Below are 57671 nucleotides of genomic sequence, written 5' to 3'. Positions count from 1 at the left end.
ATGGTGTCGGTGACGGTTCTGTCGAAAACGCCATCGCCGTTGACATCGGTCTGCACCGTTTGGGTCAGGCTATCCGCCGATGTAGTGGTGACCGAGGTGCCAAGAACGGAACCGCTGGCACTCTTTACCGTTACGGTCTCCGTACGACCGCCGCCCGATGCCGCCACGATGGTGTCCGTCGTAACTCTGTCGGAAACGCCGTCGCCATTAAGATCGGTGTTGACCGTCTTCGAGAGACCGTCGGCGCTGGTGGATGTAATGGTTTTGCTGACCAGTGTGCCATTGGGATTCAGCATGCTGTCGGTTTGCGATGTGGAGCCGTCGGTTGCAACAGTAATGGACGTCAGTTTGTCCGCCGTTCCGTCGCCGTTGGCATCAACCGAAATGGTCTTTGTCTTGCCGTCTGCGCTAGTGGTAGTGACGCTGTTCGACAGCAGCGTGCCGCTTGCGCTATTCTCCTGCACCGTTTCCGTGCGCGTGCCGTCGGTAGCGACCGTCGTTACGTCGGAGTCGACGACGTCCGCCACTCCGTCGCCCGTAATGTCGGTTGAAACCGTCTTCGACAGGCCGTCCGCGGTCGCAACGGTCGTTACCTTTCCACGTGCGGATCCATCGCCATTAGTCGTCGTCAGCACCATCGTGACATCGCCGCTGGCGGCAATCGTCGTGAGTGTCTGGTCATTCCTGTCGACCGTGCCGTTGCCATCGAGATCGCTGGTCACGGTTTTCGAGTGGTTGTCCGCACTGGTCGCCGTGGTGATGCTGGAAAGGATCGTGCCGTTGGCGCTGCTGTCCTTCACCGTTCTGACGCGCGAGCCGTCGGCTGCCACCACTGTGACATCCGTGACCACATCCTCATAGGTGCCATCGCCATTGATATCGGTCTTGGTCGTCTTCGACAGACCGTCGGCACTGGCTTGAACCAGTGTCTGAGCAAGCGCGGTGCCGGCAGCACTCAGTTCCTTGATGGTCGTCGACGTCGAACCGTCGGCATTGGTGACAAAGACTTGGCTCTCGTCGGCATTGCCATCGCCATCCTGGTCGAGCGTCGTCGTCACCGTCAGATGATCGGCGCTTGTCACCGTGGTCGTCTTGTCAACCAAAGAGCCGTCGGCATTGAAATTCGAGATGACGCGAGTTTGGACGCCGGAGGCGTCAACGGTGGTCACATCGCTCTGCGAACGGTCATAAGTGCCATTGCCGTCATCGTCGTACTGCGTTTGAACGCTGTTGCCGTCGGCGCTGGTGGTCACAAGGTTCTTGAACGCCAAACTTCCGTCGGCATTGTAGGCCAGAATAGTATTGGTCTTGGACGCGTCCGCATTGGTGACAACTGTCGAGCTGACAATGTAGCCGTTGGAATCGCTGGCAAGAACGGCATCGCCAACCGTTCCGGTCGAGCCGTCTGACTTGGTATAGGTGGTTGTTCCGGTAATCGCCGAGCCGTCGCTGAACGTCTGGCCGCTGCCCTTCGCAGTCAGGTCGATCGAGGTGATCCCGAGCGAATCCAGCGACACGAGCTGGCCATCGACCATGACCTTGAACTTCGACCATTGCGCATCGCCGGCATCGAGCTTGCCGTTGCCGTTCGTATCGAAGACGTCCTTAATGGCCTCGAGGTCGCCGGTCGCAGTCGGATCCCACTGCGTGAAGGCATATTCTTTCGAACTGCTGATTTTGCCGTCACCATCTGCGTCGAAGACCAGCACGCCTGTGCCATTGCCAGCCCACGCAGTCCGGTGCTGATAGCCATCACCGTCGACATTCACAAATTGAGATGATGACGACAGCGGATTGATGTTGAGACCAGTGCCAGAGAGATCGAGGAGAATAGGCTCTTCATTATAGCCGCCCATGGGACCATAGCTCGTTACACTGCCGTCATCACCAACGTCGACGGTTGTGCCGTCAGCGTAGCCATACATCGTCCCAGTTTTGTGTGTGCCGTCTTCGTTAGTATCGTAGCGGGTGTAGTCTACCACGTTCCCGTGGTTGCCATATTGACCACCGAAAGGATCGTGCCCAATCATCCCGCCGATGGCGGCCGCGCCGCTTCCCGACCCGCTTGGCCCAAATGAGCCCGCTCCATTGTTTCCATTCCGACTTTGGCTGCCGCCAGAACGACTCGATCCACCACCTGAAGGATTGCCGCCGGACGCATTCGATGCACCGCCACCAGATCCGCCGGACCCCGCCTCATCAGACGAGCCATCGCTGCCGCCTCTTCCGCCCCCGTATGACGACGAAGAGTCCGTCGGACCAAAAACACCATGAAAAGGATCAGAAGAAAAATCCGTGGCCTTGGCCGGTACGCCCGGCATCACCGGATTTACCGGTGTCGGGGCTATCGTCAGTTTGGAGATATCCGTCGGGTCGTATTTAACGGAACCTACGCCAGCCTGCTGGCCCGCGGGCGCACCCGGTACTGATGACGCTCCATCCGGCAGCCCACCCGGTATGCTCCCTGGTGTTCCCGGTGACGACTGGCCCGGCGCACCTCCTACAACCGAACCATCATCACCGTCACCGTCACCATCATCATCATCGACTCCGCGAACTGAATTGGAGAGATCACTTCCCGGCAAAGGCGGGATGCCAAAGATGTCATCTAAAGCATTCGTCACCCCGTCGCGAACTTTACTACCCTCGTACCACGAATAGCCCGCCGCCCCAGCCACACCGACTCCAAGAGCTACCCATCCGACGGGACCAGTCATAAGTCCAAGGCCAGTAAAGAGCTCCATGGCGAGCATGCCACCACTCGCGCTTCCAACACCGGCCAGGTAATTTGCCGCATCGTCAGCCAAAATGCCCGCGAATCTGGTAACGTGATTTGGCCCGTTGTAGTTCACCAAATCATACGCATTCTCCGCCCAGGTGATTGGCCCGAGATATGGCCCGAGGAGCTTTCCGAAACGCCCCGCAGTTTTTGCACTATCCTCCAGCAATGGTGCGCTCTTGCTGATCGAATCTCCAATTTCCTTAAAGCTCGCACGGGCAGTCTTGGCGTCGATCCAGCCAAGCTTGGCACTTACATTCGGTAGTCGACTGGCTGGTGACATGGTGTAGCTAGTTCGAATTTCCCAACCAAAAACAACCTGCCGGAACCCAATGCCGAGCTGACCTAGGGTTGCCAAATTGTTGATGTCACTGGGAGACGGAAGCGAAAACCCCAAAATGCTGACCGGATTCGAATTGCCCATGAAAATCTCTCCACCTCTACCGACAATTATTTTTTCGAGACAAGTACAAAATGGCGATACAAACCATTATTGCACCAATTATAAAAGAACCAATAGATCCAGCTATGTATAAGTTGCTGAAGTTGCGCGTCTTATCACCAACAAGCGCTTGCAGCGCAAAACATTTTGCGATCTCGCACCCTGATTTAACGGGCGTGAAAAATATTATAGTATTGAAAGCCAAAAAAGCCGATAAAAATACAAGCAATCCCTTTACGGTTTTCTTTTTAAATTGATCCGTATATTGAGTAGGGAACGATACAATTCCCTCCCTTCGGTATTTCAGGAGTACGAGCAGAACAATCCATATACCGGCCGAAACGATCTCTATAAAAATCAACAATCGAAAGAATTCGTCGCTGGGAAACAGTTGCTCCGCCAACAAAGATAATATTGATACCGGCAGCAACAGAGTTGATAAAAAATGGGCTCCGCCAGTTGCCTCACGATATACTAGGGCCTTAGCCACATCATACGCGGACAAAATAGTTACTAGGATTGGGATGGGGCCTACAACCCACGGCAAATCTAACGAGGTCATGCAAAGCCTTGGGAAGCCCTAAAGGAGGTTGTTATGCTTGCCTTCGGAGGCATCTCTTCAGCAAATATCACAGCTTCTGCTGGTGTTATCGGCGCTAAGGATTCGACCGACATCCAAGCCCCGTCTTGCGGAAATTTTACTGCAGTGCTGGGTTTAGCCCTCGCCGCATAGCCAACTCGGGCTTCAGCACAACATGAAACCTTGATTTCTAGAAACCGCGCCTCAACGTCGCGCTTCACCCTAAAGATAGAACCGATATCCAAATATGCCCCCATACTCGGTCAACCAAAACGTGCTTCTTGTTCTACTGCCCTACCTTAACCATGGTATCCGGCAAACTCACCGACTCCCTTACTGTGACGTTCGCTTTCTTGCGATCTTGCAACTCCCGCATATAATTGCTCGGAATTAAGCGGCGCGGAACGCCGGAACTGATCATAATGCGCGAATTCGCTCTACATATACGCGAAATTTGCACATCCTCAATATAGGATTCTTGTATGACGAGCGAATTCAGTGAAAAAAACCAGATCCTGATCGAAAATCGCTCAGATACCCTCGAGGGCGAAGGCGGCCTGGCAGCACATTGTATTGCGGCGCTGCTCATGCGGCACGGCGTTCCGAAGTACCGTTTTGCGGTCACAGTCTCCGAAATCCTTGGGCTTTCCTATTCCGCCGGCAACCGTCGCCTAACAACCAACGCATCCTGGTCGCTTGAAGAGTTGAAGAGCGTCGCGGAACATTTTGGCGAGACGTTGGAAGAACTGGTCACGCTCGACAAATCGGATGCGTTGCTTGAGGCATCGATTGTCATCAACAACCACATCGTGCCTTGCCGTATCCAGTTGGGAAATGTGGTCGGGCAAGTGCCCCCCGGAACCCTCATTGCCGCCGAGATCGACGGTTCGTGGCGCGTCATGCCCGCTGACGCCAGATCAACCATACCGGCACACGCGGTCACCCGCTTGTTGATCGAACCAACAGTCTCCCGTCGTCGGGTCGCCATTCTCGATGATCACGCCGACACAGCGCAAACGATCGTTCACTACATGGAAATGGCAGGACTCGAGGCCATTGCCTTTAACGATCCCCAAGCCCTTTATGATCAGACCGACTTCGACGCCTATGTGCTCGACTGGATCATTGAGCGCGATGCGCGACGCCAAACTGCACTGGAGCTGGTCGAGAACATTCGTGCGCGCAATGCGCTTTGCCCGATCGTCATCCTGACCGGGCAGATCAGGACAGGCAATGTCGATGAGGAGAATATCGCAGCGGCTCTGGCGCGGCACAATTTGAAGTTCTTCACGAAGCCGGCGAGCATGCCAATCCTTATCGCCGCTTTGAACGCGAGTTTCAAAACTGCATGATCGTTCGCAGTTGCTGCTGGCGTATTGGCTTGCTCAGCGTCGCATCGAAGGATGACAAGTCGTGCCTGGCCCCATAATTGGCGGCTGACAGCGCGACAAGCTTCGGCTTGTAGCCCAATTCCGTCTTGCGGATCTGCGCTGCCAGCTCAGGCCCCGTCATGATCGGCATGTCGAGATCAATGAAGATCACCGAATAGGTATGTGCGGCCGCGTAGTTCAGCGCCGCCATGCCGGAGGGCGCAAGGTCGGTCGCGAAGCCAAGCTCTCCGATCACCGCGGAGAAACCTCTCAGAAGATCAGGATGATCGTCGACGACAAGCACCCGCTTCTGAGCATCGTTCGCCCCGTGTGAGGGTCCCTCAGCAAGGACTGCGGGTATGGCAAGCTCAAAGATGCTACCGCCGTCGTGCGGCCTGCTGACGGTCAAACGCGCACCGAGCTGCCGTATCAGGGACTGAACGACCGACAAGCCGATGCCTCGTCCACTGCCAAGGCTGAGCAGTCCCGTCGCATCGGCGCTGCTTTCAAGGATCCTCGGCGGCAAGCCAGGCCCGGTGTCCACCACCCGTAGAACCAATTCGCTCGCCTTCTCATCAAACGGCGCAAGATCAACCTGAACACAGCCGCGTGGCGTATATTTGATCGCATTCGAAACGAGATTGTGCAGAAGTTGCGCGATACGCTCGCCATCCGCTACCAGGAAAACTGCGTCGTTGGGACCTGCGTGCCGCAGTTCCAAATGCTTCGCGTCCGCGGCGGCTCTATAATTTCCCACCACTTCTCGAACCAGTTCCCCTGCCTCGAACACACCGGGTTGTAGCTCGATATACCCGCTTTGCGCTCGAGCTAGGGTCAGCATATCGCGAAGCTGGACGGCCAGGCTGTTAGCCGCCCGGCGGATGCGTGCGGTCAACTCATTCCGGGTCCCTACGTCTTGAGGACGCTCCAGAATATCCAGCGCCGAGACAATGACCTGAAGCGGCGTTCTGAGTTCATGGCTGACCATAGCGAGGAAACTGATCTTGTCCGCAACGGCCGCTTCCGCAGCAGCTATCGCGCGCGTTCTCGCCGCCATAGCCCACCAATAAAATATTGAAATGATGACAAAGGAGATGATCGCACAAATCAGCAGTCCTGCGATCACAAGAATGATGACGTGCCCGGCCTGGATGGTCTCAAAGGACTTTTCCTTGAGGCTACTATCCTGATCCATGGCTGCTTTGGATATTCTATCCAGTGCAAAGGACATGTCTTCAAACTGAGGCAATAGCGCCTGAGCATCGGCCGACGAGATATCCGGTTTGATTTCCGGTAGGACATCCGCCGCGAATTTGGCCAAAGCGGCCCCATCCTCCGAAAAGCCGGGAAGCGTCCTGTAGCCGTCATTCAGCTCCGAGGGCCGCACGATAATATTGATGCCGGATATCAAGACATCGATGTGAAACGAAAGCGCATCCGGCTCGACCGCAGATCCGTCGGCAATGGTCTTCAAATCCAATCTGACGGTCTCGAGCTCTCTAAGCACCTGCGCGGTCGGCCAGTAGAAATAGGATGGATTCCGACCGTTGGCGGAATCCCAGAGGACATATTCCGCTTTTATGGCAGCCCAATTATACACGACGACGCCAAGGCATATCGCGACGATTGCTGCGGGAATGCTGAACCATGCGAGATGGAATAACTTCATTCCACCTCGATCCCGCATAGCTGCCACACGAGATATGACGCTGCCGCTGGAGTGTCCAATTCGCTTTTGAAGCTGTCTCGAGGATACATGACAAAGACCGGTCCAAAATCTCTGATCGTCAGCCGGATCCCGCTTTTGCTGATCGCAAGAATGGTGCCGTACTTCTCCAAATAGTCCGCGTCCACCTCTACGCTAAAGTCATCAAGCGCAACAAGACGCAGCTTCTTTCCTTTCGCATCAACTTCGCCCAGCACCGTGCTCAGCAGCGGACCAACGAAGTCGCTTCTAGGAGTCCATGGCGTGGATGTCGTCACCGTGGACGTCGGCAAAGAGAGAAATTCGCGCTCCGACATCTCATAGGCATTTTTGGCACCGTTCGTCGTCTTACCAATGTTGCCAGAAATCGTCAGAAAAACATTCTGCCTGCATCCATTCGGAATACGCGTAGCTGCGTCCGCCACGACCCCGTTGAAGAAAATGCTAACTAATGACAACCCAAGTGCCAGCATTCTACTTTTGAACATGCTAATCGATCCCCCAATCATTTGCAGTCACGCGTACTTTAAAATTGTTTCGAAAGAAATTCACGCTTACGTTGCTGTATTGGTGAAACACAAAGTAGGCTGGAGTGAGGAAGGCAACGCCACTTCCTCGGATCAAGGTAAGGGCAGCTTATCCCCTGGAACGAGGGACTCAGAGCCGCAAGCGATCATCCAATGATGCCCGCACCTGCGATGGTCTCGCCCCTCCCTCAGGAGGGACCGTCCCTGGCGAACAGGGCATTTGAAGACTCCGCGAAGCTCTTTTCAACCAAGATCGACATGATTGTGTCCTATCATCGACAGGGCACCAAAATTTCGATGCGGCCGATGACTCCGGCAATAATGATCCCATATCATCTACCAGTCGGCGAATCTTCTTCGACGATGCAGATTTATCAATCGAGGCTGGTAGAAGGTGATTTCCGTTTTTTGTGTCCTGCGATCCGGCGGCGAATACAGGGCCGACCACGTACGACGATTGCGTACTCAGGTGATGCATCATCTGCCCAACGCTGACTTTCGGTGCCTTTCCGATATTGAAGCCGACAATGTCCGGACTCTGCCGTTGATGTATGACTGGCCGGGGTGGTGGTCGAAGATGGAGCTTTTTCGGCCGGGGATATCTGGTGACATTCTCTTCATGGATCTCGACACCTCGATTGTCGGAAGCCTTGCCGATATCGCATCCGTCAAACAACTCGCCCTAATGCGCGACATCTATCGCCCCGAAGGCTTGCAATCATCGATCATGTATCTCCCGGAAGCGGTTCGGGAGCAGATCTGGGCCGAATGGATTGAGCAGCCACAGCACTGGATGGACATCTATCACAAGGGCGGCGACCAGGCCTTTCTGGAGCACTTCTGGCTTGAGCGCGCCAGCAGATGGCAGAACTTATTGCCTGGCCAGATTGTCTCCTGGAAGTCCCATGTGCGCCAAGCGCTCCATGACGATGAAAGTGGAAACGGCTCAATTCCGCCCGGTGCCCGCGTGGTGATCTTTCATGGCAAGCCTCGGCCCTGGGATATCGGTTGGTAAGCCTCGAATTCCGGTTAACGGCTAACGCACGTTCGCTGGTTGATCAAATATCGACCAGATCTGCCGCGACCAAATCCGGGTCCGATGCCAGTTCGTCGCAGACCGACGAGCGAGCTCTCTTCCACGACTTCATCAGGCTGGTCAAACATCGATCCGATAGACCGCCGCATTGTCCTGCTTTTCCCGCAAGCCCTTGTAGGACGAATGCCGCAGCTTTCCGTCGTCCGTCCAACCGCGATATTCGATCTCGGCGATAAGCGTCGGTTGTACCCATATAGTGCCCTTCCGCTTTAGGGCCACTGCGGGTTTTGACGTCTTCAGAGTGTTGAGATCCTTACGCAGCTTCGTGGCCTCGTGCCGCTTGAATCCGGTCCCTACCCCGCCGACATAAACAAGGCCCTCACCTTGGCGCGCCGCCAACAGAAGTCGACCGATACCACCGAGCGCGGCCGTCGACGGCTCGTATCCGATGATGAAAAAGCTCTCGCTCTGAACACATTTGATCTTGACCCAATCACCGCGCCGATCCGAATGATATGGCGCATCCAGCTTTTTGGCGATGAGGCCTTCAAGACCATGTTCGCAAGCGGCGGCAAAGAGCACGTCGCCATCGCCGTCGATCGCCTGTGATAGCCGAATAGCGCCGAAAGCGTCGACCGGAATGATGCTCCCGAGCATCTGCCGACGTTCAGCGAGGGCCATTCGCCGAAGATCATGCCCATCGAGATAGAGGACGTCGAAGGCAAAGAAAATCGCTTCACTTGCACTTCGCTTACCGCCGCGACCGCCGAGCGCTTGCTGCAAGGCACCGAAATCGGCACGGCCCTGTTCATCGAGCACGACTGCTTCGCCATCGAGGATCATCGTGCCGCCAAGCCAGGACGCTGCCTGTGCGATCGAAGGGAACCGATGCGTCCAATCGTGGCCACCTCGAGTGATGACACGAACCCTTGTCGGCTCAATGTGGATGGCGAGGCGATACCCGTCCCATTTGATTTCATAGAGCCAATTATCACCCTTCGGCGGCTTGGAAACGAGTTGCGCGAGGCACGGCTCAACGCGTTCCGGCATTGGATCAAATGGAAGGCGTGGCTGCTTAGGATCACGCGGCTTGCGCGGCCTGCTGCGAAGCGGCGGCTCTGTCTCGCGAAGAAGCGGGCGAGATGACTTACGAGGAGCCTTTGTCATGCTCGATAGTGCAGCAGACAAGGCAGGAAGAGTCGAGTCATCCTGATGGAGTAGCGAGAGGGCCATCACTTGACGCAGACGGAAATAATCACGACATTTCAGAGATGTCTGATATTCAACCTCCCCGCTGTGACAATTCCGATCCGGACCGGCACCTTTGGTGCCAGTACGCGCTGCATTTGTCCTTCGCCGAACTTGTCAGCAAGGCGGTCGACGCTGGTTGGGGCGAGCGGGAGGTTGCGGCAGCACTCGTCGATCTTGCCGATCATCACATGCTTGGCCTCATTACATCAGGTGAAATTGACGAACTGCTTGGCGCCATCAAAAAGCGTCCTTGACTCGTATCATAAAACGAGAACATAATAGGAACAAATTGACGGCGGTATGACCCGCCGCTCACCCCAGATGCCCTGTTTTGTGATGAAACTCCCTGGCGACAGTGGAGAAGAAGACGCTTGCCCGATGAGTACCGCAATCGCCCAAACCGAAGAACCGGAATTCGATCCCGTCGAGGCTGCACTTGCCTTTTGTGGCGGTGATGCTCGCGTGACCATTGCCGCCCTGCTCGACGAATTGCAGTTCGTCCGCAGCCAGTTGGTCTTGAGTGAGGCCGGAATGTCGGTTGGCTTTACGCGGGGCTGGAAGCCGCGTTTTGAAGGAGAATCCTGATGGATCTGATAGTCGATGTCACCCCCAAGCCAGGCCCGCTGGTGATCACGGAGGAAGATGCAAGAGCTTTCGCGGATTTCCTGACCTTCGTATCGGCATATTGCAGCGACAAGAGCGAGCGAGACGGCCGCAGATGGAAGTCGAAGGATCTGCTCGAACGGCTCGATCGGATGCGAGGGCTGTGTGACAAGCTGATCGATGAGCCGGAAATAGAGCAAGGCACCTATTGGACGCCCTACCACGAGTGTCAGCCAGACGAAATTCAACCGATCCTGCTTCAGGAGATTGGCAATCGGACCGGCGTGAAGCTCTACTCCGCCAACCTGTTTGATATCCCGTCAGGCGCACCCATCGGCCATATCGAGTTGGCTGTCGATACCGAAGTGAAGGAGGCTTGCGGCTTGTTCTTCTTTCCTCAGGGGTTTGAAAGCGACATTGTAGGGCCGGAGTGGCTTACGGCCTCCGAAGAGGTGAACGACACGATCCAGAGCTTTGTCGATGCGCTACCAGACATGAGGTCGCTGCGCGATATGGAGACCGACACCGACCAGCAATCGCGCGGTCAGGCCTGAGAAACGTCAGTGCCCGAAACGCATCCGCCGGCTTACCTATCGCCAACGAAGATCGCGCAACTTCCGAAGCTTTCAAGCTTCCAAGACAGGCATTATGTTCAGATCAAATGCAGTTGGTGTCGAAGCCAACATCTTTACGAGCCAGCCGACCTCGTGCAGATTTTCGGTGACCTTCCGTTCATGGGGATCGAGGGGAAGTTCCGGTGCAGTCAGTGTTGGAAGAAAGAATATCTCACGTCGAGGCTGAGATCCGTCAGCGGTCCTGAAGCTGTCGGCATTACCGTGCGGCGCCTTGTCAGGATTAAGACGCTCAGGCGCCCTATCTGGAAAGATGAAAAGCGATAGTCGAGACGAAAACCCTGCCGAGTGCCGTCATAGACACCCTCAGGAAATTTGCGATGATGATTGTGGGGAGAAGGAGCGCGGAAGACTGTGTGCAACCTGTATAACTACTGGATTTTCTGAGAAAATATCACGTACCCACGCGCAAGCGAAGCGTGAGCTAGCGTGGTAAGATATGGGCGATCGTTTGGCAGGCTGAGGCGCTGCAGCCAGTTCCAAGTTTTTAGAGCAACATGACGATACGGCAGTTTCGCAATGACTTGCCCTCGGATGCCTTACGGTTCTATTTATCACCCCATGGATTTGGAGCGAAAGAGAAACCTGGATAATGCCCGATAGCCGAAATCAAATGAACGACAACGTCATCAAATTTCGAAGACCGAAGCCGCCCAAGACACCGCGTCCAGGTCTGCGCAAATTGCTCGTCGTCCTCGTCGTGGTTGCGGTTTTCGCCGCCGCCTGGGGATATTTCCAGATTTTTGGCCAGCCGGTTTAGTAAGAACGTGGCCGTCCCGGTAAAGCAAAACGCCCGCTGTATGAGAGCGGGCGTCCAAACATCACACTGTCACGCCGTGAGAGAATTCAATATTATCGTGCGAGTGCTTCGCGAGCGATACGCTGGATTTCAGCGCGCTCGATGCCGATGTCGTTAAGCCTGTGGTTCGACATACGGCCGAGTTCCGATACGGTGCGACGATACTGGCGCCAATTGTTGAAGGAATGCGCGATGTTCATGTTCATCCCCTTTCTTCGGGCTTGAAAGAGCGGCTGCCATCCGGGCGCCGCCCGTGTTTTCGATGACAGCGATATAAGGTTTGACTTCCCCGTTTAACAGCATCGAACCGTCAACCCACCATTGCGGCAATTGCATATCTTCCCACCAATAGCACATTTTTTAGACAATAACGTCGCGCGAATTTTGATCGACTGTCGGCGAGCGGCGAAAATCCCGGGACACGACGCGACTTCGGCAGCACAGCCATCCGACACCGAGATGCGAGAAACGCACGCCTAACCCGCTGCAATGTTGCACGTCGCACCTTTTGCCCCAATGATCAGGGCGCGTCGAAGCCGCTATCAATCAATGCCGGAACGCGGCGCTGGCCTATCGATCTGCCAATGATGATCGGGTAACATCATTCGCAGACAACAGGATCTCCATCCATGAGCCTTCGTCCGCCGCAATCTCTGAGGCAGTTTAATTCGAGTGGCGGCTTCAACGTTCTCGAATACGAACTCATGTCGGAGCGCGCCAGCTCCCTTGGACGCCAAGGCCTGCGCGTAGAGTTGGCGCTTGCGGAACTGCGGGCCTGGGACGCGGCTCGCCACAGTGAGGCAAACCGCGAGAAGCTTGTCGACGAGGCTTCCGATGCGGTTTGGGCCTTCTTCATTCAGCGTGAAATCTGCGGCCTGCGAAACGGCCGCGACGTCATTCAACGCTATGCGATCCCCAACGAGGTGCTTGCAAAGGTCGGCGTCGTGCGCCGATAACCGGGTGGCATCTTCACCATCCGCGCAGTAGGCCCGCTCCCGATCACCAAGCGCGACTGTGGCCTATGTTCACGCCAGCATCGTCGAAGAGATGGATAGCCGACATATCGGGCGAAACGCGCAATGTCTCCCCCGGCTTGGCGCGAATGCGTTCGCGGAATACGCAGGTGATCGTCTGTTCGCCCAGTTTTGCAATGATCAACGTTTCCGATCCGGTCGGCTCCAACACGACGATGCCGATTTCGATGCCCTCGGGATCGAGATGGATGTTTTCCGGGCGGATGCCGTAGGTGACGGCATTGCCAGGCTTCTTAAGCGTCGGCAGCACGATGCCCTCGGCCGTCCGAAACCCCTCCTGCGTCATCGTGCCTTTGATGAAGTTCATGGCTGGCGAGCCGATGAAGCCAGCGACGAAGAGGTTGCTCGGCTGATCATAGAGATCGAGGGGCGAGCCCATCTGCTCGATCTTGCCGTCCTTCATGACGACGATCTTGTCGGCCATGGTCATCGCTTCGATCTGGTCATGCGTCACATAGATCGTCGTCGTCTTGAGGCGCTGATGCAGCTCCTTGATTTCCGAGCGCATCTGTACGCGCAGTTTCGCGTCGAGGTTCGATAATGGTTCGTCGAAGAGGAACACCGCCGGATCACGCACGATGGCGCGGCCCATGGCAACGCGCTGGCGCTGACCGCCGGAGAGCTGTTTCGGGTAGCGTTCGAGCAGGCTTTCTAGGCCAAGAATGCGGGCCGCCCGATCAACCCTCGCCTTGATATCAGGCCGCGGCATGCGCTTCAGCCGCAGGGAAAAGCCCATGTTCTGCGCCACCGTCATGTGCGGATAGAGCGCGTAGTTCTGGAAGACCATCGCAATGTCGCGATCCTTCGGTGGCAGGTCGTTGACGACATGCGTCCCGATCTGGATGGCTCCGGAAGTGATGCCTTCCAGACCGGCGATCATGCGAAGCAGTGTTGACTTGCCGCAGCCGGATGGGCCGACCAGAACGACGAATTCGCCATTCTCGATCTCCATGGACACACCCTTGATGGCTTTGAAGGCGCCGTAATCCTTGCGCGCATTGTTGACGGATACATTTGCCATTGGTTCCTCCCCTTCCCCTGGACGCGTCAGATCGATTTCAGCGCGTTGCGCAGGAAGCTCAAACCAAGCCGCTCACCGATCGCATGCGCGAATTCAAGGGTTGTGGTGCGCAATTCGTTCCGGCGGCCTGTGTCGGCATCAAGCTGATTGCCAGTTAGAGTAATAGAAGCAACGAACAGGCCGCGATCCCTGGCGACGGCTACGACGCTGGCGACACGATCCGGCGCCTTGATATGGCCGCGGACATCGATCTCGATCGCATCGAACCCTGCCTCCCTGGCGAAATCGGCAACCTCCTCAAAGGGGCGATCGTTGAATGTCGATGTATAAAAACCGATCTTCACTGAATTCCTCCTTATTCAAAATCGAATGACGCTACGATTTCGTCATATGGCGTGCAGGCGGTCCATGATCTGCAGGGGCGAGCGGGTGCGTTGTTGCGGATTGGCCGAACCGAGCATCAAGGCCGCCGCGGTCGGCATCGCCGCGCCGCCGAGAGCGGCCGCATCTTCCGTCAGCGAGGCGCGATGAATGGACGGCAGGTTGGGGTCCGAACTCTGCAGATGCTCGTTCACGTAGCGCAGAAGCTCGTCGGTCATACGCACCGGCAGGCGTCCGCCGACGATCACGGCATCGGGATCGACGATCAGGCCGATGTGGATGACTGATTCGGCAAGATGAACGCTCATCTGCTTCAGCCAGGACGAAACCAGCTTGCGGCCACGCGCATCGAGCGCCAGCAGATCCTGCGGCCTGCTCACCTCTATGCCATGTTTGGCAAGGTGGTCATAAAGGAAGAATAGCGAGAAGATCTCGCCAAGAGGCTGCACTTTCGCACCCTTCGGATCATTCGGATCGGCGATCGGCAGCCAGCCGATTTCGCCGCTCAACCCCATTGCGCCCCGATGACCGATCCCGTCGAGCACCAGCCCGCCGCCGGGGCAGGCGTTGATGGCGATATAAAAGAAGCTGCGGCTCTCTGCGCCAAGCCCGTAGTCCAGTTCGGCCATTGCCGCGGCATTGGCTTCGTTGTCGATGAAGATCGGATGATCGGTAATGGCTTCGATCGCGTTGCGGACGTCGAACGTGGTCCATTGCGCATAGTCGTCCGGCCGGCCAAGCACCGGAATTTCGCCGAGCCAATCGGGAACGGCGAGGCCGATGCCAGCGATGCGGGCGTCGTCGACAAGCTTGCTGCGCTGAAAATGCGAGATGGCATCCGCCGTCAGCTCGACGAATTCGGCCGGAAGAATGAAGCGCTTTTCGTGGTGCACCCGCCCGCGGACGTTTCCGACGGCATCGACCGCGAGGATGGTCAGATGATCGCGGTCGATATTCACGCCGATCGAAAAACAGGCGTCGGGATTGATTTCGAGTTCGATCGCCGGCTGCCCGCGCAGCCCATGGCGGCGGCGCGCCTCCATCACCAGGCCTTCGTCCAAGAGCCGATCGACGATGCGAGCGATCGCCGGCTTCGTAAACCCGGTCTGCCGGGCGATCTCTGCCCGGGAAATCGGCGCCTGGCGATGAATGCACCGCAGGATGACGGCGCGATTGTGCTCGCCGGCATCCTCGACATTGGCGCCGGTCAGGTCGAAAACATTACGGTCATCGTCGAATTGTTGCATCGTCAAAGCAGCCTCGCGCTATCTCTCGACCGCCTCGTACACGCAATTCTCGTTGTCCGTAACATCATCCTTTCACGGCTCCGCTGGTCATCGCGCCGAGGATCAGCCGCTGCAGGGAGAGGAAGGCGACGATGGCTGGAACCACCGAGATCAGGCAGGCGGCCGCCAGCAATTGCACGGATGAATCCGTCTGCATGCCTTTGAAATTGAAGATGCCAACGCCGATCGGCATCAGATTGTTCTGGGTCAACAGCAGGAACGGCACCAGGAACTGCGACCAGCCGGCAATCACCGTGATGATGAATACCGAAGCGATGCCGGGTCCGGAAAGCGGCAGGATAATGCGCCAGAACACAGAAAAGCGGTTGCAGCCGTCGATCATCGCGGCCTCGTCAAGGCTCCGCGGAATGCCGTCCACCGCGCTCTTCAGCAGCCATGTCGCCAGCGGCACGCCGAGGGCGATGTAGACCATGACCACGGCGAAATGGGTATCGAGCAGCCCGAGCCTGTTCATGTAGCGGTAGAGCGGCACCATGATCACCAGCGGCGAAATCATCTGGAACAGCAAAAGCCCCATCATCGACAGGCCCTTGCCGCGAAAATGAAAACGAGAAAAGGCGTAAGCCGCCGGGAGTGCGACGATCAGGACGCCGAGACCACTCAGCGACGCCAGCTTCAGGCCGTTCCAAAGATAGATCGGGAAGTAGCTGTTGGTCAGCACCGCGGTGAAATTGTCGATGGTCGGGTTCTTCGGGATATAGCGGGCAACGCCAAGATAGATCTCCCGCCGATCGCGCAGGGCAAGCGACAGCAGATAAGATAATGGCCCCGCGAAAAACACGAACATGATGAGCATGAAGATATAGCTGGCGACATCGCCCCAGCGGCTGCCTGTTCTCATACTCACGTTTCTTCCTCCTTCGGCAGGAACGAGGCGTAAACGAAGGCAAGCCCGAGGCTGATGAACAGCATCAGCACCGAGAGCACGCTGCCGCCCGAAAGGTCGTAATTGCGGAAGACGATGTTGAAGACGTAGAGCGATATGACCTCGGTCGCTCGGCCTGGCCCACCGCCGGTCAACGTGATGATCGCGTCGAAGGTATTAAGGGTCATGATGGTGATCAGGATCATGTTGACGAGGATTGCGGCCCGCAGTTGCGGCAGGGTTATGAATATCAGTTGCTGCGTCGAGGATGCGCCATCCACTTCCGCCGCTTCATAGAGCGACGGATCGACCGCCTTCAGCGCCGCGTACATCACGACCATCGAGAAGGCCGTGCCACGCCAGATATTGGAGAGCAGCGCCGACCAGGGCGCGATCGCCGGATCGGAGAGCCAGGCCACCGGCGGAATATGCATCATCCGCAGGATGCTGTTGAGGGCGCCGTAGGGCGCTTCGCTGAATAGCATCTGCCAGATGATACCGCCGGCAATGCCGGGCACGACCCAGGCGACGAGCGCTGTCGTGCGCAGGATGGTGGTGCCGAACAATCCGCGTTTTTCGCCACGAATGACGACGACCGCGACCGCCAGACCGAGGATCTGTTGGCCGACCACGCTGCCACCGACGAAGATCAGCGTTGCCCACAGAATATCGGGCAGTTGCGGCGAGTGGATCGCGTTCCTGATCGAATCCAGCGTGTAGATGGAATTGTCGCCGATCAGCGTCGCGTTGGTCAGCGACAGCCGGAAGACGTCGAGCACCGGGTAAAGGTAGAATACGCCGATGACCAGGATGACAGGCATGATCCATGGAAGCGGCGCGCCGGCAAAATCACGCGGAAAGAACCCGCGTCTTCGGCCCGTGGGGGCCTCCATTGCAATTGGGCTCATCTGCTCTCTCTGTCCGAATGTTTCAAATGGACGCTGGCGCCGCTGCCGATGTCGGTGCGCCGCCCTCGATCATCTTTCGGCAGGAACATCCGGCTTTGTGGTGGTTTCACCTGCAAGCTGGCGGGATGCCCTGGATCAAAAGAGTAGGACAACCGTGGCGCGTTCCAGCGAACGCGGCGCGGCGCTCTAAAGGCGCTTATAGGCCTCCATCGTCGCATTGAACGCCGCGTTCAAAGCCTCCTCCGGCGATTTGGTGCCGGAAAGAACGTCGCCCATCATGATCTGAATCTGGTTGGAGATTTCAGGATAAATCGGCGCGCCGGGACGGGCCTGGCCATTGGCGAGGGCGGCTGCGAACGTCTTGTTCGCATCGGTTGCAAAAACCGGATATTTGTCGAACAGCGATTTGCGCGTCGGCAATTGCTGTTGCAGGGCGTTGGCCGGCCCCATATAGACCTCGCGGGCGAGATCGGCGCACATCTCGACCTTTTCCTTGTCCTTGCTGAAGGAGGCGATCGTCCAGCCGCCGGTGCCGGTCGAGCGCTTGTCCGCAGTCGGACCCGGGATCGGCGAGAAGGTCCATTTGTTGAACTCGTCTTCGTCGAGCGTCGCCTTCAACTGGGCATATTGCCAGTTGCCGCCAATGAACAGGGCGGTCGTACCGGCGGCAGCAGCAGCGTTCAGATCGTCATAATTGCCGATCGTCGTGACGCGCTTCGGCGCGGCGCCGGTATCGACGAGGTCCTTGTAATAGGTCAGCGCTTTTAAGAATTTTTCCTTGTTGTCGCCTTCGCCGAAGACCGGCTTGCCGCTGTCGTCCACCAGCTTGCCGCCAAGTGCCCAGTAATTCGCCAGCCAATCAAAGGTGGAGCCCTCATAGCGGCCGGCGTTGAAAATGACGCCCTCCATGCCCTGGTCTTTGGAGGCAAGAGCCGCCTTTTTCAGGTCGTCCCAGGTCTGTGGCGCGTCAGGAACAACCGTTTTGTTACGATAGAGGACGCGCAGGTCGGTATCCCACCACCAGGCGCGGACGGTTCCGTCCTTGTCGGTGATGCCATTGCGGATGAAGGGGAAGAGATCGGCAACTTCGTCCTTGCTGAAATAGGGGGAGAAGTCGGCCAGCACATGATTGATCATGAATTGCGAGAGCACGAAGGAGTCGACCGCGGCGCAATCCGGCGCATTGCCGGCCTTTGCCTGTTCGAGCATTTTCGCCTGTTCAGTGCCGATGTCGGCGGACATGAACTGCATCTGCAGCTTCCAGTCCGGATGTTTCTTGATGAAGTCTACGAACAGTCGCTTGTAGCCATCGGCAATGTTGGGATCGGCATTGTTCGGACTGTCATTCGTCAGGCGGACAACCAAAGATTTCGGAGCACTCTCCAACCCTATTCTGTCTTTTGCCGCCAACTCCTGAGCATAGCCTGACTGCACTGCAAATAGCATCGTGCTCAGCGCCAAGGCGCTGACAATGGACTTCATCATGATGGGTCTCCTCCCCCATTTTGGCGAATACAGCAGGTTTGATCAGTTGACCTATCCTCATTTCCGTGCTGCATTGATTAGATTAAGTTACTTTGTTTTGATGTCAAGCCGGAACTGGGAGGCGCGGAAAATGGCGATCATTGCGAAGACATAGCGCCCGGGGGGATAGTTCAAGCATCACGTCAATCAACTTCTGAACGGCGAAGTAGAAATTGTTTTGCCGCAATCATCCGTGGTCCGACTTGGCCGCGGAGCGACGATCCTATGGGAGGATATCATGCGCTTACTTATTCTCGGCACCGGCGGAATGGCCGATAAACATGCGTCGAGCTTCAAGGCGATCGAGGGCGTGAGCGTTGTCGGCGGCGTCGACATCGTGCCGGAGCGGCTGGCGGCCTTCTGCAGCCTGCATGGCATACCCAACCATTTCGGCTCTCTCGAAGAAGCACTTGCCTGGGGCGAGTTCGACGCGGTCGCCAATGTGACGCCGGACCGCGTCCATCACCCTACCACCCTGCAGGCGATTGCCGCCGGCAAGCATGTCTTCTGCGAAAAGCCGCTCGCGACCGATGCCGTCAAGGCGATGGAAATGACGGAAGCAATGGAGAAATCCGGCAAGGTCGGCATGGTGAATTTCACCTATCGCAACTCCCCTGCCCTGCAGAAGGGCCGGCAAATGGTGCTCGCCGGCGAGATCGGCGCCGTGCGCCATGTCGAGGCATCGCATCTACAGAGCTGGCTGGTCGGCAAGGCCTGGGGCGACTGGAAGACGGAAAGCAAGTGGCTGTGGCGCCTCAGCAAGAAGCACGGCTCCAACGGCGCACTCGGCGACATCGGCATCCACATCGTCGACTTCACTTCCTATGGCTCGGGGCTCGACGTCGCACATGTCTTTGGCCGGCTGAAAACCTTCACCAAGGCGCCGGGCGATAAGATCGACGAATACGATCTCGATGCCAATGACAGCTTCACCATGAATGTCGATTTCACCTCGGGCGCGATCGGGACGATTCAGGCAACCCGCACGGCGGCGGGCCAGCTCGATCAGTTGCGCTTGCGCGTCTATGGTGAGACGGGCTCGATCGAAATGATCTACGACACGGGCAAGTCGACCCTGCGCGCCTGCCTCGGCGACGATGTCCATACCGCCACATGGCGCGATATCCCGTTCGACCCGGTCGAAACCAACTATCAGCGCTTCGTGCAGGCTGTCAGGGCCGGCAAGACGCAGGAGCCGTCCTTCCGCCGCGCCGCCAATATCCAGAAGGTGCTCGACAAGGCGCTCGCCTCCGATCTCAGCCACAGGGACGAACAGGTGGCATAGCCACAGCGTGCCCGGTCGAAATCGGCCGGGCATATTTTTTATCCCGCCGATGGCGACGGCAGCAGGGCATCGAAGAATGGCAGCAGGGCTGCCCCGAGGGCAATGCCGCCGCCGTCGAAGCTCGCCGGCCTCATGGGCGATATCCATGGCGTGATGAACGGACGAATGGTCGTATTGCGGCGCTCGATCGACATTTGGTGGATCAGCGCCTCGATGATGCCGCGCGGCAGATCACCGCCGATAAGAATTGCCCCTGGAGCAAGGAACCCTGCCGTGGCGACGATAGCGTCGAGCAGATGACCGGCGGCATTTTTCACCCAGTCCGAAATCGCCGCCGACATCGGCAGCTCCTCTCCGGCCAGAAGCGCCGCAAACTCCTCCGGCGAGAGGCAGGCCTCCAGTGCGTGCAAGCCGACGATACTGTCGAGCCGCACATGATCCGGACCCGTCCGCATCGCGCCGATGCTGCCCGCCCTGCCATGCACTCCGGCAAAGGGCACTCCGCGCACGAGAAGCGCTGCCTCCACCGCGTCATCGATGATGATCATCACGAGGCCACCCTCAGGCATTGGCGCGCCAATGGTGCGCTCGGCAAGCACCGCCGCCACGCACTCGCGCTCGACCAAGACGCGGAGCGGCCGTGAATCAAACTCTATCTGCCCAATGCTGATGTCATCCGCCGAGCGAGCGGCGATGCCTATGCCAAGCAGGCGATGCGCCGCGGTATTGCCCGCCAGAAGATCACGGGCCGCCTTTTCAAGGCTGACCGGCAGCTCGACAGTCAGGTCGAGCTGTGTCCGCTCTCGAATCTGGCCGCTGAGATCGACCAACACGGCTTCCGGTCGAGCACCGCCCAATCGAACGCCGATGGAGCAGGCGCCATCCGGATTGAGCGCAAACTCCGTGGACGAAGCCCCCTTGGCCGCATCCCTGCGCCGCCTCGACGTCACGAGCCCATCTTCGCTCAGCCGCCGCAATATGTTGGTGATGCCCGGTCCGCTGAGTCCCGTCCGCTGCCCCAACTCGAGCCGCGTCAACGGGCCGTAGCGGCGAATGGCCTCGAGGATGACGCGGAAGTTCCGGTCGGCGATCTCAGTCGATCGAAGGCCGACCTTCTTTGACGCCACCACGCCAGGGCCGACGCGCGTGCGCCCTTGCACATCTGACCGGGAATGCCGCATGAACCCTCTTCGTTGTCCCACTTCCACATATGATATCACCGATGCCTTTTATCATCGGAACATCTCTTGTCGAGGCGGCGCCAAACGGCTCACCAATGGCGGATAGTCTTGGCGGCCGCCTTCATGTGCAGTGGATGTCGGGCTCGACGGTTCTCATAGGACTGATTCGGTTGAAAATCGCCGAGTTCTCCCGACACGTCGCTGGGCACTGCAACGCCCAGCTTTGGCTCCAGCGAAAGGATCGCTCAGCTCGCGACAGCGAGCTTGTCCTGCGTCCTGGTTTCGAAATCGCTGGCGTCATGGCGCTCATGCAATTGGCTTGAGGGCTCACCGGATACACGGTTGACCATCCGTCCGCGTTGCACGGCCGGCCGTTCGAAGATTGCGTCTGCCCAACGCTGGACGTTTTTGTAATCCTCCACCTGAAGGAACTCCGCCGCACCATATTGCCAGCCCTTGACCAGGCCGCCATACCAGGGCCAAACGGCGATGTCGGCGATCGTATAGTCCTTGCCGCCGAGATATTCGCTTTCGGCAAGCCGGCGATCGAGCACGTCGAGCTGGCGCTTCACCTCCATGGCAAAGCGGTCGATCGCATATTCGATCTTCGTCGGCGCGTAAGCGTAGAAATGGCCGAAGCCGCCGCCGAGATATGGTGCGCTTCCCATCTGCCAGAACAGCCACGACAGGCACTCGGCGCGCGCGGCGGCGTCTGTCGGCAGGAAAGCACCGAACTTTTCGGCGAGATAAACCAGGATCGAACCGGACTCGAAAACCCGAATCGGCTTGGGGCCACTGCGGTCCATCAACGCCGGTATTTTGGAGTTGGGATTGACCTCCACGAAGCCGCTGCCGAACTGCTCTCCCTCGCCGATCTTGATCAGCCAGGCGTCATATTCCGCGCCGCTATGGCCAAGAGCCAGCAGCTCTTCGAGCATGATCGTGACTTTCACGCCATTCGGCGTTGCGAGCGAGTAAAGCTGGAGAGGATGGCGGCCGACCGGCAGATCCTTGTCGTGTGTCGGTCCCGCGATCGGACGGTTGATACTCGCGAACTGGCCTCCATTCGCCTTGTTCCAGGTCCAGATTTTCGGCGGCGTGTAGTCGGAAGAACCGGTCATGCTCAAACTCCTGATATTTGACAGGGACGTACAATCGACATCGCTTCGATGATCGCTATGCACCTAGCAAAGGTAGCGATGTTTTGTCAGGGGCAAGGGCACCACTTCACGCAACAGTGAGACAATTATCTAACTGAGCGCGGAAACCATTCAAAACGCGAGCCGACAAGGCGCCTCACAGGCGGCCTGGGCAAGCGGGTAGGATTATCAAAGATTAGAATGGCCTGCTTGGGTCGCTTGGGACGGCAAAAGGCACGAAAAACGCATTATTTACCGCACATTTGCGGGCTGCGTGCGATAGGCAAGAAAAAAGGCCCGGAGGGAAACCGGGCCTTTTCCCTTTTCTGATCGGAGGTCAAATTCAGATCAGATTAGAAGCTGCGCTCGAAGCGGAGGATACCAGCCCACTGATCTTCGTTGATCGAATCCCAGTTGGTGTAGGTGATTTCCGGCTCGACGAGCAGGTCCTTAACCGGCTTCCACTTGAGGTTCGTCGTAGCAGAGAAGATCTTCGAGTCGGTATAAGCGACCTGGAAGTTCCACTTCAGCTTTTCGTTGATCGGAACGCTTGCACCGCCCCAAACTGCCCAGTCGCCCCAGCCGATACCGGAAGCGTCGCCGCCACCGTTCGCGCCAGCGTACTTGTTCAGCTTGTCGCCGTCCGTGTTCCAGCCGCCCATCAAGAAGGCAGAGAAGACGCCGAAGTCAGCATCGACGCGAGCCTTGATGGCGCCTTCTTCGACGATGGAGTCATAACCACCGACGACCTTGAAGGACCATGCACCAGCCTTGTAGCCAGCACCGGCAACGACGTCCGGAGCGTAGTGATCCGAGCTGTCTTCGCCGTTAGAGCCGGTTGCGCCAACGCCAGAATTGGTGTCTTCGACCGAGATCACAGCCGTGAAGCCGTTGCCGGCATCGTAGTTGTAGGTGATCTGGTTGAGTTCATACGGGCCGTCATAGACCACGTCGTCGTTGATGACGTCGCCAGCGTAGCCGGTGAATACGTTGAACTGCGAATCTTCCTTACCGACGGTGAAACCACCGAGGCTGATGCTGCCATGGAGGAAGTTCGTGCTCGTGGAGCCGCCTTCCTGCCAATCCCAACGCAGTTCCGTGTTGGTCTTCAGCGGACCGTATTCGGTGTCGGTAGCCGTCTGAAGCTGCAGTTCAGCGCGGGTGTGCCAGAGCGTGCCGCGAACGTCGTTCGGGTTGTAGGCGTTGTACCATTCACCTTCCGTACGAACCTTACCGCCGATCTTGAGGCAGGTTTCGGTGCCCGGAATGAAGAAGTAGCCTGCACCGTATGCGTCGCAGATACGGACGTATTCGAGCGGCTCCGGTTCAGCAGCAACAACAGCGTCAGCCGCGTGTGCACCGGAAACTACTGCGAGAGCAGCAGCGGAGCCGAGAAGAAGGCTCTTGATGTTCATTTTTTCTCCAATCTATGTGCCTGATCGGAACGACCCGGAGCCTGTCCGTTACGTTCATTCATCCGGCTGTTCCCTATAATCGAAAGTTTGTGAACTTCCGGCCGCAAGATAGCCAGAGAAGCACCGGAGCCAATATAGTATTTGGGCAAATACAAGAAAATTGCCGACATAAATCCGTCATAGATGCAGAAATACATCAGTAAATTAAGAATAATCGAATATATAAGTCCTAATTTGGCGTCAGAAATATTCATAAACATACAGGCTGTACGTATAACTATACATATTCCAGTTACAATACTTATCAGTAGGGTTCATATGGTAAGGTACTATTATCATTTTGAGTCGAGTTATTGTGGGAATTAATCCTCTTACGGCTGTGAATTCATTGCTTCCACTGCCTCCACGGGTTGTCCAAGGTGGGTGCTGCGATAAGATTTTCCCACCAAGAATGCAGATCTGTTGCTACGAATAGCTGGCGACAGGTTCGGGCCGCCGTCAGTCCCAGCTTACAGATGCCTTGCCCATGGGATGGCAAAAGGTATTCGTAAAGGCGGTTACGAGAGAAGGAGGGCTGCAGTCGCAGTCCGGTCGAAAGCTTGTTGCAAGACCGTCAAAGGCTGGACAAACCCGTTTGATATGGGCAAACCGATACCATGTTCGCCCTACCCTGATGCCATCGATCAGGCAGGATCATGAGCGCCATATTTCGCGGAGGCCAAAGTGACAAAACCAACCTATTTCGCGCCGGCGGGCGGCGCTCCGAAGCAGACGGAACTCCTAACCGGCCGCGCGGTCTTTACCGAAGCCTATGCCGTGATCCCCAAAGGCGTGATGATGGACATCGTCACAAGCTATCTGCCCTTCTGGGACGGAACACGCCTTTGGGTGCTCTCGCGCCCGCTTTCCGGCTTTGCGGAAACCTTCTCGCAATACATCATGGAGGTCGCCCCAGGGGGCGGCAGCGATCAGCCGGAATTGGACCCGCACGCCGAAGGCGCGCTCTTCATTGTAGAAGGAGAGGTGACGGTCGAACTGGGGGGAGACGTTCATGTGCTCCATCCCGGCGGCTTCGCCTTCTTGCCGCCTTCGTCCGGTTGGCGGCTTCGCAATCGCGGATCTGTCACCGCGCGGTTCCACTGGGTCCGCAAGGCCTATGAGGCCGTCCCGGGCTTGGATGCGCCAGAACCGATTTTCACCAATGAACAGGAAATCGCACCCACACCGATGCCTGGAACGGAGGGGAAATGGGCAACGACCCGATTCGTCGATCCGTTGGACCTGCGCCACGACATGCATGTCACGATCGTCACCTTTGAACCAGGTGCCGTCATCCCCTTTGCAGAAACCCATGTGATGGAGCACGGTCTCTACGTACTCGAGGGCAAAGCCGTCTACCGGCTGAATCAAGATTGGGTGGAAGTCGAGGCTGGCGACTTTATGTGGCTGCGCGCCTTCTGCCCTCAGGCCTGCTACGCAGGCGGGCCAGGGAAGTTCCGCTATCTCCTTTATAAGGATGTCAATCGCCATATGAAGTTGTCGCGGTATTAAAGACTGCATGTGACATCCGATTATCGCGCCTTAAGCGTTACCCTTGAGAGCGGGCGAAAACGCCCGCTTTCTACCGTCGGCAGGAGACAGTCATGGATTTGAAAGACGCAACATTATTCCGGCAGGCCGCATTGGTCGGCGGCGACTGGATCGAAGCCGATCCCTCCAATGCGATCAAGGTCGACAATCCGGCGACGGGCGAGATCATCGGCCTTGTTCCCAATCTGGGTGCTGCCGAGACCAAGACGGCGATTGCCGCAGCCGAGATCGCACAAAAGCAATGGGCCGCCCGCACCGCCAAGGAACGTTCCGGTATCCTGCGGCGCTGGTTCGAGCTGATGATGGAAAACCAGGATGATCTCGGACGCATCCTGACGGCCGAACAGGGCAAGCCGCTTGCCGAGGCCAAGGGCGAAATCGCCTATGGCGCCAGCTTTGTCGAATGGTTCGCCGAAGAAGCCCGCCGCGTCTACGGCGACATCATCCCCGGCCACCAGAAGGACAAGCGCATTCTGGTGATGAAACAGCCGATCGGCGTGGTCGCGGCGATCACCCCTTGGAACTTTCCAAATGCGATGATCACCCGCAAGGCCGGTCCCGCCTTTGCCGCCGGCTGCGCCATGGTGCTGAAGCCGGCCTCGCAGACGCCGTTTTCGGCGATTGCGATCGCAGTGCTGGCGGAGCGTGCCGGCCTGCCGAAGGGCCTCTTCAGCGTGCTGACCGGCTCGGCCCGCGCCATCGGCGGCGAGATGACCGCAAGCCCGGTTGTGCGCAAGCTCACCTTCACCGGCTCGACCGAAGTCGGCGCCGAACTCTATAAACAGAGCGCACCGACCATCAAGAAACTTGGGCTGGAGCTCGGCGGCAATGCGCCCTTCATCGTGTTTGACGATGCCGATCTCGATGCCGCCGTCGAAGGCGCGCTGATCGCCAAGTTCCGCAACAACGGCCAGACCTGCGTCTGCGCCAACCGTCTTTATGTGCAGGACGGTGCCTATGATGCCTTTGCCGAAAAGCTTGCCAAGGCCGTCGGCGCACTGAAGACCGGCAACGGTTTCGACCAGGGCATCAATCTCGGCCCGCTGATCGACGAGGCGGCCCTTGCCAAGGTCGAGGAGCATGTTGCCGATGCGCTCTCCAAAGGCGGCCGTGTCGTTGCCGGTGGCCATCGCCATCCGCTCGGCGGCCGCTTTTATGAGGCGACGGTGCTTGCCGATGTCACGCCGGCGATGGCTGTCGCGAAGGAAGAGACCTTCGGGCCGGTCGCTCCCCTCTTCCGCTTCAAGGACGAGGCCGATGTCATCGCCCAGGCCAACGACACCGAATTCGGTCTTGCCTCTTATTTCTATGCCAAGGATCTTGCTCGCGTCTTCCGGGTCGCCGAGGCCCTCGAATACGGCATGGTCGGGGTTAATACCGGCCTGATCTCGACGGCCGAAGCCCCCTTCGGCGGCGTCAAGCTCTCCGGCCTTGGCCGCGAGGGATCGCGCTACGGCATCGAGGAGTTCACCGAAATCAAATATGTCTGCCTCGGCGGTGTCGTCTGAGGTCAAGGAAGGCCCTAGATAAAGCATAACCCATCCTGGATTCAGTCTCATGTCGAGGCAGCGGCATTGAAATGCTCAGCCGGCTGTTCGCCTCGAAAACATTGCGCAAGGGATGGCCCGGCGCCGAGATAACGCAGTACCAAGGGAATGATATATGGACAGCGAAGAATTCCGTCATTGGTCCCGAAAAGTCGCCGACTGGGGCACCGATTATCGCGCGGGCCTGCGCGAGCGGCCGGTGCGGGCGCAAACGAAGCCCGGCGACATCGCCCGACAAATCGCTGGTGCGGCACCGGAAGCGGGCGAGGCCATGGAGGCGATCTTCGCCGATTTCGAGCGCATCATCCCGGACGGTCTGACGCACTGGCAGCACCCTCGCTTCTTCGCCTATTTCCCGGCGAATGCCGCGCCAGTCTCAGTAATAGCGGACTACCTTGTCACCTCCATCGCCGCGCAGTGCATGCTGTGGCAGACCTCGCCGGCGGCGACGGAGCTTGAAACTCGCGTGGTCGATTGGCTGCGGCAAGCTATGGGACTTCCGGACGGTTTTGCCGGTGTCATCCAGGATTCCGCCTCAACTGCAACGCTCGCAGCCGTGCTGGTGATGCGCGAAAAAGCTCTCGGCTGGAAAGGCAACAGCGAGGGGCTTTCAGCGCACAAGGCCGTACGCGTCTATGCCTCAAAACAGGTGCACACTTCCATTGACCGAGCGATCTGGATAGCGGGCATCGGCGAGGCGAATCTCGTGCGCATTCCCACCAAGGGCCCGCTCAATGGCATGGACCCCGAAGCGCTGGATGCCGCGATCAAGGCCGACCTTGCCGCCGGCCATATTCCGGCCGGCGTCATAGCCTGCACGGGCGGCACCTCGATCGGTGCCTGCGACCCGATCCGCGCGGTTGCGGAAGTCGTGAAGGCGCACGGGCTCTACCTGCATGTCGACGCCGCCTGGGCCGGCTCCGCGATGATCTGCCCGGAGTTCCGCAGGCTTCGGGATGGTGTCGAGGCCGCGGACTCCATCGTCTTCAATCCTCACAAATGGCTCGGCGCCAATTTCGACTGCTCGGTACAGTTCATCCGCAGTCCGGAAGACCAGGTACGCACGCTCGCCATTCAGCCGGAATATCTGAAGACGCATGGCCATGACGGCATCATCGACTACTCCGAATGGTCCGTGCCGCTCGGCCGTCGTTTTCGCGCGCTGAAACTCTGGTTCCTCTTGCGCTATCACGGGCTTGAAGGGCTGCGCACCATGATCCGCAACCATGTAGCCTGGTCGGAAGAGCTGGCTAAACGGCTTGCCGCCGAACCGGATTTCGAACTCGTCAGCGAGCCGGTGCTGTCGCTCTTCTCGTTCCGTCATAAAGGCGGTGAGGACGCCGACCGGCACAACATTGCGCTGATCAACGCCATCAACGACGATGGCCGCATCTATCTCACGCAAACCCGCGTCGACGGGCGTATCGCTATCCGCTTCCAGGCAGGCCAGTTCGAGATGACACGCGATGACGCCGACACGGCCTTCACGGTGATCACCGAGATTGCCCGCAGTTTGACATAGGAGACCATTTTGACCGAACGGCCCCGCCTCGCCAGCTTTTCCCATCACGGCACCCTGAAATATGGTCTCGTCAAGACCGATGGCGTCGTCGACCTCTCCGCGCGCCATGGCGCGACATGGCCGACGCTCCGCGAAGTGATCGAGGCCGGTCGCCTCGTTCAACTCGCCGAGGAGGCCAACGCGCTAAAGCCGGATTTCGCACTCGACGACATCCGCTTCGAGATTCCTATTCCCTCACCGGAAAAGATCATTTGCGTCGGCGTCAACTTTCCCGACCGCAACGAGGAATACAAGGATGGGCAGGCGGCACCTTCCAATCCTTCGCTCTTCATCCGCTTTCCGCGTTCCTTTACCGGACACGACCAGCCGCTGATCCGCCCGCCGGAAAGCGCGCAGCTCGATTATGAGGGCGAGATCGTCATCGTTATCGGCAAGGGTGGCCGCCGGGTTGCCGAAGCCGATGCCTTCTCCCATATCGCGGCCCTGTCGCTCTGCAATGAGGGTACGATCCGCGATTGGGTGCGCCATGCAAAGTTCAACGTCACACAGGGGAAAAACTTCGATCGCACCGGCGCGATCGGCCCCTGGCTGATCCCCTTCACCGATGCCGCGCAGCTCGAGGACATCGAGGTTAAGACCCGCGTGAATGGCCAAGTGCGCCAAAGCGACCGCACCAGCCGGATGATCTTCTCCTTCCGCAAGATCATCAACTACATCTCCACTTTCACCACCCTTGTTCCTGGCGACGTCATCGTCACGGGTACGCCGACGGGGGCCGGTGCCCGCTTCGATCCGCCGATCTGGCTGAAGCCCGGCGATATCGTCGAAGTCGAAGCCGATGGCCTCGGCACCCTGAAAAACACCATCGCCGACGAGGTGCTCTGATGCTGTCTCATGACGAAATCCAAGCCGCCGCCGAAAACCTCGACCAAGCCGAGCGGACGCGCGTCCAGACCGGGCTGCTGTCGCTCAAGCACCCAGAGATGACCATGGACGATTCCTATGCCATCCAAAACGCCTGGGTGCAGAAGAAGATCGCACGCGGACGCAAGCCGATCGGCTGGAAGATCGGGCTGACGTCGAAGGCGATGCAATATGCCCTCAATATCAACATCCCCGATTCCGGCGTGCTCTTCGACGACATGGTGTTCGAGGACGGCGCGACCGTGCCGGCCGACCGCTTCATCCAGCCACGCATCGAGGCCGAGATCGCCTTCGTGATGAAGGCGCCGCTCAAGGGACCGAATGTCTCGATCTTCGACGTGCTGAACGCCACCGATTTTATCACCCCTGCCCTCGAGATCCTCGATACCCGCATCCTCAGAGTCGATCCGGAGACGAAGAAGGCGCGCACCATCGTCGACACCATCTCCGACAACGCCGCCAACGCCGGCATCGTCACCGGCGGCCGCGCCGTGCGGCCCGACCAGATCGACATGCGCTGGATGGGCGCGATCGTCAGCCGCAATGCCGAGGTCGAAGAAACCGGCCTTGGCGCCGGTGTGCTCAACCAGCCTGCACGCGGCATCGCCTGGCTTGCCAATCGACTGTCGCAATATGGCGACGGTATCGAAGCCGGCCAGATCGTGCTTGCCGGTTCGTTCATCCGCCCGATCGAGGCACGGCACGGCGATACGATCAATGCCGATTTCGGCTCATACGGATCGGTCAGCCTGTTCTTTGCATGAAGGAGTGAGACATGCCTGCGCCTAGGAATCTTTTCAAACAGGCCCTGAAGGGAGGGCGGGCGCAGATCGGCCTCTGGCAGGCGCTCGCCAATGCCTACACAATCGAAATCTGCGCCGGCGCCGGTTACGACTGGCTGCTGCTCGATGCCGAGCATGCCCCGAACGACATACCGCTTCTCGTCTCGCAATTACAGGCGATGAAGGGCACGGCCAGCCATGCGGTGATCCGTCCGCCGATTGGCGAGACCTGGATCATCAAGCAGATGCTCGATATCGGCGTGCAGACCCTACTCATTCCGATGGTCGATAGCAAGGAGATGGCCGAAACCATGGTCAGGGCGGTGCGGTATCCGCCGCATGGCGTGCGCGGCGTTGGTGCGGCCCTTGCCCGCGCTTCCGCCTTCAATCGCATTCCCGATTATCTGCAGACGGCCAATGACGAAATCTGCCTGCTTCTGCAGGTGGAAAGCCGCGCGGGGCTTGCCGCAATCGATGAAATCGCTTCGACCGAAGGCGTCGACGGCGTCTTCATCGGACCCGCCGATCTCGCTGCCGACATGGGCTATCTCGGCAAGCCAGGCGCACCGGAGGTTCAGGCAGAGGTCGAAAAGGCGCTTGCCAGGATCCAGTCGCATGGCAAGGCCGCCGGCATCCTGATCGGCGACCTCTCGCTTGCGAAACGCTATCTCGAGCTTGGCGCGACCTTCGTCGCAATCGGCAACGACGTCACGCTGCTTGCCAATGCGACGACCAAGCTCCTCGACGATTTCAAGAAGGCGGACGCCGCCAAGCCGCCCGCAGACGCAAAAGTCTACTGATTTCCCGAAGCTAATCTCCTTGGGCGCCTCGCGATCGGCGGCAGTCGATCGTGCGGTTTTCCGCGTCCGGCAGCCTGCGTTGTGCACGCTCAGTCAAAACGGAGTGCAGAGCTGGACGCGACGCGTCTGCACGCATCCGCCATGATGATCCGCAAAGCCGAGAGGAGGAAACATGCGTTTCAAGAACAAGACTGCCTTGATCACCGGTGGTGGCACGGGCATTGGCGCGGCGGTCGCTCGCCGCATCCGGCAGGAGGGTGGCAATGTCGCGCTTGTAGGGCGTCGGCCCGAACCGCTTCGCGGCGTTGCGGAGGAAATCGGTGCCGCTGTCGTTGCAGCCGATGCGGCCGACAGCGCGGCCATGAGAGCCGCCGTCGAGAAAGTCGTCGAGACCTTTGGCGGCCTTGACATCCTGATCGCCAATGCCGGCGGTCACGGTGTCGGACCAACGGTCAGCATGTCGGATGAAACATGGGATCTCGCCGTCCGGCTCAATCTCAACACCGCTTTCGTCAGTGCGCGCGAATCCCTGCCCCATCTCATCAAGAGCAAGGGCAATATCGTCGTTCTGGCCTCGATCGCAGGCCTCTTTGCCGGGCCGGATGCGGCGGGTTACGTCACCATGAAACACGGCTGCATCGGCCTCGCGAAATCGCTGGCGCGCGACTATGGCCGCAAGGGCGTACGCACCAATTCCGTTTGCCCCGGCTGGGTTTCGACGGCGATGGCCGACGAGCAGATGGAAGTCATCGTCGAGAAGTTCAAGCTGAAGAATATCGAGGAAGCCTATGCGCTCGTCACCAAGGACGTGCCGCTCGGCCGCCCGGCAACTGCCGAGGATGTCGCCAACGCCGTCTGCTTCCTGGCTTCGGCAGAGGCATCGATGATCAACGGCGCAGTCCTGACCGTCGATGGCGGCGCCGGCACTGTCGACCTGCCGACCCTCGCCTTTGCGGATTGATCAAGAGGAGGAGACACCGATGAACCAAAATCCAAAGGATTGGAAAACCTACGACGAATTCGCCTACGGCATCGACACGAACCGCTTGCCCGCAACCGAGGCCCTCGCCGGCCCATCTTACAAAATCAGCTTCGACGACGGCCGCACGTTTGAGCTGGCCTTTGCTAACGGCGAAATCAAATGGTCTGAGGGCAAGGATGGCGGCACCGACAAGGCGGAAGTGATCGAAGTCGCGCCGAAGACCTATTTCGTGGAGATCGTCTTTGCCGGTCGTCCCAAGGAAGCCGAAACGCTGATCCTCAATATCGAAACGCGACGCGTGCTTTCCATCTATTCCCTCGTTCGCGATGCCAAGGATGCTGTCGGCGAGCCGCAGGTCGCCCAGATCTTCCGGCCTGGTGTCATCGAGGGCGGTGCAGTGAGCGGGCCGGTGCCGCACGAAAGCCGCGACCTGATTGGGCTCAGGGCACATTTCACCTACAGCCCCAATCACGTCTACGAGCACACTTATCTGTCGTCGCAGCGCTACGCCTGGCAATGCCTGGTCGGCGTTCAGCGCGGCCATGGCGACGTCGATCTCGCCACCACTTACAAGTTCGACGACAACCTGTACATCTTCACCTTCCGCGAATTCAAGATCCCGGTCGCATCAACATTCTTTTATAATTTCAACGACATGCGGTCGACAGGCAAGTTTCTCGGCATCACCGGAGATGGCCGCATCCAGAACAGCCCGGCCGGCGCCTTCATCCGCAAGGCATCAATGACCTATTACCTGCCCGGCCAGGAACCAGTGTGAGGACGCAATGCGCAGAGCTTTCGATATCGTAAAGGCACATTACGACGCCAACGACCGCCGCGACATGGACGGCATGCTTGCCGACATCGCTCCGGACTGCCGCTGGACGGAGATGGACGGTTTCCCCTGTGCGGGCACCTATGTCGGTCCGCAGGAAGTCTTCGAGAACGTCTTTCAGGCGCTCGGCCAGGCCTTCGACGGATACACCTTCAAGCTGGAACGTCTTCTCGACGCCGGCGACGAGGTGATCGGCGTCGGAGATTATAGCGGCACGCATAAGCGCACGGGCAAGGCCTTCAAAGCCCGCGTCGTGCACGTTTGGGACGTGGCGGGCGACAAGATCCGCCGTTTTGAGCAGTTCACGGATACGTTGAGGGTCGCCGAATCCATGCGATGAAAAATCGAGGTGGCCCAGCGTTCTGTCGGGCCACCACCCTCAGTCTATGAAATCCGGGCCTTGCGCCATTGCGACGGCGAAACGCCATAACGATGGCGGAAGGCTCGCGAAAAATGCGCGCTGGAGGAAAAGCCGAGCGCGAAAGCGATCCCGGATATTTCCCCCGCATAGCCTCCGGCATCTCGCAATTGCTCCGCCGCTCTCTGCAGACGCAGATCCCAGATGTAGTCCGAAGGCGTCAGGCACTCGACTTCGAATGCGCGATAGACATAGCGCACCGAGCAGCCCATATGGCGCGCGATCATGGTAACGCTGAGGTCCGGTCGCGCGAGGTGGATGTCGATGAAATCCTTGATCCGCTGCAGCAGCAGGTCCAACGGATTGACGACCGGCCTTGCCGGCTGAAGGTCTGCAGCCATCATGGTACGGACAAGATCGACCATGGTCTGGCCGACGCTGGAGCGCCGTGCTTCGTCGAGATGGTCGATTTCATGCATGGTCGAATCCATCAGCGACAGCAAAATCCGGCACATGCCGTCTCGCTCGGCATGCGCGGTAAAGGGCCTCGTCAGGCGTTCGACCGCTGCGTGGGGCAATGCGTGACGCGGCAATTGCAGCAGCAATTGGCGAACCGGCGTGTTGTTTGTCAGCATGTAGGGACGGCGCGGATCGTAGATCACCAGTGCATTCTGCGAAACCGGCGCATGCAGCCCGCTTTGGGCAAGCAAGGCGCTGCCTTCCGTCTGCAGGAGCAGCTTGATCGCGTCCGGATCATCCGGCCCAGCCATAACTCGTTCCCCAAAGACGACATGCCGATCCGCCTCCAGCCGCGTCAGCCGGCAAGCGCCCAGCATGGCCGATGTCATCCGGCTTTTTTCCTCATCGGCGGTGCTGAAGTCGATCCGAACATTTCCGAACAGGTTGCGAGCCAGTCCCGCAAACGCTCGCCCATTGGCGCTCTCGACATACCGTTGAAGTGCTGCAGCCATGCTAGGTGTCCTCCAGAGGTGAAACCCTCCGCTTCAGCTCGCCAGGTAGGCGCCGTGGAGAATATCCGGCTGCGCTTTGAGGGTTGCAGCGGCACCGGTAAAAGCAAGATATCCGCGCTCCAGGACAAGGGCCTGATCGGCGAGATCCAGTGCGAGGTTGGCGAACTGCTCGATCAGCAGGACGCCGATGCCACTGGCGGCCGCGATCTTCAGCGCCTCCGCCAAGCGCTTGACGACGGCCGGCGAAAGACCGAGCGACAGTTCGTCGACGATCATGAAACGGGGCTTGGCGACAAAGGCCTGCGCCATCGCCACCATTTGCTTCTGGCCGCCGGAAAGATCCGATGCCGATTGACGGCGCCGCTCGGCAAGCTCGGGAAAGATTTCATAGGCATGTTCCAGCCCCCGCCGGCGCGCTAGCGCCGAACCCGCGAGCGCCGCCACAAGAATATTGTCTTCCACGGAAAGCTGCCCAAGCACGCGATGTCCTTCGGGGACGAGCGCAAGACCGGCCCGGCGAATGCGGTCAGGCGAAAACCCTTCAAGCGCCACATCGCCCAGACGTACGGAGCCGCCGCGCGGCAAAACGCCCGCCATGGCCATCACCGTGCTCGACTTCCCGGCTCCGTTGGCACCAAGCAATGTCGTGATCTTGCCGGCCGCGACCGAAAAGGAAACACCATGAATGACGCGCTTGCCGCCGCGCTCGACAACGAGGTTCTCGACGCTCACTTCCGATGTGACGTTCATGTCAGAACTCCCCCAGATAGGCACGCCGCACATTGGGATCGGCCAGCACCGTATGTGTTGCCCCGAGCGCCAGAAGCTTGCCGTAGTCGAGCACCATGGTTTCGCTGCAGATGGAACGGATGAGATCGACATCATGGTCGATAATCAGGACCTGTGCCCGGAACTCCGAGGGGATGCGCAGCACCAGTTCACGAAAGGCTTTGCCTTCCTCTTCGGTTAGGCCTGCGGCCGGTTCGTCGAGGAGGATGAGCTTCGGTTCACCGGTAACGCATTTTGCCAGTTCGACGAGGCGGCGCTGGAAGAGATTGAGGGATTGGCCGAGCCGGTCGGCAATCGACATCAGGCCTACAAAGGCCAGAGCCTGGTCGACAGCGCGGGAACAATGTCCGGTGCCGACGACATGATCTGCGATTGCGGCAATGTTGCCGGCGACCGTCAGATCCTCCACGACCTGCTCGGTCTGGAACGAACGGCGCAATCCGGCCCGCACACGCTGTAGCGGCGTCATCGGCAGCAAAGCCCGCTCGTCGAGCAAGACCGAGCCCTGGATGGGTTTCACGAAACCGGAAAGCACGTTGAGCAATGTGGTCTTGCCCGCTCCGTTCGGGCCGATGAGACCGGCCACCGGCGCCGTGAGCACGGCACTGAGTTCATTGATCGGCCGGACACCGCCAAATTGAACGATGAGATTATCGATCTTGATCATCGTGTCCTCCGCCGGGAAACACCAGCATTCAGCCGGGCAATCAGCGCCGAGATCTGGCCGGCGATGCCGGTCGGCGCCGTCGCCAAAGCATGAAACAGGGCGACACCGAAAATCCCGATCGTAGCGTAGCCGTCGATACCGAGGTCAGTCAGAAGCGCCGGCACAGCGCGCAACAGCAGCCCCGCGATGACAGCGCCGTACCAGTTGAAGACCCCGCCGACGATCGCAAGCGCGAAGAGATTGAGGCTTTCAAAGGCACCGAAGGCGCGCCCGTCGAGCTGACCGACGTTGCCTGCAAGCAGTCCACCTGCAAGACCTGCGAGAAAGCCGCTCAATGCGAATGCCCAGGCCTTGTAGATCAGCACGTTGACGCCGCTCGCCACCGCGACCGTCTCGCCCTTACGGATCAGCGCCCATGCCCGGCCGGGACGGGCAAGTTTATGCCACTGCGCAATCAGCAGGCCGATTCCAGCAACCGCACAGACATAGAGGAAATAGGAGACTTCTCCGTCGGCCATTGCCGGCCTTGCCAACATCGCGCGGCCGGAGCCGTCAGCCCTTCCCAGGAAGCCGGGACCACCATCGGGAAAGCCCCAGGCGCTGATGACGATCTGAAAGGCACCGGCAAGCATGAGCGTCACGAGCGCGAGATAGAGACCGCGCAAACGCAATGCGGGCACGCCGAATGCCAGTCCCACCACCGAAGCCACGATGGCGCCCGCAAGCAGGCTTGCCTCGAAGGGCGGGTGGAAGGCATGGCCGACGCGAAGTGTCACCCAGCCGCCGACCCCGACAAGGGCAAACTGGCAAAGAGAGACGAGACCAAGCTGACCATAAAGGATGGCAAGACCGGCAACCGATAGCGACAGTGCGATCGCAGAGGTGGCCGCGGACAGCCAGAAGGAATTGGCAAGGCTGGCGACGACGACCGAAAAGGCCAGCATCGTCACCGGCACATGAAGAAGTTGCCTGGGCAGACGCACCATCGATATGCCTTCGGCGTTTGGGGCGATTGTTTGCTCCTGAATGGTCATCGGTCCTTCAACGCGACTTTCGCGGTGCCTCCCAGAATTGTGACCGCGATCAGCGCGATGATGAAGGGTGCCGCCGCGCGATAGGGCGATATCCAGGCAATCGGCGTCAGCACCGCCTCGGCAATGCCGATCAGAAGGCCAGCCACGGCCGTTTGCCACAGCGACTGCAATTGACCGAGGATCGCAGCGGCGATAGCAGGTATGACCAGCAAGGTCAGAAAGGTTCCCTGCAGCCGCACGAGGTCGGCAAGCAACAGGCCGGCAAAGCCAGAGAAAATACCGGTGATGATCCAGGCGGCAGTTTCCGTATAGAGGATACGCACGCCGAGGACGGCGCTGAGATCACGATCGTTGGCAAGAGCGCGCATATCAAGGCCAAGACGCGTACGGTTCAGCAGCATCGTTATGGCTACGACCATCACGATGGCGAGGATAATGGCGATGACACGCGTGAAGGTCAGACGAACGGCGAAAAGAGAAATGAACATCTGATCGGTCGGGAACTGCAGACGACGTGGCAGTTCGCCCCAAGTGACGCCCATGATCGCGATCAGGATAAGTGCGGGCGCCAAGGTTCCGACGGCCCGCACGACAATATCGCGATGCGCCAGCATAGGTGCGAATATCCGTCCATAGAGAAAGCTGATCGTCGTCGAGACGGCAACGGCAGCAAGAATGGCCGCGGCGAGCGGCATCTTCCACTCAAGCAACTGCCAGGCACAATGCGCACCGATCGCGCCGAAGGCGCCGAATGCAAAGTTGAGAACGCCAGTCGCTCGAAACAAGACGACGAGCCCGACGCCGGACAGCGCATAGATTGCACCGATCCCCAGCCCGGAAATGACAAAGGGTAGAAGGTTCATGGATCGATCCCCTCGGGTCGCTCGGCTCCGCGGCTTTTGCGCCGCGGAACCGAGGGCAAACGTCAGCGCTCAGTTGATGCCGGCGGACTTTTCAAAAGCGCGGATATCCTTCAACTCCGGATCCGGCGATGGTGCGCAATCGGAAACGACCTTCCACTTCCCGCCTTCGCTGACAGCCATGCGAGTCGTCGAATTGGCGTTGTGGCGCGCCTGACCCTCACCGAAGTACCAGGGAGCACAGAAGATATCGCTCTTGAAATCCTTGATCTGGCGCACGGCGGCAGAAGCCGTTTCGCGATTGATATTGGACGGATCGAGCGTCATTAGCGCCTTCTCGGCGATGCGGGCAGCCAAATAGCCTGCCTGGGCGAAGGTGTCGCGCGGGTCAGACTTCTGACCATATTGGTCCATGACGGCCAGCCAGTTCTGATTGTCCGGGGTCTCGGCGTTCAGATCGTTGAATTCCATGTTGACATAGAACTTGCCATCCCAGCCCGAGCCGATGGTGGCGGGAACGGAGAGATCATAGGCTGAGGCGGCGCTCAGGAAGGTGATCGACTGGTTAAGGCCCTGCTCTTCGGCTGCCGTCAGCAGCGGCACGGTAACACCTTTCGGCAGACCGAGAACAATGACGTCAGGTTTGCTTGACGCCGCCTGAAGAATAATCGACGTGGCATCCGCTGAGCCCGGATCCATCAGGATCGTCTGAGCAGCAAACCCCTTTTCCTTGGCAAGCAGCATCACGCCATCGCAGGACCAGGTGCCGACATTCGGAATATTCGGGCCGATGCAGACGACGGATTTGGCGTTGAGTTTATCCAGCGCATAACCCATGGCGCCCAGCATGGAAACACGGGGGCCGGCGTTGGCCGGCGCGTAATTTTCTGCAAAGTAGCATTCTCGCGGCACGCCGACGCCGGCGAGCACCAGAATGCCAGCCTTCTTGTAAAAATCAGCATTGGCACCGCATTCAACAAAGCTCGAATTGCCGACCATCAGCACAGCCTTCTGGTCGTTGACGAGTTTTGCAGCGAGCTGCGCGGCGATTTCCGGATTCCACTGGTCGTCCTCGACCAGATATTTGACCGGCCGGCCCTTGATGCCGCCATTGGCGTTCAGGCAATCGAAATAGGCCTTCGCCGCCTTGGTGGAATTGGAAAAGTCATCCGGTCCGGTCTTGCCGGTGATGGCGCCAATCACAATCGGCTCGCCCGTTGCCGGCTTGCCGCCATTGTCGCCGCAGGATGCGGCCGCATGCGCGCTGAACGCCGAAACGAGCGTCAGAAAAAGGCCGATTGCCAGCCCTCTCAGTTTGATAGGCATAGTCTCCTCCAGTTTGTTGTCCCGCTCCCCACGGGCTCTTTACTTCCCCGATTTACGGCTCAGCCGGAAATCGACTTTCCTGTCATGAAGGCGGCAGCCTTTGCCGCAATCATCATCGTCGGGGCGTTGGTGTTGCCCGACACCAAGGTCGGCATCACCGAGGCGTCGCAGACGCGCAGCCCCTCGACCCCTCGCACCTTCAGGTCCGGCCCGACCACTGCCATGCGATCGTCGGCCCGGCCCATGCGGGCCGTTCCCGCCGGGTGGAACACGGTCTTGCAAGACTGGCGAATGTAGTCGCGCAGGGCCTCCGGGTCCTTCTCAACGCCGGGCTTCGGCAGCACGCGGCGCTTGACCAGCTTGGCAAGGGCCGGCGCGTCGAGAATGCGGATCGCCGTTTCGACGCCGCGCACCAAAGTCTCGATATCGCCCGGATCGGAAAGCAGATTGGCGTTGAAGTCCGTCTGCTCCTTGGGATCTGCGCTCTTCAGCCGGACCCAGCCGCGCGAGCGCGGTCGCAGATAGCACGGACCGATGCTGAGGCCGTGACCGGGCTCGGGGTCTCGGTCGACAAAGCCGATCAGGACCGGCAGGACATGGAACTGGACGTCCGGCTGTCCTACCCCGGCCGTGTCGACGAAGCCGCCGCACTCGACGACGTTGGAAGACAAGAGCCCACGATGCGAGGTCAGATAGCGCAGCAGGTGACCAGCAGCGCGAAGACCCTTGTCGTGGCCCTTGATCGAGATCGGCTCGCGCGTCTCGCCCTGCACCGGCACTTCCAGATGGTCCTGATAGTTGTCACCTACTCCCGGCAGGTCGGCGACGACCTTGATGCCCAAAGAGGCGAGATGCTCGCCATCGCCAACGCCAGACAGCTGCAGGATCTTCGGCGTTGCGATGGCACCGGCGGCAAGTGCGATCTCACGAGATGCCTTAAATACCGTTCCGTCGAGCAACTCGACGCCGACCGCCTTCTGCCCCTCAAACAGGATACGGGCGACCTTGCGCTCCGTCAGCACGGTCAAGTTCGGCCGCTTCTCCGCCTCGCGCAGGAAGGCCTGGGCCGAACTCCAGCGACGGCCGCCATAGGTCGTGCTTTGGTAGAAGCCGACGCCAGCCTGATCCGCGCCGTTGAAATCATCATTATGAGGAATGCCAATTTCGGTTGCGGCCTTGATGAAGGCTTCACTCAACGGATGGCGATGGCGCGGATCGGAGACGCGCAGCGACCCCCTCCTCCCATGGAATTGGCCGTTCAACCGCTCGTTGTTTTCCAGCGAGCGGAAAACTGGAAGCACATCCTCGTAGGACCAGCCCTGGCAGCCCATTTGCGACCAGGTGTCGTAATCGTTGCGATGACCGCGAATATAGATCATCGCATTCACGGAACTGCCGCCGCCCAGCACATTGCCCTGCGGCACGATGCTCGGCCGGCCATTCAAGCCCTTGTCGGGGTTCGATGCATAGGGATGAATATCGATGCCCTTGCCCAACACCTTGAAGAAGGTTGCGGGAATGTGGATCCAGGGGTCCGAATCCCGCCGGCCAGATTCGATCAGCAGCACCTTATGCGCCGGATTTTCCGAAAGCCTGTTTGCCAGCACGCAGCCCGAGGAGCCGCCACCGACGATGATGTAGTCATAAGTCGCCATGGCTCAGCTCAATACCGTCTGGATTGTGGTGAATTCCTTCAGCCCTTCGATGCCGAACTCGACACCGATTCCGGACTGTTTCACGCCGCCGAAGGGCGCATTGGGCTGGATCGTGCCATGCTTGTTGATCCAGACCGAACCGCATTCGAGCTGCATCGCATAGCGCTTCGCCTTCTCCGCGTCGGAGGACCAGACGGAACCGCCAAGGCCGGCGGGATTCTGATTGGCACGGGCCACCACCTCGTCGATGTCGCTGTAACGGATGATCGGCAGGGCTGGACCGAACTGTTCTTCATCGACCAACCGGACGCCATGGTCGACATCGGCGACGAGCGTGATCGGATAAAAATAACCGGGGCGATCCATCGGTGCCCCGCCGGTCAGGATGCGGCCACCACGGGCACGCGCATCGTCGACAAGCTCGCGCACTTTGTTGTACTGCATCTCGTTCTGTACCGGCCCTAGGATACTGGACTCGTCCAAGCCATCGCCAACGATGATCCTGGAAGCGTAATCGGCAAGGCCGCGGCAGACATCTTCATAGATGCTGTCGTGAACATAAAGACGTTTCAGCGCCGCGCATGTCTGGCCGTTATTGATGAAGGCGCCCCAGAAGAGACCTTCGATGATGGCTTTCGGATCGGCATCGGGCAGCACGATGCCAGCATCGTTGCCGCCAAGTTCCAGTGTCAGGCGTTTCAGGGTCGCGACCGCGGAGGCCATGACCTTCTTGCCGGTTTCCGTCGAGCCGGTGAAGGTCATCTTGGCAATGCCGGGATGTGCGGAGAGGGCCGCACCAATGCTGTTTTCGCCGGTGATGACATTGACGACGCCCGGCGGCAGAACCTCGTTCATGATCTCGACGAGGCGGATGGTCGAAAGTGGCGTCAGAGGCGACGGCTTGATAACGACGGTGTTGCCGGCCCGCACAGCCGGAACGATATGCCAGCAGGCAATCATCACTGGCCAGTTCCAGGGCGTGATCGAACCGACGACGCCGACCGGCTTACGATGTAGCTCTACGCGCCCCTCACTATCATCCTGCAGGATCTCGACGGGCAGTTCGAGCTCGGCGGTATGGCGTGTCCAAGCAATTGCCGCGCCGATCTCGAAGCGCGAACCGAGACCGTTGAGCGGCTTACCCTGCTCTCGGGTGAGGATCTGGGCGAGCTCCTCGGCATGCTCGTTGATCTTCTCCGCGACGTCGCGGCAGGCCTTTGCGCGCTCTTCGTTCGAGGTCTGCGACCAACTCTTGAAGGCCTTCGCGGCTGCAGCGACTGCCTGGTCGAGGTCGATTTCGCTGGCAAGCGGCATATAGCCGACAACGCTGCTATCAGACGGATTTGCGACCGGTGCATGATGGGATGTGGCGACAGGTTCGCCGCCGATAAGCAGGGTATACTGCTTCACGTTATTCTCCTCCCGTGACTTCCGGGAGGACTATGGCTATTGCTGCAACACCCGTCTTGGGGAGAAACGCGCCTCGTCTTGGACTGGAGCGCAGAGTGCGCATCAGTCCGATTTATGGGCCGGCTCGGGGGAGCGAAGCAGTTCGCTCGGCGCACAATCGAACAGATCCTTGAAGCTGCGATTGAAATAGGAAATGTCGTTGAAGCCCGCAGAATAGGCGACTTCGGCGATCGTCGTCGGGTTGCGTTGCTCCTTCAACTGCTCGATCTTTTCACGCGCGAAACGCAGCCGCTTGTCGCGAATGACAGTCGTGCAGGTCATCCCCATCCCCTGGAAATCCTGCTGCAGGGTGCGGATCGACACACCCAATCGTGTTGCCAGCCATTTGGCGTTGAGATCGGTATCGGTCAGGTGTTTGTCTATCAGAATGTCGACCATTTGCATGCGCCTTCCGGCACTGTCATGCAGCGAGTTCAAGCTGGCGGTCTGGATGCCGGTCGACAGGAACGCCTGACGGGTCGTATCGAACATCAACTGGCGCAGATGCGGAGAAGCCACATCATTTTCCGGCGTCGTCATCATCTTGGCGATCAGCGCACGCAGCATCATCGCCATCGGATCGCTCGCCACAAGCTTACGGGCGACATCGAAATCGACCTTGCGGTCCGAATACATTAATTGCCGTGGCAGATGCAGCGACAGATGATTGGAGAAGTGTCCGCGAAAATAGAAAGTGGTCGGCCGAGTGGAATCCACCAGAATGCATTCGCCGACATCGAGGATGTTCTGTTGCCCGGAATGCTCGACGCCACAGACGCCTTCAAGCTGCAGGATCAGGAACAGGTGCTCATTGGCATCCCGGCGAATATCGTCCCAATCACGGTGAACATAATCCAAATCGTTGGAAACATGGGCGAACTCCATGCCGCAGACATCGATGCGGCTCGCCATACCGACCACACTGTCGCCGCGCTTCATCGTATGCGGGTTGAAGTTCCCACAGATGCTTTGAAGCTCATCCACCCATTGATCGTAAGGCGTCGGCGACCAAGCGCGATCGACGAGGTTGCGGTTCTGCAAGAGATCCAACTCTGCCTCCCAACAGCGTTAGCATAAAGGAAGACTGCTATAGTTCGGCCGGATCGTCAATAAATATGTTTAACACATTAATTAGTTCAACGCTGAGAACTCAATCCTCCGCGTAAGGTCCACCCTCAAGCCTCAGGGATGCCAACTCGTCGAGCATATCGAGAAGCTGCTCCATCCGCTCCGCCCCAAAGCGGCTGTCGATATCGGAATATACCTTCAGGCTTTCCGGCATGACTTCCTCGACGATCGCCTGTCCTGCCGGTGTAATCTGCAACAATACCCGCCTGCCGTCTGCCTCATCCTTATGCTTGGTGATGAAACCGCGCTCCTCGAGCGATCGGATCATCCGCGTAAGGCTCGGCGCTAGGATCGACGCCTTGTCTGCCACCTCGGTCGCATCGAGCCTGCCTGCCTCACTGAGAACGCGGATAACCCGCCACTGCTGTTCGGTCACGTCATGCGCAGCGAGGATCGGCCGAAAATGGCTCATCACCGCCTCGCGGGCACGCAGGAGCCCAATAGCCAGAGAACGGCGGTGGTCCCGATGCGGTTGGTTGGACGTTGCGGATGATGTACCCAACTCTGACGGCCCCTCTGAAATCACTGTACATTTTTGTTTTTGCATCTGCGCGCCCGATAAGATTCGGATCGTCAGTTGATTAACATGAGAATAATGCCGTGCAAGGCAATGGTGGGAATCTCATTGCCAGTGATCGCATTTGAATGCCAGCGCCGCACACTTATTTGCACCCAAGCGACATTCTCAAAGATAAGCATATCCACGATTGCCAAGCCTACTTCAGGGCCGCTCCCCGCCGCCGTTCGGCGATCTGCAGCATCTCGATGAACCGCCTTACCTTGGCGGGGCGAAAACGCGCGATCGGCAGCACCGCATGAATCCCGCCGGCCGGCAGCGTCCACTCGGGAACCAATCGCTGCAGGTGCCCGGCCGCGATGTCGTCATCGACCATGTAGTCCGGAAATACTGAAACGCCAATGCCCGCCTTCACACAGGCATAGGCTGGCGGTGTCTTGTCCGTCCGCACAGCAGAGCGCATCTCAACGATCTCGGATTGACGGCCTTCCCGAGAAAATACCCAACGCAAGGGCTGGCGTAGGACCGCGTTCTCGACCCAGGGCAGCGCCGACACGTCGGACGGCTCCATAACTCTGGGAAAGCTTGCAGCCAGCTTCGGTGTCGCCACAAGATACTGCTGGAAAGTGCCCAGGCGCCGGGCTTTGTTGCTCATATCAGTCAGCCAGCCGACCCTGATCGCCAGATCCAGTTGGCCATTGGCGAGATCAATGACGCTGTCATCGAATATGAGATCGACGTGCATTTGCGGGAAGCGCTCGCGGTAGGACGCGACCACGGAAGCAACGACTGCAGCGCCGTAGTCCAATGGTGCCGTCAGCGTCAGCGTGCCGGCGGGTTCGCTGGCGTGAAGGGACATTTCTCCATAGGCGGCTTCCGCCTCTCGCAGGATGATCACACAGCGGTCGTAGAAGACCCGGCCCTCTTCCGTCGCATGCAGCCGCCGTGTCGTCCGCATCAGCAGTGAAACGCCGAGTTCCTCCTCCAATCGCGCCACCTGATGGCTGACCACGGCCTTGGCGACACCAAGTCGCTCGCCGGCGGCGGTGAACGACCCGGTCTCCACGACGGAGGTGAAGAAAACCAGCCTGTTGAGATTGAGGAGCTCACTCATGTCATTGTCTGATTAGTTCATACAGTCTGTACGATTGACCGATATTTTTCTACCCGGCAAGAGCTGAGATGATCTGGCCTCATAAACAGAGGACAGGATCCATGCAGGAATTATCAGCCACTTATCTCTTCGACCCCTTATGCGGCTGGTGCTATGGCGCAAGCCCGATGATCGAGCGTCTGCGTTTAGCGGGCGTCAACGCCCGCCTTCTCCCGACGGGTCTGTTTTCAGGAGCCGGCGCGCGTGAGATGGATGCGTCGTTCGCGGCCTATGCCTGGTCGAACGATCAACGCATCGAACGCTTGAGCGGCCAGCCATTCTCCGAGGACTATCGCTCAAAGGTCTTGAACAAGCCCGGCACCCTGTTCGATTCCGGCGCCGCCACGCTCGCCATTACGGCGGCTGGCCTTGCGGATCATCGCAAGCGCTTCGATGCGCTGCGCCTCATCCAGCATGCCCGATATGTGACGGGACTGGATATCACCAGCGTTGCTGTCCTCGCCGATCTGCTCTCTGCCGCAGGACTTGGCGAGGCCACCCGCCTCCTGACCGAAGAATCGACCGCGTTGCTCGAAGCCAATCGGCAACTTGTCGCGGAGGGACAGAATCTATTCCGCCGCCATGGTTCGAACGGAGTTCCGGCCCTGGTGATCGAAAGAAACGGCCATCAGCGCCTTCTGGACGCGAGGGCCCTCTTCAGCAGCTATGACAACCTCATGGCGCATCTCAAAGCCGCATAATCCCACAAACGACAAAGGAACCCGCATGTTTACCAGACGCGATGCATTGAAACTTTCCTTGGCCGCCGGCGCCGTCTCGATTGTGCCCCTCGTCGCCTCCCGGGCGGCAAGCTCGAAGCTCAAGTGGCAATATTTCCAGGCACCCGAGACAGGATTTCGCCGCACGCCGGTGCTGCTTACCGGCAAGAAGGAGGCAATCCTCATCGATGGCGGCTTTACTCTGTCGGACGGACGCGCCGTCGCGGACGCCATCAAGTCGACGGGCAAGCATCTGAGCACCATTTATGTGAGCTGCAACGATCCCGACTATTATTTCAGTCTCCGGCCGATCGCCGAATCCTTCCCCGATGCCAAAGTCATCGCCAAGCCTGTCACGGTTGCAGCCATCCATGCCAACGTCGAAGGCAAGCTCGCCACCTGGGGACCGCAACTGAAGGAAAACGGTCCGCAAAAGCTGGCTGACGTCGTCATTCCGGCAGCGTCGGATCTGAAGGCACTCGAACTCGACGGCGAGAAGATTGAGATCGTCGAAGTTCCAGACATGCACGATCGCCGTTACCTGTGGGTCCCGTCGCTCAAGGCCGTCTTCGGCGGCGTGTTGGTTTCTTCGGGCATTCACGTCTGGGTCGCCGACGAAGCCACGCCCGAAAAGCGGCAGGCCTGGATCAAGGCGCTCGATGACCTGGCGACTCGCAAGCCGAAGATCGTGATCCCCGCCCATCAGACCGAAGGCGCGCCGCAGGGTCTCGACGCCGTCAAGTTCACGCGCGACTATCTCGTCGCCTTTCATGAAGAAGAAGTGAAGGCCAAGGACAGCGCTGCTCTGATCGCCGCAATGACCAAGCGATATCCCGATCTCGCCGACATCGGCTCCCTCGAACTCGGTGCCAAGGTTGCAAAGGCTGAGATGAAGTGGGGGTAAGCTGAATCGCGTGGTGCGAGGGTCATCCCTTTAAGGGGCGACAATCCGTCAAGGCGGTCGGGCAACGTCGCCCGATCGTCTTGATTTGACTGTCACGGCCTACCTAATCGACCGTGAAGAACGCCATTTTCGTTGTGGCGGGCAGGATTATCTGTCGCCACATTGAACGGCGATCGTTTCAGGATGATTTTACGTGGCAGCCGACAAGCTTCCATGAAGCGGCTTTTGCTGTTGAACGGCCTCGAACCCGCCGCGGGCGCCATGGCCCTAAAAAGCGCCTGTATTCAGCCGGAATGATCGATCTCCGTAAGAAAATTCGACCATGTAGCTCAGCCGTGCAGGTAGCGCTTAAAAAATGTACTGATCTGGCTGTTGAATTCTTGATGGAAGGCGGCCCGGTCAAAACTCCTGCCGTCTGTACAAATGGCCGGCTCGCTCGCGGTAAGTGCTTTTGAACATGGTGCAAGAAAAGCAAAGTGGGCAGCTTCCGGAACACTGTGGTAATCCGGTTTAGTCGGCAGGTTGGCGGCTAGCGCTGCGACGTTCTGCGGTAAGACGCCATCTCCACCATATTCGGACGCCCAAAGCTGGATAGGCTTCTCGACAGCCTGCAGACTCTGCTTTGTCGGGAAAAAGCTGAGCGGATCTGCCAAAGCGAAGACCTTGATGCGCTTGTCCTCGGTCAATGGTTGGGTAGGCAACTCGTTGCGCCGGATTTCTCCGCAAATTGGCGCTGGCTCCGGGCATGGCACACTTGGGTCGCGAAAGTCCGGCCTCGCTCCGGCCAAGACAAGGCCGGTGTAACCACCTCTTGAAAAGCCAAAGAAACCTATCTTGTGAGGATCGATTTTGCTGCCGTAAGACGATTTCGCAAGCACGAAATCGATCAACCGCCGGATGTCGGTCGGCCGCTCGACCATTGCCGATATATCGCCCGCTTGGCGGAGATCGGCGTAGTTGTCGCCCGGATGATTAAGGGCCACGACGATGAATCCGGCGTCGGCGAGCGTTTCCGCCGTGTCGTGGTGGCCCAGCGCGCTGCCGGCATGGCCATGAGAGATGACGATAAGCGGTAGGCTGCTGCCTTCGATCGGACATCCTTTAACCCCGGTAACGACCACCGGCCCGAACGAAATTGACGACGCTTCGACGCGACAGGGTGTCCACACGAATGCCTGTAGCGCGGGTCCGCGCTCATCGGCGGGGACGGTCATCGTTGCCAGTCCGGCTGAATGAGCAGAGCATGACATAATAGCCAGCCACACCGTGGTGAAAAAAGCCTTCGCGCGCATCCACGCCTCCAGAGTTAGCTTCTTATGAAATCGGATCGATTACAGGGATCAGCAGATCGGTGATAAGATTCTGATCTGGGACAGTTCCCGGATGATTGCGGTAGATTTCGATTACGGGTCGATGGTCAGGTTCGAGACCACTTTGGGGCAACCATCCGCCGAACAAGGTTTGCAAGGTCGAAGAAATCAAGGTGTACTGGCCAATGAGGCGATAGGAAGCGTAGCACCCACCCGACAGCTCGCATCGATCGAGATCGTTCGGCGCCTCCTGGCTCTCCGTGAGATGGATACCCGCGAAATATCGGAAGCCGTTCGATTGCTCCGGGTCTCCAAAGGATGCACCAAAACGGCGGTAATCAGACCAGACGTATCCTCGCTTCTCAGCCCAATTGCGCAGCCGCCGAAAGGTATGGGGGATCGTTGCGCTGGGACCGTCGTGCCATATGCCGTAGATGACTATCGCAGATGCTGTCATCAGCGCCACCGGCGGCAAGGTCCCAACAATGGCCTGCTGCGCTTGGAAGCCCGTTGGCGATAGACCTGTGAACTCTCGAAAGGCTCGCGCAAAGCTTTGCGGGCTTTCGTATCCAGCTTCCAGCGCCGTAAGGATGACCGGGGAAGACGTCCCCGCCAACTTGTGAGACGCCTGCGCAAGCCGCATCCGGCGAACGGTCGCCGCAACGCTCTCGCCCGTAACCGCGCGGTAAATGCGGTGGAAGTGGAACGGCGAGAAATGTGCGACATGCGCGAGTCGTTCGACAGAATGATCTGCGCCAGGGTCTTCCACTATCGCGGAGATAACCCTGCTGATCCGACGACGATAATCGAGTTCTGTGCTGCTCTTCATGGGCGCCTGCCTAGCACGCCTCGCCCATTTAGGCAGCGCAGCGCTTGCGCAATCTCAATGATCCGTTTTTGTACAAAAGACATATGCGGACCGGACCCCGTTCCCAATTACCCACCTTGCTCGCAAGGTCCGACCTCAAGAAAGCAATAGCGCCAGGATACTACTGAGAAATCTGTCGGTCGCGAACCGAGCGGACCGGGCGTTTACTGCCAACAACGCGGTCGATTCTCTCTTGCCGGGCAGCCGTTGGGCCGCCTCCGGTGGCTCGATGGAAGCCAGAGCCCCATTTCGAGGCGTCGATTCTCCAACCTTGTTCACGGACGCCGCGCTGAACGGCACGACTTTCGGTAGTCAGGCATGCGGCAAGACCGACCGCGGAAGTTTTGGAAGCGCTATGAAGAGCGTTGCATCTACCCCAACCGTTGACTCGATTTAAACCCGTAAGGGCCAATTGGCAGCGGCCAATATCCGTCACGTTCGCGAAGATAAAAATCCTTGCCATCAATTAAACCGGTCGTCAGGCTGGCTACCGGTTGGCCGTTCCATCAATATACCCGGCATCAAAGGGCCGAGTTCGATCGGAACCACAACATCGGGTCCCGACGGCACAACATAATAGGTGTCGGGGGCACTTTTGGAAGCCGTGATCTGAACAGCATCCGGCTTCCAGCGCCAGAGATTGGAAATTTCCGGGGCTACAACGTCGGCAGCGTGCACACGAGCCTTGGCCAACCTGATCTCAACCAAGATCGCTCTGAGCAATGGCTCAAAGTTCTTTCTTGCCCTCTGTCTCCCTGGTATCGTGGAAGTGAGGAGACGGCGCCATGAGCGAGAACCGAAAGTTGGCTGCAATCCTGGCCGCGGACGTGGTTGGGTACAGTCGGCTTGCCGGTGCCGACGAGGACCGCACCCTGGCGAGGTTGCGAGCACTGCGCAGCGATCTTATCGATCCGACGATCGCCGTACACCATGGCCGGGTGGTAAAGCGCACCGGCGATGGTGCGCTGGTCGAGTTCCGCAGCGTGGTGGACGCCGTGCGCTGCGCCATCGAGGTGCAGAACGGTATGGTGGAGCGTAATGACGGCGTGCCGCAGGACCGTCGCATCGAGTTCCGGATCGGTATCCATTTGGGCGACGTCGTCGAGGAAAGCGACGGCGATCTGATGGGTGACGGCGTCAACATCGCCTCCCGATTGGAGGGCGTTGCCGCGGCGGGCGCGATCTGCCTGTCCGAGGATGCCTATCGCCAAGTCAAGGCGAGGCTCGACCTCTCGGTCAGCGACCTCGGCCGGACGCAGCTCAAGAACATCGCCGAGCCGATCCGGGTCTATTCGCTGCAAGTCGGCAGCGCCGGGACCAAGGCAGCCGCGACCTCGGAAACCGCGACGAGCCAACCGGCGACGACAGCGTCGCCGAAGCTGTCGATCGCCGTCCTGCCCTTCGCCAACATGAGCGGTGACGCCGAACAGGACTACTTTGCCGACGGCATCTCGGAAGACATCATCACGGCGCTATCGAAGCTGTCGCAGCTCTTCGTCATCGCCCGCAATTCGTCGTTCACTTTCAAGGGCAAGAACGTCCATGTGCAGGAGGTGGGGACGAAGCTCGGCGTGCGGCATGTACTTGAGGGCAGCGTACGCAAATCGGGGAACAGGGTACGCATCACCGCGCAGCTCATCGACGCGACCACCGGCGGGCATCTATGGGCGGAGCGGTTCGATCGCGACCTGACCGACATATTCGCGGTTCAGGACGATGTCACGCAGCAGATCGTAGATGCGCTGGCGGTCAACCTGACAGAGGGCGATCGGCAAAGACTGGCGCCGGGGCAGACCCGGCATCCCGAGGCGTACGACTGCTTCTTGCGTGGCCGGGAGCTGTGGCACCGGCTGACGAAGCAAACGAACAGCGACGCCCGCGATCTTTTGCAACGCGCGGTCGAATTGGACCCGAACTTCGCCTCGGCACACGCCTTCCTCGCCCTTACCCATGGGCTCGACTACCTGAACCAGTGGAGCGACTCGCCGCAGCGCTCGTTCGAGCAAGCGCAAGACGCTGCAACTTTAGCGGTAGCGCGGGATGATAGCGATCCCGTGGCGCACTGGGCGCTGAGCGTGGTCAACCTTTACTCGCGACAGCACGATGGAGCGATCAGCGAGGCCGAGCGTGCGATAATGCTCAATCCGAACTTCGCCGAAGGGCAGGTCAGCCTCGGCGAGGCACTTATCTACTCAGGCAGATCCAAGGAGGCACTCGCCTATTTCGATCGGGCGAGGGTCCTGAACCCGTACTTTCCGGATGTCGTTCTCCACTTTCAGGCCTGGGCCTTATTTCAACTGGGAAGGTACGACGAGGCCGTCGAACTCTTGCTGCAGCGCGTGAGTCGCAACCCCGTCACCGATGTCTCGCGTGCGCTTTTGGCCGCCTGTTACGGGCACCTCGGCCGTTTCGAAGAGGCTCGCGCGACCTGGCAAGAGGTGCTGCGCGTCAATCCCGGCTACTCTTTGGAATACCGTCGCAAAGTCTTACCCTTCAAGAACCCCGCCGATTTCGAACTGGTCATGGAGGGACTGCGCAAGGCCGGTGTCGTACACTGATTAAAGTCCGATCTTGAACCTGTTGCGCATAGGATGAGTAATAACCAGTGCCGGCGCAACCACGACCTCCAGCGTGATCGCCAACGGATTTCACGAAGCTGCGAAGCCGCCCTCTACGGCAGACCGCAGTCGGCGCTTCGCAGACAAAGAAGGTCGCATCGACGAATGTCAGCTCGGCGCCCTCTTTTTCCGTTTACTGCCAGCTTCGCTGATCCTAAAGAGGGTCGCTCGGCGACCAGCGGGATAGTTGACCAGCAGCGATATGTGATGCTGGACAGATGACCATAGCGCATTAGTCGAGCCGTTCACGCCTCCCACGTGGAAAAAGGCAACGGATTACGACCAATCGCTGCCAGCCGATTTCGATGGCCTCAATCGGGGCCACCCAGTCAAAGGGCGCATCCCTTGCTCAAGATGTCCGGCGGCGCTTGTTTGATCTTCAGGATCGCGTAGCGCTCCAGCACGCGCTTGCCCGCCCGACGCGCCACTTCGCCGACGGGTTCCATCTGTGGCAGGCAGCTTCTGAGCCGTTCGAGTATATCACTGGCCGCTGGAACGACCAGGAGGCCCGGTGTTTCAACGAGTTTCGGATCGATAGTTTCGAAGGAATAGCGTTTCCGGCTGGCAATCTCCTGCACATGCTGCGGATCATCGGTATTGAAGGCAAGCTCGCCCGTCACGCCATAGTCAATCGTTCCGATCCAATTTGCATCGTGAAGCAGCTTGTACTGTGCGATATCCGCCGACAATTCATTCCAGCCCATGAGCTTGTCCGCCGGTGATGGAAAAGGCGCTTGCTGTCCGAGTGGCGAGGCGAAGTAGAAGAAGAAAACAGCGATCAGGCCGATACCGGCGGGTGCGGCCCATCTCATCATGCGGTTCAGGTGGTGCGAATCTGCGGAATGCTGCGCGGCCTCAGCTGCCATGATAGCCATCGCTGGGTAGACCGGGGCCAGCCAGTTGCCCTGAACGCGGCTATGGAGCGAATGAAGCGACATATAGATGAGCAGGGGTGCCGATAGCACAAGCAGAAATGCGGCAGGTGAGAAATCGGCTTCGCGCCGCCGTTTCCAGACTGTCCTGACGGCGATCGCGGCGAAGATGACAATAGCCGGATTGGCAAGCCCGAATTGCCCGGCCAGGAACTCCAGCGTATGCCAGGAGGGCGGCTGCCCATTGTCGATGCGGCCGAACTGTTTGGCAAACGACACCCAGTGGTGTTCGAAATTCCAGATGATGGTGGGCGAGAAGACTGCAAGAGCGATCACGCCTCCAATGAACATGTAGGGGCCATAAAGGCGTTTGCGCGCTTCGGAATCCAGGATCATCCAAAGAAGGATGCCGAGGCCGAGAAACAGATTGGTGTATTTGGACAGACAACCGAGACCGGCCAGCACACCGACGAGCAACCATATGCGCCTGTCTCCGCTGCGGCGCAGCCACGCCAAGGCCCAGATCGTCAGTGTCCAGAAAAGTGTAGATGGTGCGTCAGGCGTGGCGAGCAGCGCGGCAAAACCGATGAGCGGCATCGCATTGACCCACACCCCTGCTCTCGTGGCGAGCCGACGATCGCGATAGAGCTCCCATGACGTGACAAAGGTCGCCCCCGAAACGACTAGCACGGACAGGATGGGAAACAGACGGACGCCGAGGGAGTTGTCGCCCAGAAGCCGTGTCGAGAGCCAAATCCACCAGGCGATCATCGGCGCATGGTCGTAATAGCCAGCCGACGGCACCCGGGACCAAAGCCAATAGTAGGCTTCGTCCGGATGGAGGCCGATCTGCGCGAGTATGATCAACCTGTAGAACGTCAAAGCCGCCGATAACAGGATGGCAACTTTCCACGGGTTGATTGATTGTGCTTCGGATTCAGTGCGCACGCCAGGTAATCGCCGAGTTGGTAACATAATTCCACAGTGCGCCGACCAGCGCGCCGGCGATGCCGTCAAGCCACCATTGCGGCGAATCCTGATAAAGGGCTGCCGACACGCCAACACCGGCGATAACCCCGACACTGCAGAGACTTGCAAACAGGATCAGTCCAGTCACGAACCGCCAACCGCGCCGCCGGCGATCACGATAAGTCAGCGCGTTGTTTAACGTGAAATTAAACAACATTGCGCCGAGCATCGCGCCTGTTTGGGCGACGACAAACGAAAGCTCCTGCCTCAGGAGGAGATAGAGAACGGTGAGGTGTACAATGACACCACAGAAGCCGACGAGCCCGAACAAAAGAAAACGAGCCGAAATCAGATCGCCGGATGCCTTAGCCACTACCAGCCCCAGGTATTCCGTGACGACCGATGCATCGAGCTTGCTCTCTCCGTGGAGGCGCGGCGGGAATGTGAACGGCACTTCCTCGGTCCGGATTGCTGCTGGCGACGAGGCGACGATATCCAAGAGGATCTTGAAGCCATGCTGGGAGAGCCGCGGCGCCACCCGTTCCACAATTTCGCGCCTGGTCATGAAAAAGCCGCTCATCGGGTCCGCGAGCACTACGCCAAGTAGTGTCTGCGCCAAACGGATCGCTAATCGGCTTCCCAGATGGCGGATTCGGGATAGACCGCCATTCGCGCCGCCGCCGTCGTCAAAACGTGTCGCAACGACAAGATCGGCTTCTCCGCTCTTCAAGATCGCGAGCATTTCCGCGAGCCGTCTTTCGTCATGCTGCAGATCGGCATCCATGACTGCAACAATCGGAGCCGAACTCGACAAGATACCCTCCATGCAGGCGCCCGCCAAACCGCGCCGCCCGATACGCCGGATGCCGCGGATGCGGTGATCGCGAAGCGCAAGCCTACGGATAAAGTCGATAGTTCCGTCCTTGGAGTCGTCATCGACGAAAACGACCTCCCAGCTTATCCCCGCCAGAGCTTGTCGCAGACGGTCCATCAGAGTGCCAATGTTGCCGGCTTCGTTAAGCGTCGGGATGATGACGGCAAGCTCGGGAGATGGCTGGATTGCTCGTTCCTGTTCGCAACTCGCCGACGATGGTTCATCCCTTTCCGTCAAACCACAGGGGACATCGGCTCGGTCTATTTGAAAGCGAGCGCTATCCATGGCTGATGAGGGTCTCAGTGCCCGGAAGAATTTGAAGGTTGTCGCAGAACGCAAGCGCCTGGAAGGCGAACAATCGAGGATGCATGGTAATTCCAATCGAGGCCGCGCGCACTATTTGCCTGGTTCTTTGCGCGGTCTTGTTCGGAAACTTACAATTCCGTAAAGCGACCTGGATAGCGCGGTACATCATGCGCTTCTCGCTACGGATCTCGCCATGACACTCTACGCCGCGGTTAACCCATCGACCCGAAAACCGGCGCAGGTTTTCGGGTCGATGGACAGATTCAAGACGTTGGCGTGTCCCTTCAGCATCCCATTCGAACGCACGGCGCTTTAGCTCCAGCCGGCGTAGAATACGCCTGCCAGGATGATGATGCCCAAGACGCCGCGATAGATCACGAATGGCCAGGTGGAGAAGCGCTCCAGAAAGCGCATGAGGCCCCAGATCGTCACGAAGGCGGAGATGCTTCCGACGATCAACCCGACGGCGAGGATCGACCAGCCTTCGAGCGACAGATGCGCACGGTAGAGCTCGAACAACTCCTTCAAGCCCGCCAGGGTGATGGCCGGAATGCCGAGCAGGAAGGAGAACCGGGCCGCCTCGTCTCGCTTGAAGCCGAGAAACAGGGCAGCGGTCAGCGTCGATCCCGACCGCGAAACACCGGGGACAAGTGCCCCGACCTGCGCCAAGCCTACGATCAAGGCGTCGAGGACGCTCATCTTATTCATGTCCCGTCGGTGTCTGCTGTAGAGCTCGGCCAGTGCAAGGAGGCCAGCCATCACGATGCAGGAGACGCCGATGACCCATAGGCTGCGCAGGGGCGAGCCACAAGCGTTCAGGGACGAGGACAACAACAGGCCTCCGATCACGATAGGCACTGTTGCAAGGACGATGCCCAAGGCGAGCCGTAAGGCCGGCGAAGACCAATGTCCCTTCCTTACCGCGGCGATCGATTCAAACGCCACGTATCGGACGTCGCTCCAAAAGTAGGATACGATGGCGGCCAGAGCAGCCAGTTGCATCGCCGCAGAGAACGCCGATCCCGGGTCCTGCCAGCCAAGAAGCGCCGGAACGAGCCGCATATGGGCGGTCGATGATATGGGTAGTAGCTCGGTCAATCCCTGAACGACTCCCAAGGCCGCCGTTCGCGTATATCCAAGGGCAACAAAGCCCGTATCCAAGCCTTGCGTGCAAATGTCAGCCACGTCTCAGCACCTCCGTTTCTACCGGCATCGCTGCGCCAATCTGTTTGATTGTCGGCGCCAATTGCCTGTGCTTGCAGATCAAGCTGAAATGTACCTTAAGAAATGAAGGCCCCGTCGAGACCGGCCTCGATATATTCCGGCAGTTGGCGCCGACCCTGCGATGTCAGCCCATACTTGATGCTCAGGCGAGCCGCCGGTTGGCGAGCCTCGTATATTCTAGCTTGAAGGCGGAGTTCGCCGCTTCAGCCAGGCGCATCAGTCATACTGATCGAAATGCTTCTCCAAATTCTGCAGGATTTCGTCCATTGAGAATGCGCCTGACAGATAGGGAATTCCGATATGGCCATAGACGATGGAAAGCTGGCGTGCGGCCGTTTTCTGGTCGATACCAGCGATCTCCCGGCTGTAGATTACGGCAACCAGACCGGTTCTGTCGGCTCCCGATTGACAATGTATGAGGATAGGCTTTGGCGCCGAACGCAGAATGCTGACCAGTTGATCGGCCCTATCCGGCGTCAATATTTTCGATGCAGACATCTTAAAGTCGATATGCTCGATGCCCAGACGTCGCGCTGTCTCGATTTCATGAGCGTACCAAGCTCGTTTTTTGTTCTCGCCGCGCAAATTGATGATCGTGCGGATGCCGTTGTCGCGCACGTACGTTTCGAGCGCCGACGATGAGAGCGGGGCGGAGCGATAGAGCTCTCCGGGGATTACCACGTGAAAATTGTCACTTAGCTGCAGCGCAGCGAGATAAGTGCCGATCACCAGGACTGGCAGGGCAAGCATTGTCGCCAAAGCGCCTGCGATTTTCGCCCCGCGTGATCGTGTCCAGAGCCACCTTTCCTTTGCCGCTTTTCCTTTCCCCTTCTGTGGGGAATCAGCATCTATCGACCGCACTGGACAAGGGCTAATCGTATCTCCTGATCGGTCTGGCACAGCACTCACCCCGGTAAGTGGTTGGAAGTCCGGAGCACATTTTGGTACGAGCACTCAGCGTGCCAAGGCTGAACGGCTTGACAAGACAATCAGCCGCGCCGAGCTGAAGACTTCTTTGCCTGTCGGTAACTTGATCATCTGCTGAGATGACGATCGCGGGCGTAGCGGGCAATCGCGCCGACAAATGCGCGAGCAGCTCTAAGCCGCAGCCGTCAGGTAGACCAGGATCGAGTAGGATCAAGGAATAACATGCAGCATCATCGGCGCGCTTCGCCGCTTGTAGGTCGACGACCCAATCGACATCCCAGCCGTCGGCCGCACCGAGGCCAGTCGTTTGTACGGTGCCACGCGCATTTGCTTCCAGACCGTCTATCGCCGCATAAGACACTCGCCGCTCATGGCAGGCTTACACATGCCTCGCTGAGGTCTTACGCATTTGTAAGGTCATGGTCAGGGGGTGAGCGCTCATGCACCATCTAGGTGAAGATGACGCCTGGTAAAATCGACCGGTGCTCAGTTGTCGCACTAACCGCCGCCACCCCGTCCGTGATTGGCAACGTCCTTCAACATGGAGCGGCACCCAATCGTGTTGATATGCCGGCTTTGCTTCCCATCCCATCCAGCATGCTCAAAACGGCATTTTGGTGCTCTGTCGTACTGAAAGCTAATTGAAAGCTTCGGCCAGTTACGGTCACCTGCGGATATCGTAGAGGACGCCGTGAGGAGCGCGGCAGGCGATATCCCTCAGGAGGAGTCTGTAATGTTTTCACCCCGCGTTTCTATCTATTCTGCGGCCCTTTCGCTTGTTGTCGCCACCGGCACACTCGGCGTCACCGCAGCTCATGCTGCCGACAAGATTTCCATCATGGTGGGCGGCTATGAAAAACAGATCTATCTGCCGGCAAAGCTGGCGGAATCCCTCGGCTACTTCAAAGACGAAGGTCTGAATATCGAGCTTCTGAACGAGCCCGCGGGCGTCGATGCGGAAAACGAAATGCTTGCCGGCGCCGTTCAGGGTGTCGTCGGTTTCTACGATCACTGCATCGACCTGCAGGGAAAGGGTAAATTCGTCGAATCGGTCGTGCAGTTCAGCCAGGCGCCTGGCGAAGTGGAACTGGTGTCGGCCAAGCATCCGGAGATCAAGTCGCCTGCCGATTTCAAGGGCAAGAACCTCGGCGTGACCGGCCTCGGCTCGTCCACCAATTTCCTGACGCAATATCTGGCGGTCAAAAACGGCTTGAAGCTTGGTGACTTCACCTCCGTTCCGGTCGGCGCCGGCCAGACTTTCATTGCCGCCATGCAGCAGGACGCCATCCAGGCCGGCATGACGACCGAGCCGACGGTCTCGCGCCCCTGAAGACCGGCGAGGCCAAGGTCCTCATCGACATGCGCACAATGGACGGAACAAGGGCCGCTCTGGGCGGAACCTATCCT

At 58.8% G+C, this 57671-nt stretch carries 53 protein-coding genes and 2 pseudogenes (1 of these 55 running past the window's edge); 22 read left to right on the top strand and 33 right to left on the bottom strand.

Going from position 1 to position 57671, the window contains the following annotated elements:
* A protein-coding gene (locus tag QD357_RS27935) for an adhesin (RefSeq protein WP_414125516.1) crosses the window boundary here: on the bottom strand, positions 1-1856 show its start. 4951 nt of this gene lie to the left of the window's left edge; only the first 1856 of its 6807 coding nucleotides appear in the window; the start codon lies at positions 1854-1856; the stop codon falls past the left edge of the window.
* Between the two features lie 1397 nt (positions 1857-3253).
* Here QD357_RS27935 and QD357_RS27930 point away from each other — a divergent pair.
* Both QD357_RS27930 and QD357_RS27925 read left to right on the top strand, forming a co-directional pair.
* Positions 3254-3478 carry a hypothetical protein gene (locus QD357_RS27930; protein WP_414125507.1) on the top strand — a complete coding sequence of 75 codons (225 nt, stop codon included), beginning with the start codon at positions 3254-3256 and terminating at the stop codon, positions 3476-3478.
* 805 nt (positions 3479-4283) lie between these two features.
* Positions 4284-5153 carry a helix-turn-helix domain-containing protein gene (locus QD357_RS27925; protein WP_414125506.1) on the top strand — a complete coding sequence of 290 codons (870 nt, stop codon included), beginning with the start codon at positions 4284-4286 and terminating at the stop codon, positions 5151-5153.
* Here the strand turns inward: QD357_RS27925 and QD357_RS27920 are convergent.
* Positions 5140-6492: an ATP-binding protein gene (locus tag QD357_RS27920; RefSeq protein ID WP_414125505.1), complete on the bottom strand. Its 1353-nt coding sequence runs from the start codon at positions 6490-6492 to the stop codon at positions 5140-5142. The genes QD357_RS27925 and QD357_RS27920 overlap by 14 nt on opposite strands.
* Positions 6493-6836: 344 nt before the next feature.
* Positions 6837-7364 carry a hypothetical protein gene (locus tag QD357_RS27915; RefSeq protein ID WP_414125504.1) on the bottom strand — a complete coding sequence of 176 codons (528 nt, stop codon included), beginning with the start codon at positions 7362-7364 and terminating at the stop codon, positions 6837-6839.
* A gap of 433 nt (positions 7365-7797) precedes the next feature.
* On the opposite strand from QD357_RS27915, the gene QD357_RS27910 reads away from it, so the two are divergent.
* Positions 7798-8418, top strand: coding sequence for a hypothetical protein (locus QD357_RS27910; protein ID WP_414125503.1), 621 nt, complete (start codon positions 7798-7800; stop codon positions 8416-8418).
* A 141-nt stretch (positions 8419-8559) separates the two neighbouring features.
* On the opposite strand, the gene ligD is transcribed toward QD357_RS27910, so the two are convergent.
* Positions 8560-9606 (bottom strand): non-homologous end-joining DNA ligase, encoded by a 1047-nt coding sequence (ligD, locus tag QD357_RS27905; protein WP_414125502.1) that lies wholly within the window; start codon positions 9604-9606, stop codon positions 8560-8562.
* A 104-nt stretch (positions 9607-9710) separates the two neighbouring features.
* On the opposite strand from ligD, the gene QD357_RS27900 reads away from it, so the two are divergent.
* The 4 genes from QD357_RS27900 (at position 9711) to QD357_RS27885 (ending at position 11685) form a co-directional block, all read left to right on the top strand.
* Positions 9711-9944: a hypothetical protein gene (locus QD357_RS27900; protein WP_414125501.1), complete on the top strand. Its 234-nt coding sequence runs from the start codon at positions 9711-9713 to the stop codon at positions 9942-9944.
* A gap of 46 nt (positions 9945-9990) precedes the next feature.
* Positions 9991-10275, top strand: a complete 285-nt coding sequence (locus QD357_RS27895) for a hypothetical protein (RefSeq protein WP_414125500.1) — start codon at positions 9991-9993, stop codon at positions 10273-10275.
* On the top strand, positions 10275-10847 hold the full coding sequence (locus tag QD357_RS27890) for a hypothetical protein (RefSeq protein WP_414125499.1): 573 nt from the start codon (positions 10275-10277) through the stop codon (positions 10845-10847). The genes QD357_RS27895 and QD357_RS27890 overlap by 1 nt, the downstream gene beginning before the upstream one ends.
* Positions 10848-11538: 691 nt before the next feature.
* Positions 11539-11685: a hypothetical protein gene (locus QD357_RS27885; RefSeq protein WP_183938970.1), complete on the top strand. Its 147-nt coding sequence runs from the start codon at positions 11539-11541 to the stop codon at positions 11683-11685.
* A gap of 92 nt (positions 11686-11777) precedes the next feature.
* Here the strand turns inward: QD357_RS27885 and QD357_RS27880 are convergent, their stop codons facing one another.
* Positions 11778-11924 carry a DUF1127 domain-containing protein gene (locus QD357_RS27880; protein WP_183938968.1) on the bottom strand — a complete coding sequence of 49 codons (147 nt, stop codon included), beginning with the start codon at positions 11922-11924 and terminating at the stop codon, positions 11778-11780.
* A 429-nt stretch (positions 11925-12353) separates the two neighbouring features.
* Between QD357_RS27880 and QD357_RS27875 the strand changes: the two genes are divergently transcribed.
* A complete protein-coding gene (locus QD357_RS27875; protein ID WP_183938966.1) occupies positions 12354-12680 on the top strand; it encodes a DUF6665 family protein in 327 nt (108 codons plus the stop codon).
* 43 nt (positions 12681-12723) lie between these two features.
* Here QD357_RS27875 and QD357_RS27870 read toward each other — a convergent pair whose 3' ends face one another.
* The 6 genes and pseudogenes from QD357_RS27870 to QD357_RS27845 form a co-directional block, all read right to left on the bottom strand.
* On the bottom strand, positions 12724-13779 hold the full coding sequence (locus QD357_RS27870) for an ABC transporter ATP-binding protein (protein WP_183938965.1): 1056 nt from the start codon (positions 13777-13779) through the stop codon (positions 12724-12726).
* Positions 13780-13850: 71 nt separating this feature from the next.
* Positions 13851-14123, bottom strand: a pseudogene (locus QD357_RS27865) (sugar phosphate isomerase/epimerase family protein); the annotation flags it as partial.
* A gap of 42 nt (positions 14124-14165) precedes the next feature.
* Positions 14166-15407, bottom strand: a complete 1242-nt coding sequence (locus QD357_RS27860) for an ROK family transcriptional regulator (RefSeq protein ID WP_414125498.1) — start codon at positions 15405-15407, stop codon at positions 14166-14168.
* Positions 15408-15471: 64 nt separating this feature from the next.
* The gene (locus QD357_RS27855; protein WP_183938959.1) at positions 15472-16314 is read right to left on the bottom strand and encodes a carbohydrate ABC transporter permease; all 843 of its coding nucleotides are present in this window, start codon (positions 16312-16314) and stop codon (positions 15472-15474) included.
* On the bottom strand, positions 16311-17240 hold the full coding sequence (locus QD357_RS27850; protein ID WP_414125497.1) for a carbohydrate ABC transporter permease: 930 nt from the start codon (positions 17238-17240) through the stop codon (positions 16311-16313). The genes QD357_RS27855 and QD357_RS27850 overlap by 4 nt, the downstream gene beginning before the upstream one ends.
* A gap of 186 nt (positions 17241-17426) precedes the next feature.
* Positions 17427-18725: an extracellular solute-binding protein gene (locus tag QD357_RS27845; RefSeq protein WP_183938955.1), complete on the bottom strand. Its 1299-nt coding sequence runs from the start codon at positions 18723-18725 to the stop codon at positions 17427-17429.
* 277 nt (positions 18726-19002) lie between these two features.
* On the opposite strand from QD357_RS27845, the gene QD357_RS27840 reads away from it, so the two are divergent.
* Positions 19003-20049 carry a Gfo/Idh/MocA family protein gene (locus QD357_RS27840; protein WP_183938953.1) on the top strand — a complete coding sequence of 349 codons (1047 nt, stop codon included), beginning with the start codon at positions 19003-19005 and terminating at the stop codon, positions 20047-20049.
* Between the two features lie 38 nt (positions 20050-20087).
* Here QD357_RS27840 and QD357_RS27835 read toward each other — a convergent pair whose 3' ends face one another.
* From QD357_RS27835 to QD357_RS27825, 3 genes are all read right to left on the bottom strand, one after another.
* On the bottom strand, positions 20088-21230 hold the full coding sequence (locus QD357_RS27835; protein WP_414125496.1) for a winged helix-turn-helix transcriptional regulator: 1143 nt from the start codon (positions 21228-21230) through the stop codon (positions 20088-20090).
* A gap of 245 nt (positions 21231-21475) precedes the next feature.
* A complete protein-coding gene (gene yghU / locus QD357_RS27830) occupies positions 21476-22351 on the bottom strand; it encodes a glutathione-dependent disulfide-bond oxidoreductase (protein ID WP_183938949.1) in 876 nt (291 codons plus the stop codon).
* Positions 22352-22722: 371 nt separating this feature from the next.
* Positions 22723-23784, bottom strand: coding sequence for a porin (locus tag QD357_RS27825; RefSeq protein ID WP_183938947.1), 1062 nt, complete (start codon positions 23782-23784; stop codon positions 22723-22725).
* A 723-nt stretch (positions 23785-24507) separates the two neighbouring features.
* Between QD357_RS27825 and QD357_RS27820 the strand changes: the two genes are divergently transcribed.
* The 9 genes from QD357_RS27820 to QD357_RS27780 all read left to right on the top strand — a co-directional run bounded on the left by QD357_RS27820 (position 24508) and on the right by QD357_RS27780 (position 33106).
* Positions 24508-25335, top strand: coding sequence for a bifunctional allantoicase/(S)-ureidoglycine aminohydrolase (locus QD357_RS27820; protein ID WP_107107550.1), 828 nt, complete (start codon positions 24508-24510; stop codon positions 25333-25335).
* A 92-nt stretch (positions 25336-25427) separates the two neighbouring features.
* Positions 25428-26882 carry an NADP-dependent succinate-semialdehyde dehydrogenase gene (gabD, locus tag QD357_RS27815; protein WP_183938946.1) on the top strand — a complete coding sequence of 485 codons (1455 nt, stop codon included), beginning with the start codon at positions 25428-25430 and terminating at the stop codon, positions 26880-26882.
* Positions 26883-27036: 154 nt separating this feature from the next.
* A complete protein-coding gene (locus QD357_RS27810) occupies positions 27037-28443 on the top strand; it encodes a pyridoxal phosphate-dependent decarboxylase family protein (protein ID WP_414125495.1) in 1407 nt (468 codons plus the stop codon).
* A 54-nt stretch (positions 28444-28497) separates the two neighbouring features.
* Entirely contained in the window at positions 28498-29328 is an 831-nt protein-coding gene (locus QD357_RS27805; RefSeq protein ID WP_414125515.1) for a fumarylacetoacetate hydrolase family protein, read from the top strand.
* Positions 29328-30131: a 2-oxo-hept-4-ene-1,7-dioate hydratase gene (hpaH, locus tag QD357_RS27800; RefSeq protein ID WP_414125494.1), complete on the top strand. Its 804-nt coding sequence runs from the start codon at positions 29328-29330 to the stop codon at positions 30129-30131. Before QD357_RS27805 ends, hpaH begins: the two co-directional genes overlap by 1 nt.
* A gap of 11 nt (positions 30132-30142) precedes the next feature.
* Positions 30143-30949 carry a 4-hydroxy-2-oxoheptanedioate aldolase gene (gene hpaI / locus QD357_RS27795; RefSeq protein WP_183940544.1) on the top strand — a complete coding sequence of 269 codons (807 nt, stop codon included), beginning with the start codon at positions 30143-30145 and terminating at the stop codon, positions 30947-30949.
* Positions 30950-31121: 172 nt separating this feature from the next.
* The gene (locus QD357_RS27790; protein WP_414125493.1) at positions 31122-31910 is read left to right on the top strand and encodes an SDR family NAD(P)-dependent oxidoreductase; all 789 of its coding nucleotides are present in this window, start codon (positions 31122-31124) and stop codon (positions 31908-31910) included.
* Positions 31911-31929: 19 nt separating this feature from the next.
* Positions 31930-32709, top strand: a complete 780-nt coding sequence (locus QD357_RS27785) for a MoaF C-terminal domain-containing protein (RefSeq protein ID WP_183940540.1) — start codon at positions 31930-31932, stop codon at positions 32707-32709.
* 7 nt (positions 32710-32716) lie between these two features.
* On the top strand, positions 32717-33106 hold the full coding sequence (locus QD357_RS27780; protein ID WP_183940538.1) for a nuclear transport factor 2 family protein: 390 nt from the start codon (positions 32717-32719) through the stop codon (positions 33104-33106).
* 44 nt (positions 33107-33150) lie between these two features.
* Here the strand turns inward: QD357_RS27780 and QD357_RS27775 are convergent, their stop codons facing one another.
* The 11 genes from QD357_RS27775 to QD357_RS27725 form a co-directional block, all read right to left on the bottom strand.
* Entirely contained in the window at positions 33151-34095 is a 945-nt protein-coding gene (locus tag QD357_RS27775; RefSeq protein ID WP_414125492.1) for a helix-turn-helix domain-containing protein, read from the bottom strand.
* Between the two features lie 33 nt (positions 34096-34128).
* The gene (locus tag QD357_RS27770; RefSeq protein ID WP_183940534.1) at positions 34129-34845 is read right to left on the bottom strand and encodes an ABC transporter ATP-binding protein; all 717 of its coding nucleotides are present in this window, start codon (positions 34843-34845) and stop codon (positions 34129-34131) included.
* Position 34846: 1 nt separating this feature from the next.
* Entirely contained in the window at positions 34847-35551 is a 705-nt protein-coding gene (locus QD357_RS27765; RefSeq protein ID WP_183940532.1) for an ABC transporter ATP-binding protein, read from the bottom strand.
* A complete protein-coding gene (locus QD357_RS27760; RefSeq protein WP_183940530.1) occupies positions 35548-36585 on the bottom strand; it encodes a branched-chain amino acid ABC transporter permease in 1038 nt (345 codons plus the stop codon). Before QD357_RS27760 ends, QD357_RS27765 begins: the two co-directional genes overlap by 4 nt.
* Positions 36582-37448 carry a branched-chain amino acid ABC transporter permease gene (locus tag QD357_RS27755; RefSeq protein ID WP_183940527.1) on the bottom strand — a complete coding sequence of 289 codons (867 nt, stop codon included), beginning with the start codon at positions 37446-37448 and terminating at the stop codon, positions 36582-36584. Before QD357_RS27755 ends, QD357_RS27760 begins: the two co-directional genes overlap by 4 nt.
* A gap of 69 nt (positions 37449-37517) precedes the next feature.
* Entirely contained in the window at positions 37518-38771 is a 1254-nt protein-coding gene (locus QD357_RS27750; protein WP_414125491.1) for an ABC transporter substrate-binding protein, read from the bottom strand.
* Positions 38772-38830: 59 nt separating this feature from the next.
* Positions 38831-40426: a GMC family oxidoreductase gene (locus QD357_RS27745; RefSeq protein ID WP_414125490.1), complete on the bottom strand. Its 1596-nt coding sequence runs from the start codon at positions 40424-40426 to the stop codon at positions 38831-38833.
* A 3-nt stretch (positions 40427-40429) separates the two neighbouring features.
* Entirely contained in the window at positions 40430-41836 is a 1407-nt protein-coding gene (locus QD357_RS27740; RefSeq protein ID WP_414125489.1) for an aldehyde dehydrogenase family protein, read from the bottom strand.
* A 102-nt stretch (positions 41837-41938) separates the two neighbouring features.
* Positions 41939-42925 (bottom strand): helix-turn-helix domain-containing protein, encoded by a 987-nt coding sequence (locus QD357_RS27735; RefSeq protein ID WP_183940518.1) that lies wholly within the window; start codon positions 42923-42925, stop codon positions 41939-41941.
* A gap of 100 nt (positions 42926-43025) precedes the next feature.
* Positions 43026-43505, bottom strand: coding sequence for a homoprotocatechuate degradation operon regulator HpaR (hpaR, locus tag QD357_RS27730; protein WP_414125488.1), 480 nt, complete (start codon positions 43503-43505; stop codon positions 43026-43028).
* 214 nt (positions 43506-43719) lie between these two features.
* Positions 43720-44634, bottom strand: coding sequence for a LysR family transcriptional regulator (locus QD357_RS27725; protein WP_414125487.1), 915 nt, complete (start codon positions 44632-44634; stop codon positions 43720-43722).
* 101 nt (positions 44635-44735) lie between these two features.
* On the opposite strand from QD357_RS27725, the gene QD357_RS27720 reads away from it, so the two are divergent.
* Both QD357_RS27720 and QD357_RS27715 read left to right on the top strand, forming a co-directional pair.
* On the top strand, positions 44736-45374 hold the full coding sequence (locus QD357_RS27720) for a DsbA family protein (RefSeq protein ID WP_414125486.1): 639 nt from the start codon (positions 44736-44738) through the stop codon (positions 45372-45374).
* 25 nt (positions 45375-45399) lie between these two features.
* Positions 45400-46296 carry an MBL fold metallo-hydrolase gene (locus tag QD357_RS27715; RefSeq protein ID WP_183940510.1) on the top strand — a complete coding sequence of 299 codons (897 nt, stop codon included), beginning with the start codon at positions 45400-45402 and terminating at the stop codon, positions 46294-46296.
* A gap of 329 nt (positions 46297-46625) precedes the next feature.
* Here the strand turns inward: QD357_RS27715 and QD357_RS27710 are convergent, their stop codons facing one another.
* The 3 genes from QD357_RS27710 to QD357_RS27700 form a co-directional block, all read right to left on the bottom strand.
* Entirely contained in the window at positions 46626-47588 is a 963-nt protein-coding gene (locus QD357_RS27710; protein ID WP_414125485.1) for an alpha/beta hydrolase family protein, read from the bottom strand.
* A gap of 22 nt (positions 47589-47610) precedes the next feature.
* Positions 47611-48435: an AraC family transcriptional regulator gene (locus QD357_RS27705; protein WP_414125484.1), complete on the bottom strand. Its 825-nt coding sequence runs from the start codon at positions 48433-48435 to the stop codon at positions 47611-47613.
* A gap of 501 nt (positions 48436-48936) precedes the next feature.
* The gene (locus QD357_RS27700) at positions 48937-49167 is read right to left on the bottom strand and encodes a hypothetical protein (protein WP_414125483.1); all 231 of its coding nucleotides are present in this window, start codon (positions 49165-49167) and stop codon (positions 48937-48939) included.
* A 92-nt stretch (positions 49168-49259) separates the two neighbouring features.
* Here QD357_RS27700 and QD357_RS27695 point away from each other — a divergent pair, with 92 nt between their 5' ends.
* Positions 49260-51032, top strand: coding sequence for an adenylate/guanylate cyclase domain-containing protein (locus QD357_RS27695; protein WP_414125482.1), 1773 nt, complete (start codon positions 49260-49262; stop codon positions 51030-51032).
* Positions 51033-51421: 389 nt separating this feature from the next.
* On the opposite strand, the gene QD357_RS27690 is transcribed toward QD357_RS27695, so the two are convergent.
* From QD357_RS27690 to QD357_RS27670, 5 genes are all read right to left on the bottom strand, one after another.
* Positions 51422-52912 (bottom strand): ArnT family glycosyltransferase, encoded by a 1491-nt coding sequence (locus tag QD357_RS27690; protein ID WP_414125481.1) that lies wholly within the window; start codon positions 52910-52912, stop codon positions 51422-51424.
* On the bottom strand, positions 52902-53924 hold the full coding sequence (locus tag QD357_RS27685; RefSeq protein WP_414125480.1) for a glycosyltransferase: 1023 nt from the start codon (positions 53922-53924) through the stop codon (positions 52902-52904). The genes QD357_RS27690 and QD357_RS27685 overlap by 11 nt, the downstream gene beginning before the upstream one ends.
* A gap of 501 nt (positions 53925-54425) precedes the next feature.
* A complete protein-coding gene (locus tag QD357_RS27680; protein WP_414125479.1) occupies positions 54426-55298 on the bottom strand; it encodes an undecaprenyl-diphosphate phosphatase in 873 nt (290 codons plus the stop codon).
* Between the two features lie 255 nt (positions 55299-55553).
* Positions 55554-56087 (bottom strand): tyrosine-protein phosphatase, encoded by a 534-nt coding sequence (locus QD357_RS27675; RefSeq protein WP_414125478.1) that lies wholly within the window; start codon positions 56085-56087, stop codon positions 55554-55556.
* 121 nt (positions 56088-56208) lie between these two features.
* Positions 56209-56625, bottom strand: coding sequence for a response regulator (locus QD357_RS27670; protein WP_414125477.1), 417 nt, complete (start codon positions 56623-56625; stop codon positions 56209-56211).
* A 372-nt stretch (positions 56626-56997) separates the two neighbouring features.
* On the opposite strand from QD357_RS27670, the pseudogene QD357_RS27665 reads away from it, so the two are divergent.
* Positions 56998-57671 (top strand): annotated as a pseudogene (locus QD357_RS27665) (ABC transporter substrate-binding protein); the annotation flags it as partial.

The sequence above is a fragment of the Rhizobium sp. BR 317 genome (assembly GCF_047445835.1).
Taxonomy (GTDB): domain Bacteria; phylum Pseudomonadota; class Alphaproteobacteria; order Rhizobiales; family Rhizobiaceae; genus Rhizobium; species Rhizobium paranaense.
Note: the sequence above shows the minus strand (reverse complement) of the source record. Positions and strands in the feature narration are given on the sequence as shown.

Bases quoted from the DNA above. Each gene is read 5' to 3' on its own strand.
- QD357_RS27720 (WP_414125486.1), top strand. From the start codon at position 44,736: ATGCAGGAATTATCAGCCACTTATCTCTTCGACCCCTTATGCGGCTGG.
- QD357_RS27790 (WP_414125493.1), top strand. From the start codon at position 31,122: ATGCGTTTCAAGAACAAGACTGCCTTGATCACCGGTGGTGGCACGGGC.
- QD357_RS27725 (WP_414125487.1), bottom strand. From the start codon at position 44,634: ATGAGTGAGCTCCTCAATCTCAACAGGCTGGTTTTCTTCACCTCCGTC.
- QD357_RS27675 (WP_414125478.1), bottom strand. From the start codon at position 56,087: ATGCTTGCCCTGCCAGTCCTGGTGATCGGCACTTATCTCGCTGCGCTG.
- QD357_RS27845 (WP_183938955.1), bottom strand. From the start codon at position 18,725: ATGATGAAGTCCATTGTCAGCGCCTTGGCGCTGAGCACGATGCTATTT.
- QD357_RS27810 (WP_414125495.1), top strand. From the start codon at position 27,037: ATGGACAGCGAAGAATTCCGTCATTGGTCCCGAAAAGTCGCCGACTGG.
- QD357_RS27880 (WP_183938968.1), bottom strand. From the start codon at position 11,924: ATGAACATCGCGCATTCCTTCAACAATTGGCGCCAGTATCGTCGCACC.
- QD357_RS27775 (WP_414125492.1), bottom strand. From the start codon at position 34,095: ATGGCTGCAGCACTTCAACGGTATGTCGAGAGCGCCAATGGGCGAGCG.
- QD357_RS27915 (WP_414125504.1), bottom strand. From the start codon at position 7,364: ATGTTCAAAAGTAGAATGCTGGCACTTGGGTTGTCATTAGTTAGCATT.
- QD357_RS27825 (WP_183938947.1), bottom strand. From the start codon at position 23,784: ATGAACATCAAGAGCCTTCTTCTCGGCTCCGCTGCTGCTCTCGCAGTA.
- QD357_RS27850 (WP_414125497.1), bottom strand. From the start codon at position 17,240: ATGAGCCCAATTGCAATGGAGGCCCCCACGGGCCGAAGACGCGGGTTC.
- hpaI (WP_183940544.1), top strand. From the start codon at position 30,143: ATGCCTGCGCCTAGGAATCTTTTCAAACAGGCCCTGAAGGGAGGGCGG.
- QD357_RS27835 (WP_414125496.1), bottom strand. From the start codon at position 21,230: ATGCGGCATTCCCGGTCAGATGTGCAAGGGCGCACGCGCGTCGGCCCT.
- QD357_RS27870 (WP_183938965.1), bottom strand. From the start codon at position 13,779: ATGGCAAATGTATCCGTCAACAATGCGCGCAAGGATTACGGCGCCTTC.
- QD357_RS27890 (WP_414125499.1), top strand. From the start codon at position 10,275: ATGGATCTGATAGTCGATGTCACCCCCAAGCCAGGCCCGCTGGTGATC.
- QD357_RS27930 (WP_414125507.1), top strand. From the start codon at position 3,254: ATGGCGATACAAACCATTATTGCACCAATTATAAAAGAACCAATAGAT.
- gabD (WP_183938946.1), top strand. From the start codon at position 25,428: ATGGATTTGAAAGACGCAACATTATTCCGGCAGGCCGCATTGGTCGGC.
- QD357_RS27780 (WP_183940538.1), top strand. From the start codon at position 32,717: ATGCGCAGAGCTTTCGATATCGTAAAGGCACATTACGACGCCAACGAC.
- QD357_RS27750 (WP_414125491.1), bottom strand. From the start codon at position 38,771: ATGCCTATCAAACTGAGAGGGCTGGCAATCGGCCTTTTTCTGACGCTC.
- QD357_RS27710 (WP_414125485.1), bottom strand. From the start codon at position 47,588: ATGCGCGCGAAGGCTTTTTTCACCACGGTGTGGCTGGCTATTATGTCA.
- QD357_RS27695 (WP_414125482.1), top strand. From the start codon at position 49,260: ATGAGCGAGAACCGAAAGTTGGCTGCAATCCTGGCCGCGGACGTGGTT.
- QD357_RS27785 (WP_183940540.1), top strand. From the start codon at position 31,930: ATGAACCAAAATCCAAAGGATTGGAAAACCTACGACGAATTCGCCTAC.
- QD357_RS27685 (WP_414125480.1), bottom strand. From the start codon at position 53,924: ATGGACCGTCTGCGACAAGCTCTGGCGGGGATAAGCTGGGAGGTCGTT.
- QD357_RS27925 (WP_414125506.1), top strand. From the start codon at position 4,284: ATGACGAGCGAATTCAGTGAAAAAAACCAGATCCTGATCGAAAATCGC.
- QD357_RS27765 (WP_183940532.1), bottom strand. From the start codon at position 35,551: ATGATCAAGATCGATAATCTCATCGTTCAATTTGGCGGTGTCCGGCCG.
- QD357_RS27875 (WP_183938966.1), top strand. From the start codon at position 12,354: ATGAGCCTTCGTCCGCCGCAATCTCTGAGGCAGTTTAATTCGAGTGGC.
- QD357_RS27840 (WP_183938953.1), top strand. From the start codon at position 19,003: ATGCGCTTACTTATTCTCGGCACCGGCGGAATGGCCGATAAACATGCG.
- ligD (WP_414125502.1), bottom strand. From the start codon at position 9,606: ATGACAAAGGCTCCTCGTAAGTCATCTCGCCCGCTTCTTCGCGAGACA.
- QD357_RS27715 (WP_183940510.1), top strand. From the start codon at position 45,400: ATGTTTACCAGACGCGATGCATTGAAACTTTCCTTGGCCGCCGGCGCC.
- hpaH (WP_414125494.1), top strand. From the start codon at position 29,328: ATGCTGTCTCATGACGAAATCCAAGCCGCCGCCGAAAACCTCGACCAA.
- QD357_RS27755 (WP_183940527.1), bottom strand. From the start codon at position 37,448: ATGAACCTTCTACCCTTTGTCATTTCCGGGCTGGGGATCGGTGCAATC.
- yghU (WP_183938949.1), bottom strand. From the start codon at position 22,351: ATGACCGGTTCTTCCGACTACACGCCGCCGAAAATCTGGACCTGGAAC.
- QD357_RS27760 (WP_183940530.1), bottom strand. From the start codon at position 36,585: ATGACCATTCAGGAGCAAACAATCGCCCCAAACGCCGAAGGCATATCG.
- QD357_RS27885 (WP_183938970.1), top strand. From the start codon at position 11,539: ATGAACGACAACGTCATCAAATTTCGAAGACCGAAGCCGCCCAAGACA.
- QD357_RS27745 (WP_414125490.1), bottom strand. From the start codon at position 40,426: ATGGCGACTTATGACTACATCATCGTCGGTGGCGGCTCCTCGGGCTGC.
- QD357_RS27895 (WP_414125500.1), top strand. From the start codon at position 9,991: ATGACCCGCCGCTCACCCCAGATGCCCTGTTTTGTGATGAAACTCCCT.
- QD357_RS27770 (WP_183940534.1), bottom strand. From the start codon at position 34,845: ATGAACGTCACATCGGAAGTGAGCGTCGAGAACCTCGTTGTCGAGCGC.
- QD357_RS27705 (WP_414125484.1), bottom strand. From the start codon at position 48,435: ATGAAGAGCAGCACAGAACTCGATTATCGTCGTCGGATCAGCAGGGTT.
- QD357_RS27900 (WP_414125501.1), top strand. From the start codon at position 9,711: ATGTCTGATATTCAACCTCCCCGCTGTGACAATTCCGATCCGGACCGG.
- QD357_RS27860 (WP_414125498.1), bottom strand. From the start codon at position 15,407: ATGCAACAATTCGACGATGACCGTAATGTTTTCGACCTGACCGGCGCC.